Here is a 57671-nt window from a genome sequence, read left to right as displayed (position 1 = left end):
AAAGCCACACTTTTACCCGGTAGCCATTCTAAATTACCATGCTTACCTACGTGAACAACAGCATGGGCATGAAAACATTTTTTCACCCAATAATAAAAAGCCAAATAATTATGAGTGGGAACCAAATCTGGCGCATGGTAGTTTAAGCTTGGGTCAGTTTCATAACCCCGTGGTGGTTGAATGCCAACAAAAATATTGCCGATTTGAATACCAGGTATGGGAAAATCATGATCCATATTTTCTGCCTCAGTACCCCATGTGGCGGTGATTTGTTGCTGTACTTCTGGGGGTAGGGTGGCAAAATATTCTTGATACTCAGCTTTTGTCAAGCTTTGTAGCACTGGGCGATTTTCTTTACTTTCTGGGTCATTGGTAATACTGGTTGTTAGGCGGTGGATTAGTTCATCTGCACTTTGGGGAGGATTGTCTATTTTATACCCTGCTCTATGTAGTGCTTTGATGATTTCTATACAACTAGCTGGGGTGTCTAATCCTACTCCATTGGCTAATCTACTATTATTATTGGGGTAGTTGGCTAATATTAAGGCTACCCGGCGCTGTTGGGGAGTTTGGGAGCGTAAATTTACCCAATTTATCGCTAAATCTGCTACAAATTCAACGCGATCGCTCTGGGGTTCATAAACCACCACATCAGTTTCTAAGTCAGCATTGCGAGTTTGTATAGCCTTAAAGGAAACGGCGCGAGTAATAATCCGCCCGTCTACCTCCGGTAGTGCTACATTCATAGCCATATCTCGCGGGGTAAGCCCTTGTGATTGTAACTGCCACTGGTCTATACTACTGCCACAGAGAATAACTTGTAGAACTGGGACATTTAACCCTTCCCACAATTCAACCTGGGGTGCTTCTGTTTCTAACCTGGCCAGAGAAAAGCTAGTGGTATTGAGTAAAACTCCGATTTGCTGAGAATTAGCCGGTTGGAAAATTTCTCTTATTTGTTTTTGTACTTCCGCATCTCGCAAGGAAGAAACAAACACTGGTAATGGTTGTAAATTACGCTGTAGCAGCGCTGTACATAAAGCATCAATTACTTTAGTATTCCCTGCAAGATAATGAGCGCGGTAAAAAAGTATGCCTACCTTGGGCTGTGGTCCAGTGGGTTCCTTACCATACAAACCAACCCTGGGAACCGGTTGGGGTAGTGGGGGTTGAAAGGAAGTATGAAAACAAGTGTCTGAGATAAACTCAAAAGAGTTAACAATATTTTGTACTCCCCCCTCACGGAAATAATGTATTACTTGTTCAACAGCAATTAAAGGTACATTAGACAGAGAAATTAAATCAGCATCAAAACCATCGTCCCCAGGCATTACAATAAAACTTGTACCCTGACGTTTAACTATTTCTTGCACCACCTCCAAACCATAAGCCCAATAAGAACGCCCTCCCAACAAGCGCAAAATAATTACTTGAGCAAATTCTAAAACCTCTTCTGCGTAGGAATCTATGCTCATTTGTTGCTGTAATTGCAACAAGCTGGCCACCCTGATGGCGGGAAAGTTTTTCGGTAAATGGGGACGGGCTGCTGCTAAGGTTTGAATGTCTGTGTCAGCTGCTGTGATAAATACTATGGGCGCGGGAGTCTGTTCTAAAAAAACTAATTTTTCTGATGTCCATCCGCCTGGTGTGGCACTAATCCGGTGCATAATTTTATCTTACTGCTTTAAACTATTGATTGATGAGTGGGGATCAAACTTGAATCACTGATTTGTTTACAAGTTCATAAAGTACCCTTTTTTCTGCTGTTCTATGTGCCATATCCAACATCCAGGTTGATTTGCTTGTTTTATTGGCAAATCGTGATTTTTCCTATTCAGGTTCAGATCAGCAGACTTAACCCCCCATGAACTCCGATTAATCCGGATGTTTAATTTGATTTGGTTTGCTTTCATCTTGATAACCCCTAACTGAACTGTAGTGCTTTTTTACCAGACCTAAAATGCTTAGTTCTCCTGATTTGAGTTTTTGTGGAAATGTGTCTTTTGTTGTTTTTAATCAGCTTGGCGAGTTATTACAGCAAATGGCTCAAGTTGTGGGAACAGCCGCATTAGTCCTGACGGAGGCTGTGTTAGCAAAAACTCATACACCCCAGGAGTGGGAAACTCAAAAATTTACCCTAGTGATCTCTGAGCAGTTTAGCGCACTTTTGCTGGGTCGCGAAGAGGATTACGGGGGACTTGATACTAGTTTGACTTTTAATTCTGAGGCGATCGCTGTGTTTGTGTCCCAAATGCAGGATTTATTTGCCAGTGATTCTGATAGTCATCAACATCTAGAACGCTATGCCAAAACCATCAAACCCAATGATGCCCACATCCAAACACAATTTACAGTTTTATTATTAGAGCATTTTATCCCCCAGTCAAGGGAAGGAAAGAAAGAACCCCCAGATAACAGTCAGACTCTGGAAAAGGTTTTAAAAAACAGAATCCAGCGCGAGCATTTATTAAATCAAGTAACCACTCAGATCCGCAAGAGCCTAGATTTACCAGTCATCATGGCTACAGCTATTGACTTAGTGCGGGAATTTTTGCAAATAGATAGATTAGTAATATATAAAATTGAAACTCCTAAAACTCAGGAATCTTCCGTAGTAGGTTCTGTTGTCTACGGAGCTTGTTCTCAAGATACCATCCCTGATAGCTCCTTGTATTACCAGGAAGAAAGCTGCTTAGACAGAAACTCTCCTGATTGGCAAAAATATCAGCAAGGCTTTACCTTAGTAGTCGATGATGTAGAAAAAACTTATGCCCTAGAAGAACATTTATTAAGATTTTTACAGCAAAACCAAATAGCAGCCAAAATAGTAACACCCATTATCTTTGAAAAAAAACTGTGGGGGCTACTGATTGCTCATCAATATTATACCCCTAGAACTTGGACCGAAAATGAGAAAACCTTACTCATGGCCATCGCCGAACAACTAGCAATAGCAATTCATCAATCTGAGTTGACAGACTCTCTCCAAGATGCTACCCGCACCCTGACCCAAGAAAAACGCAGCCTAGAACAATTAGTAATTTCTCGGACAATGGCTTTACGAGAAGCCTTAATTGCAGCCGAAGCCGCAAGCCGTCTGAGAAATGAATTTTTAGCGACTATTAGCCATGAGTTGCTCACTCCCTTAACTTATGTAATTGGGATGTCTTCTACCTTGTTACGTTGGCCTTTAGGAGAGTTAAGTCAACGCCAACGGGATTATCTGCAAACCATCCATGATAGTGGAGAACATTTATTAGAACTGATTAACGACATTTTGGATTTGTCCCAAATTGAAGCAGGGAAAACCGTACTCAACATTACAGAATTTTCCCTCACAGAGATTGCACATAACGCCTTACATTCATTGTCAAACAAAGCCGCCAACCAACAAATTAATCTGCAATTAGACTTACAAATTACTCCCCAGGGCGATCGCTTTACCGCCGATGCAGAACGAATAGAACAAATCCTGTGGAACTTATTAACCAACGCCATCAAATTTACCCCAGAAAGTGGCAACGTTACATTACGTGTGTGGGTAGAAAATAACACCGCCATTTTTCAAGTTGAAGACACAGGAATTGGCATTCCCAAAGATAAATTACCACTGCTCTTTGAGAAATTTCAGCAACTCGATACACCACTACGTCGCCGCTACGAAGGAACTGGACTCGGTTTAGCCTTAACTAAACAACTTGTAGAACTTCATCGCGGTCGAATTGAAGTAGAATCAACTGTGGCTACTGGTTCAATTTTCACTGTCTGGATACCAGACCAAACCTGATATTACTTCTGTAGTATCGGCATACCATGGCTAGCGTAGCCAATTTTGCTAAAATTCGCTATCAGTTTTTATATATACAGTGCTATGAGTAATAGTTGAAACTTGTAGTGCGGGTATCTGGTTTCCTGTTCAATATCAGAGTCTTAAAATGGCTAAGATGCACCCAAATAATAGTGATTAATGGTGCTATTAATTATCCAGATTCCCGCCAATCTGCTGGAGTTTCTAAGTAATCAGGTAAACGTGTTGTACCATCGCCCACCGCCATAGTAATTTGTTGTAAGTGGACATTTTTTGCCCCTGTCAAAATTGCCCCTTCTAGTTTCACCTCACAAAAGTTAGTATCCGATAGGTTAGCTCCCATCAGGTTAGTTCCCGAAAGGTTCGCTTGAAAAAAACTAGCCTGATTCAAGTCTGACCCCATCAAATTTGCCCTCTCTAAATCCGCCTCAGCAAAACTGGCTTCGGTGAGGTTAGCAAAAAAGATTTCTGCTTGCTGTAGTTTAGCAGCATTGAGATTAGCGCCGTTCAGGTTAGCACCATTGAGATTAGCACCAGACAAATTAGCTCCAATTAAACCTGCAAATTGCAGATTAGCTTTACCCAGTTTTGCCCATTGCAAATTAGCTAAAAACAATTTAGCTCCAGAGAGGTTAGCAACTCTCAATGTAGTCTGTTGCAAATTGGCTTTATACAAGTTCGCCCCACAGAGGTTAGCAGCACGCAGACTTGCCCCCAACAGGTTCGCTCCTCGTAAATTTGCCCCAGAAAGGTTGGCTTGGTTGAGATTGCTCCAACAGATATTGGCTCGATTCAGACTCGCTTTTTCCAGCTTGGCTGCATAAAGAATACAGCCAGCCAATTGAGCGCCATCAAAATTGGCTTCACCAAGATGAGAGCCTCGCAGGTTTGCTCCTGAAAGATTAGACCCACGCAAATCCGCTCTTTCTAAGTTGGCTTCCAGCAATTCCGCTCGCCGGATATCAATATTACGTAAATTCAGTTTTTGGTTTTGATCTTCTACCAGAGAATTACGCCTACCAATCACAGTCAAGGCTGCTTGAATATCTCGACGAATTTTGGGTAATACTTCCGTGTTGTTCGGTTCCTCCTTTTGTGGACGACGCTCGCCGTTTTTGTATCTACCTAGGTAGATTGGCTGTAAGCGTTCTTTGATTTTTCGCTCTTCCTCGGTTTGAATAGGAGCATTTTCCCGGACAAAAGCAGTGAGGATTTCCATAATTGTCCAGTGTTCTTCCGGGAAATTCTGGGCAATTCTTTCTAAAACATAAATTGCCGCAGTTCTGCTTTCTGTTGTTTCATGGCCAAGCTGATTAATGGCTGCCATCAGGCGTTCCACAACCAACTTGTCTTGATTAACCCGGGAATTTTGAATGCTAATTTCGTTACTTTTTTCAGCCGCGATCGCGTTTTTGTGCATAGCCTCTGCACGCTTGGCTGCATAGTAGGCATTAATCAACACTGCCAGTCCTAGAAAAACTATACCAGTGGTTGTTAACACTTGATTTCTATATTCTATGCGTTGTTCAACGGTCAATTCCTCCCGGTAAGATGATACAAAAACAATTAGCGTCAGTGACAGTACGAATATCACTGTTATAGTTATTAGCCAACGCCAGAGTTTGTCTGTTTTATAAGCAGACATAGCAGTAATATTCCTCTCTACATAGAATTATTACTTAGATATATGAGATAATAGTATATCATTTAGCTGAAAATTTGAATATCCCCTACACCATTTTTTTTAACAATCTACCCAAAGACTGAATTAATAGCATTTTTTTTCAATTCATAGCATTAAATATAACATAAAAGAATCAGATATTGAAAACTCTGTTAGAGTTTTTGTACCTTGTCCAGAAACATTCCATAATATAGGTTATAATCATAACTTCGCTTCCCGGAGATTTGCCCCGTCAAGTGTGGCATCATTGAGACTAGCCCCTTGTAGAGTGGCTAGATATAAGTTAGCACGCTGCAAGTTAGCACCAGTTAAGTTAGCCCCAGCTAAGTTAGCAGCACACAGAATTGCTTCACACAGGTTAGCCCCAGCTAAGTTAGCACCACAAAGGTTAGCCGCACTGAGAATTACCCCAGACAAGTTAGCCCCAGTCAAATTAGCTCCTGAGAGGTTAACTTGATAAAGATTTGTCAATGGGAAATTAGCCCCGGCCAAATTAGCCCCTCTTATATCTGTATAGCTTAAATCTAGTTGTTCCTCGTCTTGACTGCTATCTCTTCTACCAATTACCGTTAGGGCTGCTTGAATATCCGTAGGAATTTCACCAGTCACGTAACCAGTATGATTTTGCACAAAATGAGTGAGAATAACCATGACTTGCCAATGGTATTGGGAATATTTTTGATAAAATTGCTCTAAATCATAAATTATTTTCACTTTATGCTCTAATTTTTCATTATTTAGGTCTTGTATCAGTCTGAGTAAATAATTTTGCACTGTATCAATTGTATTGTTTTTTTCTGTAAAAGATATCCAGTCAATAATTTTTTTTAATGAAATTTGACCATTAATTAACTGCTGTTTTATTGTCTGATTTATATTCATTGCTTATTGTTGTTGCACCTTCGACTAGGCTTGGGGTAAATCATTGGTCATCTTTATTTTTAGTATACTTTTCCAGAGTTTTGTCCGTTGCTATATAAAGATATGATTTAGTTTAGGACTTGCTAAAAAGATAGAATTGACTGTCACTTCATGTCGGGATTTAATTCAAAAAAAATACATTAAGAATAGGTATTAGAGCGAATTTTAACCAACTGACGTACATCCTTAGCGAGCAAGATACAGGCAATACAAGACTTATATTATGGTTCTTGCGTATATTTTATGGTAATCGAGGATTGATAACAACAAAACCCTTACGGGGTAAGGGTCATAAACAATTATGCCCAATATTTTCAATGAAATGCCCACATAATAAGGCTTTCAATGATTTTGAACTGGGCTCTCCATAAGAAGTACCGAAGAACCTATATTATTTACATTTGTATCTCACGTGTTTAAGAAGTGCTATATGATTGTGTGCTGGGTTTAAGGATCAAATACATATCTTAAATAGTATGTCAAGTCATTCAATATACATATAAGTAATTTCAATTGATTGGGGAAAAGAATAAATAAATACTAATCATTCAAGTATTGTACTAAGTAATTTATTAGCTTATAATTGCTAATAGGTTGATATTCAAATCAACAGAAGTAGTTAATACATAAGAGAATATAACTCTCATGAACACAAAAAGTGATGCTCTCCTTAGAATCAAGGAACACCAAGATGCTATCTTGAAAGAATTTGAAGAAATGAGCCCAACGGAACTAGAGGAACTATATGGAACTAAAGGGAGTTCAAACAAACCACCAACTGCCCAACCACCACAACAACCTAAACCTGAAAACAGGGTTTCGCCAGGTTTCAATGCACCACTACCGCCTATGGCGTGGATTACTGACCCAAATGCAAACGTAGACAAAGATGTTTATTACTGGAATGGTAAAATGTGGATACTGGGATAAAGTTAATCCTAGTGACTGAAGGGATGACGACTTTGTTAACCTAAGCCAACATTATAGAAAAAGAATATGTGTTTTTCAGAGATAAAACATAGGTTTATCTCTGATCTTCTATTGTTTATATTTTCGGTAGAAATCATAATATTTAGTGCAAAATTCTTTTCAACTATCAGCGAAAGCTAAAAGCGCTGTAGATTACTGAACTGTGGCATTGATTCATCACCTGTTAACATGATTAAAATAACTATAAACCGCAAACATTGAATCAATGCCAAAAAATATACAGCCTATCAATAAAAATTTAGTATTAGTTGGCGGTGGACATAGCCACGCTATTGTATTAAAAATGTTCGGCATAAATCCCTTACCCGGACTACATTTAACCTTAATTACTCCAGCCCCAAATACACCCTATTCCGGAATGCTACCGGGACATATTGCCGGATTTTATAGACATGATCAATGTCACATAGATTTACAAAAACTGGCTAACTTTGCCCAAGCACAGTTATATATTGATAGGGCAGTGGGACTAGACTTAAAAAACCACCAAGTCATTTGTGCTAACCGCCCTCCTGTCAACTTTGATATTTTATCTATTGATATTGGTAGCACTCCAGCCACTATATCTGTCCCAGGTGCTAGAGAATATGCCATTACCGCTAAACCAGTGTCAAAATTATTAGAACATTGGTATGAAATACTCAACAGTGTAGGCAAAAATCCCCCACAATCTCTGAGTATAGCCGTTGTGGGTGGTGGTGCGGGTGGCGTGGAATTAGCACTGTCTATGCAAACTCATTTACATCAAATTTGGACACAGAACCAGCAACCAATTGAAAATTTAAAAATTCATTTATTCCACCGTCACCAGCACATTTTGCATACTTATCATCAATCAGTACAACGTAGAGTTGAGCAAATTTTAATTAAACGTGGTGTTAACTTGCACCTAGGCGAAACAGTCTGCCAAATCGCACCCCAGCACAACAGAGAAACAGAAAAAATATGGCAAATTCAATGTAAATCTGGGTTATTAATCAACAGCCAGAAAGTTTTTTGGGTAACACAAGCATCTGCGCCATCATGGTTAAAAACTACAGGATTGGGTACTGATGAGCAAGGTTTTATTTTAGTAGAAGATACATTACAATCTCAAACTCACCCACAAGTATTTGCTGCGGGTGACATTGCCACTATGGTAAATCATCCCCGCCCTAAAGCTGGGGTGTTTGCTGTGCGCCAAGGTAAACCATTGTATGAAAACTTACACAGGATTTTATCAGGCAAAAAACCTCACCCCTATAAACCACAGCAGCAATATCTAAGTTTAATTGGTACTGGGGACAAACGGGCGATCGCCACTAGAGGTGTTTTCACATCACCACCTCATCAATTGTGGTGGTGCTGGAAAGATTACATTGACCGCCGATTTATGCGAAGTTTTTGTTTGTGACTTATTACAGCGAACTTTGCCCAAGAATAGTTTACAAACATACACAGAAAAACTTATCTTAAGTTGAGTATATGAAATTATCTCATGAATCAAATAGTTTGGCTCGCCAGACACGCTAACCGCCTTGATTTCGTCAACCCTGACTGGTTTCTCACCGCCCAAAGACGCTATGACCCACCACTTTCTGATGATGGTGTAGTACAAACACATTTGCTAGCAAAACGCTTACAAACAGAAAAAATTGCTCACATTTTCGCCTCTCCATTTTTGCGAACTGTACAAACCGCCAACGCAGTTGCAGAAATTTTAGATTTAACCATTAAACTAGAAACGGGTTTAAGCGAGTGGCTCAATCCCCACTGGATGACAGCACCACCAGAAACAGTCCCTATTCCTGCGTTAGCAGAATTATTTCCCAGAATTGATACTACCTATCAACCGCGGATCCCAGCCCAATATCCAGAAACTGAAGCCAAAGTACAGCAACGTTCCAGGCAGACTGTTATGTGCTTGACCCAAGAATACTATCCCCAAAATATTTTACTGGTAGGACATAGTGCATCTGTACTAGGTGCAGCCATAGGGCTAGTGGGAGACATTGCCAAAACAGAAGTTAAAACTTATTTATGTTCCTTAGTTAAAATTGTGCGCCAAGATCAAGAATGGTTGCTAGAACTAAAGGGAGATACCGCTCATTTAACTGCAAGACAAGAAGTAATTGATTATGCTTAAATCCTAATGGGGATTTGGCATCATTCTAGAGAAAAACTAATTAACTCCCTCATTCACAATTTTACAGAAACTATGACCTTGTTACTAGCAGGAGACATTGGCGGGACTAAGACGATTTTGCGGTTAGTGGAAGTATCCAATTCACTAAATCTACAAACTATTGACGAGGAAACTTACCGTAGTGGCGATTTTGCGGACTTAGTACCGTTAGTGCAACAGTTTCTCCACAAAACTAATATACCAGCACCACAAAAGGCTTGTTTTGCCATCGCCGGTCCGGTGGTAAATAACACTGCTAAACTAACCAATTTAACCTGGTTTCTGGAAACCGAACGCTTAAAACAACAACTAGGCATCAATTCCATGTGCCTAATTAATGACTTTAGCGCAGTAGGTTATGGCATTTTTGGGTTAAGTAAACAAGATTTACTCACCTTGCAACCTGGTAAACACCAACCAGAAGCACCCATTGCCATTATTGGCGCTGGTACAGGCTTAGGACAGGGATTTTTAATTAAACAAGGTAACTACTATCAAGTTTTTCCCTCAGAAGGTGGACACGCTGACTTTGCCCCCCGCAGTGAGTTAGAATTTCAACTTTTAAAATATTTACTAGATAAACATGACATCCAGCGTGTTTCTGTGGAACGGGTAGTTTCTGGACAGGGAATTGTGGCAATTTACCAATTCTTACGCGATCGCAAATTAGCCAACGAATCACCAGAAATCGCCCAAATCGTCAGAACCTGGGAACAAGAAGCAGGACAACAAGAAAAAAGTGTTGACCCAGGAGCGGTAATTGGTACAGCAGGACTACAAAGAAGCGATCGCCTAGCGGTGGAAACCTTACAATTATTTGTAGACATTTACGGTGCTGAAGCCGGCAATCTAGCCCTAAAATTACTACCCTATGGAGGCTTATACATTGCTGGTGGTATTGCCCCCAAAATATTACCCCTGCTGCAAAACGGTAATTTTCTGTTAAACTTTAGCCAAAAAGGAAGAATGCGCCCCATACTCGAAGACATACCCATATATATTATCCGAAATCAACAAGTGGGGCTAATTGGTGCAGCTTTGCGTGCCGCTAGGTTATAACCAATAATATCAGTAATAGTTGCATCTGTAATAGCTAGAATTATGACTTTTAAAGGTTTATTACCACTCATCACCGCCACAGTTATCTGTGGTGGAATTGCCCTGGTAAAAGCAAGTGAACCCCAACCCATAGTTACTGTTACCCCACCAGTACAGCCACAATGGAGGTTATTTACCGCCCCAGATGGGCGCTTTACTGTTTTGATGCCAGGAAAGCCGGAGAGGAACAGAGAAACCCAAAAAACTCACATGGGGGAAATCAACCTAGAAATATTTGTAGCTGAACCTCCCCGGCAAGAAGTAGCGTATTTAGTTGTTTCTAACGACTTTCCTTATAGTTATGGCAAAATTACGCCCCCCGAAGTCATACTAAATAACGCCGCAAACATGGCGTTAAAAACTACAGGAAGTAATTTAATTAGTCAGCGTAACCTGCCTAGTTCCAATGGTCATCCAGGGAAAGAAATTGAGTATGTCAATGCTGGAGGTAAAATCACCAGAAGCAGAATGTATCTTGCCGATGGTCGTTTATATCAAGTAATGGTCATCACCACTAAAAAACAGCAGCGCACCTTGGCTAAAACCATTACTGGGTATTTAAATTCCTTTCAACTGGTTTTTAAAAAGTAAAAATATGGGGTAACTTATCCAAATAAGCTACATCGGAAACCCAGGAATTAAACTATCAATTTCTGGCATTAGCCGCCAAGTTTCTGTTAAAGCAACAACCATTTTTTGATAGTGGTTGATTTCTGCTTCTGACAATACACGACCAGCATTTTTTCTATCTTTTAACCATTTATCTAATACCTGATATCCACCAATTTTAAATTCCCAGATATGTTGAGGAATATCTGTAAAATAACTTTGTTTATTGATGTAAACCCTTTGCAACTCTGAATTATAACTGACTTCATTAACCTGGTTATTGCCCTGATTGGCAAATGTGGTAATTAAATTATTCAGTCTGGTAGATTTCATTAAATGTAAATTGACTAATTCTTCTCCTTGGGTAGTTAAGCAGTTAAATAATTGATTGTTACTAGTTAAAGGAAGACGAGGAAAATCTATTTTTAAAAACTCTGCATATCTACTGCGATAGGTGGGACTGTGAAAAATAGCATAAGCATAGTAAAATATTTGTTCTGGGGTTGGTGTTTTACCCAGTTTATTGCCGATGGTTTCTAAAAACTTGGGCGATAAATTAGGATTTCTTTGTATAAACAGGTTAGTTTGTTGATTTTCTGTATTTGGGTAAGTGTAGAGAGGGAATAAATAGTTAATTTCTCTGGTTTTATTAGAAATAGCACAACATTCTATAATTTGATTGGATACACTCACTAAATACCATTCTCCTGGTTGTGACTGTTGACGACACAAAACCAAGGCTAAATTTTCACAGTTTACCATGTTCTGCATCACTTGATTTCTAGTCAGTTCTACAACATCTTGATGATGATAATAAAATCTTTGATCAAAAGGACGATACAAACAAGTGGTAAAATAAGAGACCCAATCTTTATTATTAGCTAATGATGTTCGCTTTTGACTAATTTTCCAATCACGAGTATCTCGCAGATTGTAGATATTAGATATGTGTTCATCACTGATATTTAAATTTCTAAAATCTTCTATTCTTTTACGCAGTTCCCCTAAATCCAAATCAATAACAAAATGATCTCTATGGGTTTTAACCCCTGTTGAATTGACAGGAAAAATATCTGTAACACTCCAGCCCTGATTATATTCTGTAGCTAAATCAAAATTTTTCGGTGCAAAAAAATAATTAGGCGCTGTTGGTTGTAACTCAATCCAAGCAACATTATTTAAACTAGTAGATTCTAAAAAGTGATATTTATCTTCACGACTTCCCCAGAGATCATAATACCATACCTTAGCCATTTCCTTAATACCATCTCTGGATTTATAAGCGGTAGAAAAATAATCAGGTTCGCTTTTTTCCCTCACTGCGATTAAAATCGCCACTCCTTGCTGAATATCAAAAACATTTTGATCAACACTTCCATCGGGTGCAGTTTCCTTTAATAATGAATTACCATGTAAATCGATGATATATAACCTATCAAAAGATTTTAATAATTCTTCTCTCATCCCCCGATGAATTAAACCGTTGATATAAGAATGATTAGTAATAAAACCAATAATACCATAACCTTTGGGGGTTTTTTTAATTTGCTCTTGAGCCAAGCGAATAAATTTAATATAATCATCATCCAAAGGTTGAATATTTTTTTCTTTTTCTAATCTTACCCGACCTTTATACAATTCCAAAAGTTCGCCAATATAAGTTAACTCAGTAATAGTTTTACCTGCTTTTCCAGATTTATAAACCTTATTCCAATCCAAACCAGTATATTCAACATCAGCTAAATATTTTTCATCTTGATTTAAGATTCTTTTGCGTTTAGTCGCATTTTGGGAACTAACAGAATAAGGAGGATTTCCTAATACTACCATTACCGGAATTTCGGCTTTTACTTTTCCAGCCCGACTTGATTCTTCCGCAATAATTTGTGTAATTCCTGGAATTAACTTTTTCTGGTTTATTCCTGGTTCTAAAGCATTAGTTAAATAAATTTTTAATCTTTCATCTGGGGCAAATTTATAACCCAAATCTCCTAATAATAAACCTAATTTTAAATGAGCAATAGTATAGGGAGTCATTAATAATTCACAACCAAAGAGACGGTTTAATAGTTTGGTATCTCTTAAAAAAGAGTTCCATTTATCAATACCATATTTAGCTACATTATCGTGAATTTGTTTAATAACCCCATATAAAAAAGTGCCAGTACCCGTAGCAGGATCAAGAATTGTCACTTTTCTATTTCCTAAACCATATTGTAAATCAAAAATGTCTTCATTCTCTAAAATATCATTCACAGCACCAACTATAAAATTAACCACAGGTTCAGGAGTATAATAAACACCGCGACTTTTTCTTAATGTGGCTTCATAAGCTGCTAAAAATGTTTCATAAAAGTGAATAACCGGATCTTCTGTGCGGGTTTCTCTACCAAAACTTTCTAAAATATTTGTCATATCAACTGTATTTAGTAAGTCCACTAAATCCTCAATTGATTTATGAATTTGACTAACGGTATCCCTAGCGATCACTACATTAAATAGTCCTTTTAAAAAAGGTATTCTATCACTAATATAAATACTGGCATTTATGCGATTAAATATAAATTTTCCTGGGTTTTGGGCGTGACCAATTTTTGCTGTAAATAAACCATAAGCAATGGTTTGAGCGTACATATCCGCAAAACTTTGATTATCTATATCAAGAATCAAGATTTTTTTAAATGTTTGTTTTAATTGATGTAATTCTTCCGGGAGTGTTTCTGCTCCTAAACATGATATAACAGCAGTTCTAATAGTTTTAGTATAATCTGCCATTTGTTGAGCCAAATCATAATAATTATTAATGTCTTTGGCTTTTTGACGCAGAAATAACTCCAGTAATTCGGTAATAGGTTGTAAATCATCAACTAAGATAATTTCATTTTGTTCTAAATTAGCTAATGTGGCGGTTTTTTCCCGTTCTCCATCTACATACCAACGAAATTCTAGATAATTAGTTAAAATCAAATTATAACCAATGTTGGATTCTAAATAACGTTTGAGTTGTTCCGTTTTTTCGGTTTTTGCTAAATCAACATTAATATCTTTAGCTTCTATATGTCCTAAAACTCGACTACTTTTTCTGATAGTGAAATCAGGAACACCATATTGATTACCTTTTTCTTCAATTGTGGCATTAATTCCCATCATTAAACCTTCAATCAGTCGTTTTAAACTAGGGTAATGACTGCGTTCTCCACCACGTTTAATATTAGTTTGTATGTCTTGGATGTAGTTGGTAAATTCAATCATGGCTAGTAGGGGAGATAGATTATTTTTAATAATTAATTTTTCTCACCAGGGTAACAATGAAAACCTAGGAGCGATCGCATATATTTTCCACAGAAACGGAAATATCTGGAAATGCTAATGGTTGAATTATTCCACCTTTCAAAGTTTGTTTGCTAGCATATTCTTGATCTAAAATATCTCGAAATACCACCAAATGCGAGTTTTTGAGATTGACAACCCAATATTCTAAAATACCTGCTGCAGCGTAGATTTTGCTTTTTATTTCTAAATCTTTCTCTAAGCTAGAGTTAGCATACTCAATCAACCAAAAAATATTTTCCGCATAGGGATGATGCTCTCGATATTCCCTTCCTAAACGTTGGACAATAGCAATATCTGGTTCTGGTTCGGAATTGTTGGGTAAAGTAATGGGTTTAGCTTCACGGATTGTAGCGCGATCGCCCAATAACTTTGCTAGATATTCACCCGCTTCATCACTACAATAAGCATGGGGTTCTCCTTCCGGGGACATTTCTACAATTTCTCCTTGAAGCAGTTCAACTTTACGCCCACTTAAAATACCAGCGTCAATCATGCTGTGATATTCGTCAATCGTCCACTTAGCCATAATCACACTCATGACGATTGATTCCTCCCAATGATGCTTTCATATAATATACACTCGACTACATCAGTTAGCCATCGTCCCACCGCCTGTAAAAAAAAGAGGATGGTGTATACCATCCCCAGTTGAATCTTCGTTATTTTGCCTTGCTGTATTTTACCGCTTAGGGTGTCATCTATTATATTTGTGGCACATACTGAGGTTTTTCTGGAACATCAGTATACTCAGCTACAATTCGACGAAATTCCTCACCGTCAATGGTTTCTTTTTCGATGAGCAAATCTACTAAGCGATCGCAAGCAGTGCGGTGATCACGGATAATTTTTTTAGCGTTATTGTAGCACTGTTCCACGATTTCCCGGACTTGACTATCAATACGGGCAGCAATGGATTCAGAATATTCAGATCGGGTAGTCCAATCACGACCCAAAAATACTTCTCCCTGTTGGCTTTCCAGAGACAGTGGTCCTAAGTCAGACATCCCAAACCGGGTGACCATTTGCCGAGCCATACCTGATAACTGCTGCAAATCTCCACCCGCCCCAGTGGTAACCTCCCCATGGCCAAATACCACCTCTTCAGCAGCACGACCACCCAATGCGCCAGTAATTCTCGCTTTGAGTTGAGAACGGGAAACTAATCCTTGTTCCTCATTAGGAGTGAACCAAGTTAAACCCTGTGCTTGTCCTCTGGGAATCAAAGTTACTTTCTGCACCGGGTCATGTTCCTTTAACAAAGTCCCCACTAAAGCGTGTCCTACTTCATGGTAAGCAATCAAGCGCTTGCTTTTGCTGTCTACCAAAGGAGTACCTTCCATACCAGCCACTACCCGGTCTACAGCATCATCTATTTCGTGGAGAGTGATTGCTTCTTTGCGTCTTCTGGCGGTGAGAATTGCCGCTTCATTGAGCAAGTTGGCTAAATCCGCACCAGTGAAACCGGGGGTACGCCGAGCAATAGTATCTAACGATACACTAGAATCTAGTTTCTTATTGCGGGCGTGAACTTGGAGAATTTCCAAACGCCCTTTGATATCAGGTGCATCAACAGTGACTTGACGGTCAAAACGACCAGGACGTAGTAATGCTGAGTCTAGTACGTCAGGACGGTTGGTAGCAGCAATAATAATAATGCCTGTGTTGCCTTCAAAGCCATCCATTTCTGTGAGCAACTGGTTGAGGGTTTGCTCTCTTTCGTCATTACCACCACCAATACCCGCTCCCCTTTGCCGTCCTACAGCGTCGATTTCATCTATAAAGATGATACAGGGAGCGTTATCTTTGGCTTTTTTGAACAAATCCCGGACGCGGGATGCACCCACACCCACAAACATTTCCACAAATTCTGAACCAGAAATACTGAAGAACGGTACACCAGCTTCCCCAGCAATGGCTTTAGCTAATAGGGTTTTACCTGTTCCAGGCGGACCCACTAACAACACTCCTTTAGGAATGCGTGCGCCCACAGCCGTGAACCTTTCTGGCTGTTTGAGGAAAGTAACTACTTCTTGGAGTTCTTCTTTAGCTTCTTCAATACCTGCTACGTCGTCAAATTTGACTCCAGTTTTAGCTTCCATTTGGAAGCGTGCTTTAGATTTGCCGAAGTTCATGGCTTGACCAGGACCACCGGGCATATTGCTGGAGCGACGGAACAAGAAGAACAATCCAGTAATCAATAAAATTGGAAAAACAAGATTTCCCAACAGTCCCCAGATGGCCCCATCATTACGCATGGGGTGGGCATCAAAACTAATGTTTTTTTCTTTGAGCTTGGTAATTAACTCAGGGGAGCTAATGGGCAGATCCACTCGCCACCGTTGTACACTATTTTCGATATCTTGATCGCTTGCTTCTACAATTGCTGTCCTTCCGCCTTCATACAAGTCAACACTTTTAACGCGGTTAGCATCTATGTATTCCAGAAAGCGTCCATAGGTCATGCGGGTATTAGCTGCATTTCTACCCATGTCAGCAGGAGCGCCTGTAAAGGCCCCTTGCCAAAAGAAAAAGCCAATTACCAAAGCAGGCAATGTCCAGAGTACCGCGACTCTCCAGGAGAATTTCATTTTAATTTGCCTCTAGCTGCCAACACAATTAACCGTCTCCAGTGACTGATGATGTCATCACCCGCAACCAGATCAGGTGTGGGATTTTGTTTAATTTGATCTTTGATCGTAAATCGCTGTGGAGCCATAAGGCTTTAAGGCGATGTCAAAAGGTATCTTAATTAAAGTTAACCTAATTTTAATACAACTTTGCACTAAAAGTGAAGCAACCCAGGATATGAAAACAGAGGTAAAATTCCCACAACAACTATCCCTTGGTCATTGCAGGACTTATTAGCTCTGAAAAAAATTACTGTTTGTTGAGTGGGGAAGAAAGATGAAGTTTTTTTTCTACCCTTGATTTTCCTTGTACACAGGGGATCTATGGCCTGTTTACTTGACTTCTGTAATTTTTAATGTATAAGGAAAATACTTGTCTTTTTGGTATGAACCCACCCAAACTTGGTAAGTCCCCGGTAGCCACTCCCCAACTATACCAGGGTTTTTCCTCTCAAAATCATCATTACACCAAGTTCCCCCAGGTCCTTTGACAATCATTGTGGTATCTTGAGGACTTTCCACGGTGAGCTTCAGGTACTCAAATCCACTTTCTAATTTTAATGTGTGTCCCGGCATTTGATCTACAAATCCAGTACAAGGTCCGGTGGGTGTTTCAGATCGCCCACCAATTGATCTAGCTGGTATCAAACCGCCACTCATACCCCTAACTGTCAAAGGATCAGGGGAAAACTGTCGCTTGATAGTAATGTCTGCAAATATTGGTGATGCTTCTTGAGCATCAGCTACCGCATAATTAACCGATGTGATGCTCATGATAGCTACGATCAACGATAATCTGATCCCTTGGTCTAGCCTGATGTTGGACATTGCGCTTACATAATTTTCTCAGTGCTTGTTAGGACACCTATTTTACAGACCAAGTTCCCAAAACCCTCTTCCCTATTCCCTACCCCTTACCAAAGTGTTAGTTGCCGCTTGCTCAATTCGTGACAGGGCATAAGTGAGCAGTAAACGCTCTTGAATATTATATTTAGCACTGGGACAAGGTGCCATTTCTTCTAACCAACTTTTTGGACAGCCGCCCCCACAAACAGGTAACATGGGACAAGTGGAGCAGGGATATTCCCCTTCACCAACTCGCTGATTAAAATTACTTAACCTTTCCCGTTTACCTGGCATTTGTTGACCTGATAAATGGTCAATAGCATACTCATTGGGTGTGCCGTAGGTGGGTACATAAGAAACTTCTGTACAATTAAAAATATTACCATAAGCATCAACCAATTCAGCATTAGGCATCACTGCCATACAAACTAAAGGTTTACGCTGGGGTAAAAGTCCTGGTTTAAAACCCAATTCAATCATTTCACCAAACCAAGTTATTTCCCAAGCTGCAAATTCTTCCTTGCTTAGGGAACCATGATGAGCGTCATTTCCCCAAGAATGAATAGGCGCTACATAAAAACCAACTTTATCTTGTATCCCATCTGCTGCTAATTGTTGTAATAACCAGAAAACAGATTCATAATTCTGACGGTCAACATTGCAACGGACAACTAATTGTACATCTAAATCTGTGCGATGTGCTAAAGCGGTGACATTAGCAAAAATTTTATCAAAAGTAGGCAGTCCATTTTTTTGCATCCGTCGGGCATTATGATATTCTCCCACACCATCCAAAGTTACTTCAATAAAACTTACGCCCAACTCTTGCACAAGTTCAGTTGCTATATGTTCTGTGAGGGCTAAACCGTTAGTGACAATTTTAGCGTTATAGCTACAATTAAACTCAGCAGCTAGCGATCGCAGTTTTGGTGTTAAACTTCTCATTACTGGTAGTCCCACCAAAGGTTCAGCACCAAACCAACCAATTGAGACACTGTTAAATTTTTGGCTTTGCAGTTTTTTCGCCGCACGTTCTAAGAACTGTTGCTGTTCTTGTGCGCTCATCATTTTGCTAGTATGTTCTTGACCGCAGTAATGACACCCAAGTTGACAAAAAGCTGTAGGTTGGACAACTAAATATAAATTATCGTCATTTGTAGCTACGGCATGATTATCACTTAAAATTGTTTGTAATTCATTTTCTCCTGTGGGGACAATTAATTCAATTTCTGCCAAATCTAATAGAACATCTTGGGGCAATTCATCCAACTGACCAGCCGCTAAAATTGTCCATGTATAGTCATCAATAATGCGGACATTAGCTGTGCGAGTTGCAAAAACCACCCGTTTAACTCGTTCTTCTATTTGATCAAAAAATGGCTGGGTGATGACATGATAACAAGAAAGTTTCATATTAATAATTCTGTTCTCAATGAACTACAAATCCTCAGTTTGATAGTAGGTCATTAGTTATAAACCTACTATCACTAGACAATGTGTTTATTGTCCGGGTTTACGATTTATTTGTGGTAAGTTAGTCCGGTCGATTCCTGGTTTTTTCACACCATCTGCACAAGCACCGTTACAAGCAACATTTAAGGCTGCATCACCAGGTTTTTTGATAGCGCCAGGAGCAAGCTTTTCTACAGGTTTTTTGATAGCGCCAGGAGCAAGCTTTTCTACAGATACAGGTTTTGGGTTAATGCTGCTAGGGTCGATAGTATTTAAATTGGCGTGATGCAAGAATTTATCAATACTACCGGGTTTCGTTTCTGCATAAGCGGAGGAATTTAACGAGGCGAAACTGGTGACAGCAAGAATGCTGAGGAGAAATTTTATTTTACCGCTGTTCTTGGTAGACATAATCTGTTCCTATTGAATGACAAGAATTGTTGCGAGTGTGAAAACCAGTTAATACGTTGGTCTGTATATTGGCGGTTTCACCCCTCACTTAATCAATAGGTTTGGGTTGATATTTTTATGCAGGTCTTTGGGAAATTTTTTTTCCGGTTGGTGCAAGATGTCTCTTTCATGGGTAAAATGAAGCATTCCACAAAAATGTTTTAATGGTCATGCAATGATTTTTGTTTAGCTTGCCTATGGTTATGCAGTCTCGCCAAAGCATTATTGAAATTTTTTCCACTTTCGTACAGTTTGACGCAGACCGTTTCAGTGGTTGGGGGACAGAATCAAAATTGCGCCGTAGTATGCAAAGTTGTCTCCAACAAATACCAAAGGAGACCAGAGAAAATTTCTGGGTGATGTATTGGTATCAAGTGTTGCAGGTTTCTGACAGTAAATTTTTGGCACAGCAACATCTGACAGCTTATTTACAAGAGTGCTGCTACTGGACTTCTCAAAAAACATCCGCCCATTTTGTCAGTAGCCAGTACAAACTTGCAGACTGTTTTCAGATAGCTATCGCTCAAGTTGATAAGGTTCTCCAGGGTTTTAATCCCAGTCACAGCAGTAGTTTAACAAGTTATGCTAGTATTGTCTTTGCCAATACTATCCGAGAAACTTTGCGCCGAAATCGGGAAGTTGATATTTGTACAGACTGGGGCTTGTTGCGAAAAATATCCCAAAAGCGTTTACATGAGTCTTTGCAAAATGCTGGTTTGTCTTCAGAAACTGTTAATGCTTATATTTTGACTTGGCAATGTTTTAAAGCTTTGTATGTCCCTAGCCAGGCTGGTAAGTCCCGCCAACTTTCTCCACCTGATCAGGAAATGTGGCAAGCCATCGCCCAAGCTTATAATACACAAACTCACGCACAAGTCAAGCCCCATATTTTGGCAGGTTGGTTAGTTAATACTGCCAGGGCTGTGAGAAGGTATCTTTATCCTACTCCAGATTCTCTGAATATATCTCAAGGTGATGATTCTAGGGAATTATTAGATTATGTACCAGGAACAGAACAGGAATCGTTAATTGCTGAGATGATAGCTACAGAAGAATCCCAAACTCGCACTTCTCAGCAAGAGGCTATTAAGGCAGTTTTAAGAGATGCCATGGCTACACTAGAACCCCAAAGCCAAACTATTTTAGAATTATACTACAGTCAACACCTCAATCAAAATGCAATTGCTAAACAGTTAGAAATTAAGCAATACACAGTTTCACGGCGATTAACAAAGGCTAAGGAAATATTATTGCGCTGTTTAGCTAGTTGGAGTCAAGATAATCTGCATATTTCTCTGACAACAGACGTACTAACTAATATGGCTATTGTCATTGAGGAGTGGTTGCACAATTACTATGGTGTGTTTACTGACACCATCTGAAAATTTTTCCCATAGAAAGCCCATGACCGCTAATACGCCCATCTTGAGTTTTACTTCCACAGACTTGATTTTAGAAATTCCCACTACGGCACAACATATCACTGATTATACCAGTTATCAAACTCAACTCAATCAACTTTGTCTGGGCGCTGTCTTACCTTGGTTGCAGGAAGATATTACACCCCAAGCCAAAGTTTGGCCGAATTTGGCTACTGTATCCAGTTTTTGGGAATTGGTGAATGGCACTGCTATTACATTAGATGCAGCTAGATTGATTTTAGTTCCCAATGAAAATATAGATAGTAGTGAGTTACGCGTGCCACAGGAATGGGTAGATTTACCCAGTTTGGCGGGAGATTATTACTTAGCAGTGCAAGTGGAAGCTGATGATGGCTATGTTAGGGTTTGGGGTTATTGTACCCATAAACAAATGAAAACTAAAGGCAGTTATCAGCAGAGCGATCGCACTTATGCTTTGGCACAAGAGCATATAATTACTGATATTAATGTATTAAAAGTGGCGCGAGAATTTTGTTTAGAGGAAGTCACCAGAGTAGCCATTGTGGACATACCAAGACTACCACAAGCCCAAGCAGAAAATTTAATCACCAGGCTAGGAAATCCAGAAATTATTACTCCTCGTTTAGCTGTTCCCTTTACTGTGTGGGGGGGACTGATGGAACATGGAGGTTGGCGACAACGTTTATATGAACAGCGTTTAGGACTACCAGAACAAAAATCAGTTATCCGATGGTTACAAACCGGCGTTTCTCAAATTGCAGCCGGGATCGGCTGGGAATTAAATCTGCAATTCAGAGCCGCAGGGGCGCGGAGTGTAGAACAAACACCAGCAAAGGTAAGTTTATCACGACAACTAGCGATCGCCGGTCAATTATATGAACTGGCGATTATACCCCAAGGGGAACCAAACAGGAGACATTGGCGTTTTCAGCTACGTAACGCCACCATAGGGGCGGCTATTCCCGGTGGGTTTAAACTGAGACTACTCACCGAAGATTTGCAACCATTCCCCAATAATGAAGATATAGCCACAAGTGCTGTTCAACAATTGTATATAGAAGTTGCTTTAGAACCAGGAGAAGGTATAGTCTGGGAAATAGAACCCCTCCCCGACAATTACGACCGAGAAATTCTCAAGTTTTAAAAACCACCTGTTTTTTGCGCCCGTGCGCTTTTTCCAATGTTAAAGCAACTGGCGTAATCAAAATCACCTCCTCAAAACTTTTCGGACATCCTCTGAGAACAGTTTTTATTAAGTTAATTTACTTAGTAGGACGCATCGTAATCAGCAAAAAAAACCCCCTCCTAACCAAGAAGAGGGACTTTTATACAGCACGGTATTAATAACTACCGTGCTGAAATACTAGTTATCAGATTGATTAGTATCCATGACTAAATGACTTAGCCAAGTAAGTAACATGACCAATGGAATAAGTGAAGACAAAGGCTTCAGCTAACTTAGTCAGGGAAGAAATATCGCTGACATGGTATCCATATGTACCGCTTTCGCTCCCACTATCACTGATACTGCTGCTACCACCATAGATAGCATCTACATCTCTTAATTCGTTAAGAAAACTTTCTGAGTCTTGGAATAATTCTGCGCCTGCGTTGTTCAGTTCAGAAAGAGTGATATTAGCCATGATATTTGCTCCTCAAGTATTTGTGGCGATGATTTTCCAATCTTGGAATACTAATTAAATCAAGTGATCAGATTAATTAGTATCCATGACTAAATGATTTAGCCAAGTAGGTAATGTGACCAATGGAATAAGTGATGACAAAGGACTCAGCCAACTTAGTCAGTGAAGAGATATCGCTGACATATCCATATGTACCGCTTTCGCTGGCGCTGTCACTAACGCTGCTGCTACCACCATAGATAGCATCTACATCTCTTAGTTCGTTAAGAAAACTTTCTGAATCTTGGAATAATTCTGCACCTGCGTTGTTCAGTTCAGAAAGAGTGATATTAGCCATGTTATTTGCTCCTCAAGTATTCCTTGACTGGGTTGAGAACCGATTAACAATTAAGCTTGGTTTCCTTAACTGTTAATCCTATTTTTATGCGAACAATTAGCTAAAGTCAAGGACAAAAACAGTTTTAAAAAGACTTTTAATCATGATTATTGTCTGCTTTTACTAATATTTAAGTCTCGATAATACCTTATTTTTTATATATATAATACCAAAATTATATTCAATATAAAATGACAAAAGTAAATGTGTTTGAGAGAATGTATAAAAAAAATAATTCCAACACTCTCTAACACCCCCAGGGCGGACTAAAAAACTCAAAACGCAGTTATTTTTCCACAATGTTAGTTATGCTCGCTACAGAAATGAAATCAACTTAATGTGTGAATGTAAACAACAAGCTTGAAACTTTAGTTACACAAGACCAAATAATAGTATGAATAAAAAACAGATTCTCCGTTGGGTTGGGATGGCAGTTACTAGCTGTTTACTACCCATAACCATCTCCCTGATAACTCCCACTCCCTCAGTAGCACAGTCAAATGTCAGCTTACTTGTGTCTGCCGCTGCAAGTATGAAAGATGCACTCACAGAAATTAAACCCATATATGAACAAAGTAAATCAAATGTGAATATCAGATATAATTTTGGTGCTTCTGGAGCATTACAGCAACAAATTGAGCAAGGTGCGCCATCAGATATTTTTGTTTCCGCAGCCAAAAAACAAATGGATGCACTAGAGCAAAAAAATCTGTTACTTCCTGGTAGTCTTACCAATATAGCAAGTAACCGCTTAGTGTTGATTGTACCTAAAAATACTACTAACCTTAATAGCTTTTTTGATTTAACAGATGGCAAAATTAAGAGAATTGCTGTAGGAGAACCCAGAAGTGTACCTGCGGGGCAATACGCCGACCAAGTACTAAAAAAGTTGGGTATTTTTGATCAAGTCAAGTCCAAATTAGTCTTGGCTAACAATGTGCGTCAAGTTTTAGCAGCTGTAGAAAGTGGTAATGCTGATGCTGGTCTAGTTTATGCTACAGATGCCAAAATTTCTAATCAAGTTAAAGTTGTAGTTGCAGCTGATGAAAGATATCATTCAGCAATTATTTATCCCATGGCAGTGCTGAAAAGAAGTAAAAACATCCCTGTTGCTCAGGAATTTGCCAAATTTTTATCTAGTAGTCAAGCTAAAGCTGTATTAAAAAAATACGGTTTTATTGTTAACTAACATCACAATTCTGCCCCCTGACTTTTATTGACACCCCCCCGACTTTAGGCAAGCGTCAAAGAGTTTGATCACTTATATTTGTAGTTGATTTACTAAAAATATGCTGTAATTTAGGGTTAATATGGACTTATCGCCATTGTGGATTTCGCTGAAAACTTCTTTACTTGCCACATTCATTACCTTTTTTTTAGGTATTTACTCTGCTTACTGGATGTTGGGATATAAAGGCAAGGGTAAATCAATCATTGAGGGAATTTTTGTCGCACCCCTGATTTTACCCCCTACCATTGTTGGTTTTTTGTTACTGGTGTTTTTTGGTAAAAATGGTCCCGTGGGTCATCTGATGCAGTATGGGGATTTTACCATTGTTTTTACTTGGTACGGTGCAGCTATTGCTGCCACAGTGGTGGCATTTCCGATTATGTATAAGACATCACTAGGAGCCTTTGAGCAGGTTGATAGTAATTTGTTACGGGTAGCGAGAACTTTGGGCGCTTCTGAATCAACAATTTTTTGGCGCATCAGTTTACCTTTAGCTTTTCCCGGAATTGTAGCAGCTACCAGTTTGGCTTTTGCCAGGGCTTTAGGTGAGTTCGGAGCTACATTAATGTTAGCTGGTAATATTCCCGGAGAAACTCAAACCATACCCATGGCCATTTATTTTGCAGTGGAAGCAGGCGCGATGGATGAGGCTTGGTTTTGGGCGATCGCGATTATGAGTATTTCCTTATCTGGGATAATAGCAGTTAACCTGTGGCAAGAAAACCGGGGGAAAAGGAAAAAACCCAGTTCCCCATTTCCCCAAACACAAATAAATCAGGAAAACCGTATATTTCCTATACCAACCAAAACTCATGTATCAGGATTATTTGTAGATATTGAAAAAAAACTTCCCGGCTTTAGATTGAAAGTGTGTTTTACTGGTGACAGTAACACCCTCGGATGTTTGGGGGGGTCTGGTGCCGGTAAAAGTATGATTTTGCGTTGTGTTGCAGGCATAGAAACACCAACCACAGGACGCATTATTTTAAATGGGCGGGTGTTATTTGATTCTGAAAAAGAAATTAATATACCAGCGCGCCATCGTCGTATTGGGTTTTTAATGCAGAATTATGCTTTATTCCCTCACATGACTGTCAGGGAAAATATTGCTTTTGGTCTACCTCAAGGCTCATCGACTTTAGCCATTAAACAGGAAATTGAAGCTCAACTATTAGCATTACACCTACAAGGCTTAGAAGATCGCTATCCCCATCAACTTTCTGGAGGACAACAACAACGGGTAGCTTTAGCTAGGGCTTTAGCCATTAAACCAGAAGCATTACTTTTAGATGAACCATTTTCCGCCCTGGATACTTATCTACGCCAGCAATTACAAGAGGAATTAAATCAAACCCTCATCAACTATTCCGGGGTGACCCTATTTGTTACCCATAACTTAGAAGAAGCCTATGGGATCTGTCAGCAGTTGTTGGTTATGTCCCAAGGACAACTTATTGCTAATGATGATAAACAAAATATTTTTCAGCGTCCCCAGAATTATACTGTTGCTCAATTAACAGGTTGTAAAAACTTTTCCCCGGTCAAGGTGGTATCTGAAAATCAAATTATAGCTGTAGATTGGGATTGTACTTTAAAAGTCATGCAGCCTTTACCCCAGTCGCCGGCTTATGTGGGTATTCGCGCCCATCATCTCAGGTTTACAGATGACCCCAACCTAGACAATACTTTTCCCTGTTGGTTGGTAAAAACCAGGGAAACACCCCACCGTATGACATTGTATTTAAGATTGCACAATTGTTTAAGTCACGGTGATGATTACCATTTACAGGCGGAAGTGTTTAAGGAAAAATGGGACAATATCAAAGATAAACCCTTCCCTTGGTATGTCCGTTTAGATGTGATGAAATTATTTTTAATGCAGGAGTAATCCCCAGAAAATAAAGTATGCCAAAACTGCTTTACAGTCCGTCCATGTGAAAAATTGGCATTAAAAGGAAAACTCTCATTAATTAGTATTAACTTATACTATTTATATTTTAGAGAGTGGTTATACTCATTTTCAGGTTCTACCTGGGAATTTATGAAGTGGCCTAGCCACTTCATTTTTATTGAAATTTACATATACACTCTAGGTTAATCATTAGATTTGCTATCCTTCCACTTTTCGCGTAATTCTTTTATCTCCACATTTTGCGATCGCGCCAACAGCCAAGTTTTTAACATCAGGGGTTTTTGTCTTTCCAAATGGTTGACAAACTGCATAACTGATTGATCAGCCTTGATGGGGGTTTTCAAATCAAACTGAATTGTTTGAAAAATCTGAATATCATCTTCAATAAAATGTCTACCCACAACTTTAGTCAGCCACAGCAGCACTCGATTAAATAACCAGCCCAAAATACCCTGACGTTTCTTAGTTATCAGCATGACCCGACCTTCAGACTTTCCTCCCTCCAGCAGGCGCAGAGCAAACATAATGTGAACTTGGAAAAAATCAGTACCAACTGTTACTATATTAGTGCTACCGTACCAATAGCAAATATTGTGAGTCAAATTTTTCCCCAAGGGACGAATTAGCCGGAATAAAAAAGAATTAACAGTGTTAGGTGTCGTATTGTTAAAAACAATAGCATTTTGATTAATTTCCTGTTTTTCAAAATGGATTGCTGATGCCACCTGGTGAACTGTGTTAAAGTGTTGAGCGTCGATAGGATTAATCATCACCACATTAGGGTGACAGTTGATCAAAAAATAATCACCAAAGACAACATCACATTCTTTATTTTCTAATTCCAGAATAAAAGGAGGCGGCTGTTTAGGTACTTCCCCAGTCCAGACCCAAATCATGCCATACTTTTCTGCTGTGGGCCAAGTTTTTAACTTAATGCTAACAGGGTGATTTAAGCATGGAATATCAACACAGAATCCCTGCTCATCAAATTGCCAATGATGGAAAAAACAACGCAGTTCATTACCTTGAACCTTACCTTTAGCTAAGTGAGCGCCCATGTGAGGACAGTAGGCATCAAAGATAACCGCCATTTTATTTTTACCACGGTAAATTGCTAATTCCCTCCCCAAAACTTTAACAGCCTTGACCTCTCCCACCCGGAGATTTTTTGATGCTATGACCCAATACCATCCTTCAATAAATCGTTCAGGATTATTAAAAATTCTCGGTTTACTAGTTGAGCTAAGATTCTGTGAATTAACATTCATTTTCAGAATTTCACGTTAAGTGAAGCGGTTAATCTAGAAATAACATGAGCATCTCCAAAAAACCGTTACTTTAATCACTGAGCAAGATATTTCCCACATCCGGCCTAACTCATTACCAGCCTGGGAATAATAAATAAATTAACAATTATCAGTAAGTCGGCTGTTTTTTGCCATATCTTCATCACATCCTTCAGGTAGATGTAAAAAGTATTTTACATTTTCTAGTATAATTAGAAAAAAGTCAAAAAGTTTGACATTTTTGTTGGACACCTCTAGCTATGCTCCGTTAGGAGCCGCTATGCTAACGCAGAAAAGAATCAGCCATGAAAGAGAACATTGCTGCGAACCTGATCCGCTACCGTAAAAGTCTAGGCTTGTCTCAGGAACAACTGGCAGAACAAGCCGGGGTAACTCGCCAGAGCATCAATAACTACGAGAACGCCAAAACTTTACCAGACAGTAAAATCCTCTTGGCTCTGGCCAGTGCTTTGGGCGTTATACTCGATGACTTGCTGCGATCGCAAAGTCAAGGACTACCTAACTTCCGGTTTCGCGCCCATACCTCCTTTTACAAAAACCCCCAGTTTACAGCCCAAGTATTACGAATGCTGCAAACTTATAACGCCCTAGAACAAGCCGTTGGCTTACCAACCTACACCCCAGAAAGTACACCTTGTCACCAAGTAGAAGGGAAAGAAAAACGCATTCAAGCAATAGCAGCTTTATTTCGTCATCGCCTAGGATTGGGAGATGCTCCCATTGCCAACTTATTTCAATCTGTAGAAGAAATCGGTTTAAAAGTTTTACGTCAACCCATTCCCATTCAAGGTTTCTTTGGTCTGAGCGCTTGCAGTGATATTGAAGGTGCATTTGTCTTAGTCAACACCCACAACATCACCATTGAACGTCAATTGTTTACCCTCGCCCATGAAATTGGACACCTCATCTTTCACCGTGTAGAGTACCAAGACAACTTAGTTGAGAAAGGAACTAAAGAAGAAGAAAAAGCACGCGAACAGGTAGCTAATTACTTCGCTAGTCACCTACTGGTTCCCCAAGCTGAATTTGAGCGGATGTACGCACTTACCCAAAATATTATTAAACTTAAACGGCATTTTCGCGTGAGTTACTTAGTCATATTGAATCGTTTAGCATCTATGGGAATCATTGATTTTGCTCAAGAGAAAGCCAAAATTTGTGGAATTTATAAAAAGCAACATAATGGTGAATCTTTGCAAAACTCAATGGAATTACCACCAGCCCTTGCATCTGAGGAATACCCAGAAAATGAACGTTATGAATGTCTTATTTGGCAGTCCTTGAAAATGGGCAAGATTTCCGAAATGAAAGCAGCGGAACTACTCAATTTGACTGTAGAAAAACTGCGAGTGCGTCGTCAAGAGAATGAGGTTTATGCAGTCGCTTAACGGAACAATTCTTGACGCAACAGCACTGATTGATTACAGTCACCCTAAAAATGTACCTTCAATCTTCAGTTAAAAATTCTGGTTCTTCCAGATAACGAATAGCTAACCCATCAACTACCCTAATCACTCCTTTGGTATAAATAGCTGTATTATGTGCCGCTCTCCAAGCTGACCAATTAGGAACAAAGCCAGTGAGAGTAACTCTACCATTCTCCACCACAACGTTAACATCTTCAGCTTCTACCAATGTGTTAAGCTCTAAAGCATTTTCAATGCTTCTGGCAATTTCTTCATCTTCTGGTATTTTGGTGGGGACTACTGCTAATTCATTGATAATATCAATCACACCAGTAATACCATAACCTATATCTTGTACCTGAAATTTTTTCCAATAAGCGTCAACAGTACCTCGCAAAGTTAGCAACCCACCGATAACGCTAACATCAATTTTGTTAGCATCAATATCCGGGTCCCAAGTCAGCGCATTGGCCACATTTGAAGCAATTTCTTCATCTATGGGGATAGTTGCTGTACAAGGATACTGTACCTGTAAATGATTAATTACTTCAGCAATTCCCTCTATTTCTTTGGTATCCTCTTCTGCTATGGTTTTGGATCGATAGCTGCTTACTGTTCCCCGCAACGTAACTTTACCATCATCAACAGTTACACCAATATGTGCTGCATTTACACGGTCATCCCAGTGGAGTTTATCTATCACTTGAGCTTGGAGTTCTTCGTCTGTGGCTAGAGTCATAATTACACCTGTTAGCTTGTTTTTCTGTGACTTATGAAGTATGAAGCAAGCATCACTTATTTTTTATTTTGCTCTTCAATAATATTCTCTGTCCTCTTTCTTCAGACATGAATTTACAGCCTTAGTGTTTGTAGAGAACTTTTGTAGAGACGTTCTGTGGGAACATCTCTACATAATGACTTAGCAAAATTTACAGCATCCCCCAGGGCTTATTGCCACAGATAAATGAGGATAAACAAAACAATCCAAATCACATCTACGAAGTGCCAAAATAAAGAAGTGGCATTTACGCCAAAATGACCGGAATCATAGTTACCAGGAAAAAAAGAACGGACAAAGATCATTAACTGCAACACAATACCGGTGAGAACGTGCAAACCATGAAAACCAGTGAGCAAGTAGAACATCCCACCGAATACCCCAGAGGTGAAACCAAACTCTAGATTACTCCACTCAATAGCTTGTCCTAATAAAAAGTAGCTACCCATTGCCATTGTAGCCCCTAGATAGATGCGAAAACCTGTTAAATTGTGATTTTGCAAAGCCCGTTCTGCTAAGTAAATCACAAAGCTGCTGGAAACAAGAATTACTGTGTTGATGGCCGGATCTTTGATTTCTAATCCAGAAACTCCTGGTGGTAGCCAATTAGGAGTTGTGGTTTTGTAGACAATATAGCCAGCAAAGAAACTGAGAAAGATAACGCTTTCAGAAAGAAGGAAGACGATGAAGCCAAACATTTTGTTACCTTCTTCATCGTGTTCATGCTCAACGCCTGTGTGATGGTCAGGTAACTGCAACTCTTGTGAGTTAATGGAACTATCCATTGGTGAGAATTCTCCTATTTTTAACGCACCAGGTAGGGAAAGGAGCAAAAATTTAGCTAACCTGGGTTTTTTAAAGCTGGGTTATTGGCCGTTAAGGGTTCTGATTTGCCGTAGCCGTAGGGGTCAGAAATGATTATGGGAATTTCCGCAAAGTTTTCCACAGGGGGGGGTGAAGAAACCATCCACTCTAGCCCAATAGCACGCCAAGGATTACATGGTGCTTTTTCTCCCTGCATCCAAGAAATCACCATGTTGAAAATGAACGGTAAAGTTGACATTCCCAATATGAAACCGCCTAAGCTAGCGATAATGTTCCAAAATTCGTACTCTGGGGCGTAGGAAGAAACTCGGCGTAACATTCCCTGCAACCCTAATGGGTGCATGGGCAAAAAGTTGAGGTTAGTGCCAATGAATGTTAGCCAAAAATGTAATTTACCCCAGCCTTCGTAATACATTCTGCCAGTCATTTTAGGAAACCAGTGATAAATGGCAGAATATAAACCCATAGTCACTGTTCCAAACAAAACATAGTGAAAATGACCAACTACAAAGTAGGTGTTGTTTACGTGTACATCCACAGGTACTGAAGAAAGCATAATGCCCGTAATACCTGCAAAGACGAACATGATTAAAGCACCCAGGGAAAAGAGCATGGGTGTATCTAACCGCAACTTACCCCCCCAAATAGTAGCCACCCAAGCAAATACCTTAATGCCAGTAGGTACAGATACAAACATAGTAGTGAGCATGAAAATCAACCGCATCCAACCGGGTGTACCACTAACATACATATGGTGTACCCAGACAATACCACTGACCACAGCAATTAACATTGAGGAAATGGCAACTACCTTGTAGCCAAATAAAGGTTTGCGGGCATAGACAGGGAAGATTTCTGAGAAAATGCCAAAGATGGGCAGAATAATCACATAAACCGCAGGGTGGGAGTAAAACCAGAAGTAATGCTGAAACAGCACCGGATTACCTCCGTGGCTGGGGTTGAAAAAAGCAGTACCAGCTGTTAGGTCTAGTAGCAGCATTACCGCACCAGCTGTCAGGGCTGGTAATCCAAACAATTGGATAATTTGGGCGCTAAATACTGCCCAGACAAACAAAGGCATCCGAAAGAAGTCCATACCAGGGGCACGCATCTTGACAATAGTGGTGACAAAATTTACCGCCCCCATAATTGAAGATACACCGGATATGGCTACTGCCAGCAACCACAGCACTTGACCATTAATTAAGTTACCTGTGGGGTTTTGCAGACTCACTGGTGGGTAAGCCCACCAACCCGCTTGGGCTGGGCCACCAGGAACTAAGAAACTGGCCATTAAGATAATCCCGACTATGGGAACCATCCAAAAAGCAACGGCATTAAGTCGAGGAAATGCCATGTCTCGCGCCCCAATCATCAGAGGGACTAAATAGTTAGCAAAACCCACTAGAGAGGGAAATGTCCACAAAAACAGCATTACTGTTCCGTGCATGGTGAACATCCCGTTATACACGGTGCGGTCAATTAAGTCAGATTCGGGTGTAATCAGTTCTCCCCGAATCACCATGGCAAAGACACCGCCAACTAGAAAAAAGATAAATGAAGTGACAAGGTACTGTATACCTATGACTTTATGGTCGGTGCTAAAGCTGAAATATTGTTTCCAGCTACCTGTCTCCTCACCAGGGTGACTGATACCTGCAATAGGAATATTTGTCATCGGTAAATTTCCTTTTCGTCATTACTCTTTGGTCATTGGTGATGAAGAAAATCACCCTGGATAATTAACTAATGGAGATGCCGCAGGTACTACGGTAGTCCAACCAGTTTTTACAGACTGACTGGAAGCCTGGGCATACTCTGAAGCTGCTTGATTTTTTGCTAGAGTTGGTTTTTGGGTTGCAGCTTGGGATAGCCATTGATGGTAGTCTTCGGGTGATTCAACTACTACATTGGCCTGCATGGTGGCAAAGTATGTACCGCTATATTGGGAATCAGTTAACCGATACTGCCCAGCACGGACGGGGGTAAACTCAAAGTCGATGGTGTGGTTGGGTACAATATCCTGCTTCAGACGGAATGCAGGAATATAAAAGCCATGCAGCACGTCTTCTGATTGTAGTGCTAATCGTACCCGGCGATCGCTTGGTAAATGCAGTTCAGTACTAGTAACATTTTTCTCAGGGTAGTGGAACACCCAAGCCCATTGTTTAGCCACAACATCAATTTTTTCCACAGGTTCAACCTTGGGAGCTTTTGTTGCTGCATAGGCTGATTCCATCCCCACAGGATTATGTAAATGTACAAGTCCCGTAGGTCCTTGGATTCCCATTTCTTGGTATACTTGGTAGCTATAACCAGCAATCCACAGCACCAACATAATGGGGATAGCTGTCCACACCACCTCTAAGGTGACATTACCCTCAATGTGGGGACCATCGCTCAAATCACCCTTTACCGCCCGATGAAACAAGATAGAATACATCAGAGTACTGGTAACGCCCAAGAAAATGAACGCCCCCAGGGTAACCAAAAAGCTAATTAAATCATCAATTAGCTGAGATTCTGCTGCTGCTTGCGGGGGAAGCCACCTATAAGCCTGCTGTCCTATCCAAAGACTGCTCACAGTGACAATGGCAGCAACCACAAACACAGTGAAAATATTGAAAATCTTCCGCATTTCCATAATTGTTAGTCATTAATTGTCAGTCATCAGTCATTAGTCACAATGACCAACATTGGTTACTTGAGCATGGTATTCAGGTCTGCACCCATTCTCAGCAAATTATCCGCAGTGTTATGTATGCCAAACTCAGCAGCCATTTGCGCCCCTAATGTGCCGTGGAAATACATGATCAACATCACCGCTATTCCTGTAGCTAAATAACTCCACTGCACTTCTCTACCAGGGTCCTGACTCCAAATAAAACGCTGCCATCCTCTCCAAATAGTCATGGCAAAAATTAGCCCCAGCAAGAATACACCGCCAACACCATGCCAAAGCATAGTTTCCATTGCCTGCATTCCCCAGGCACTTTTGACATCAGCCGGTGGTGTTGCCAGCAGCATTTCATAAAAACCCGCGCCCACGGTGAAAATAGTCACCACAGTAGAGCCTACCATATTGTACCAGCCCACATCAAAAAAGTTGGCAGGTTCTACAGGAATGGCTAAAAACTTAAACACCAATTTTTCCCAGGGGAACAGCATACCCACAATATCAAAGGTAATGCCAATAATGAACAAACCCAAGGTTAGATGAACTAAGTTAGGATGAATGGGAATTGAGTAGGGTAGTCCATTTGCCCCCAACTGTGTGCTTAATTGATCAATCAGTTCAGAATTCATGGCAAGATACCCTCCTTGACTGCTTCAACAACTGGCACTGTGTGCAGTCCATATACCCAAACCAGTTGATCTCCTAGATATACTTGCACGCCGACAATAACACTTAAAAACAACCCAGCCAGCATATAGTGAACAGGTAATTTATAAGGGTTGCGACTACGAATTACATAACGCCAAGCCGTAATTGCAGCAATAATGCCAGATAAAGACCAACCCATCAGTGTATGTACATTTAACACTGATTTAGCTAAATCGTAAGGTTGTGCTAGACCTGCTTCAAATTGCCCAAAAATAATGGCGACGAAAATGGCAATAGTCGCCACACACATATTCCACCAACTCACCTCAAATAAATGAGTTCTCGCAGTAAAATAGCCCAGTACATCGCAGAAGAATGCAAATAAAACCATCGCAATTACGAAGTGGACAACGATGGGGTGCATTGTATCTGGATACGGCAAATTATGGTCATTTAAAGATGTCAGATACTTAAGCATTGTGTTCTCCTAGACATATCCATTGCACCTCAGTTGTTAATACTAATAGTTTTTACCTCACCGGCTTTTATTGATATCCCCACAGTAAAAACCGGTCAATGTGAAGATTTTGCACTGCTACCTCTCCACTTTTGATCATCAATGATTCGGTTCAATTCATTTGTTCATGTCGATAATCTACAACAGCAATTTTTAAGTTATCTAACCAAGTTGCTATCTTTTGTTGGATTTGTATAACCTATTCTCTAGCTTAAAGATTTTTTTACGAATTGTCAAAAAATTAAATAAATTATAAAAAATGTTTATATAATGCTAATAAACATTTTAGTTATGTAACCCATCTGTCTATTTTTTATATATTGCATTTCTTAAATAGGTGAGATACAAATGTAAATTATCGTCTTGTAACACAAGCATCCTGCTTGTTAATGATGTACCTCACTAAGCGCGAAAACCGCTATATTGCATATATAAAAATAATTAGCTGTACAATGACTAACATTGAGTGATTTTAAATTTGTTAATTTTGCACTTTATCTGGTCATGCTAAAGTTTTTCATGTAACGATTCAACCAGGAAAACTAGACCCCAAATTATATCTGCACTTCAAAAGTTTTCCCTTCCACTGTCACTTTATCCCCTAGGAATAATTTTCGTCCCCGGCGCGTTTCCACTATGCCGTTGACTTTTACACCACCATCAATAATAATTAACTTGGCTTGCCCGCCGGTGGGGGCTACACCCATTAGTTTTAAGAACTGGTCTAGTTTAATCATAATTTTTGCTTCTATCCATTCAATATTTCATGCTTTGCCCAAGATGGCTAGTGACTAGCTATACTCAGAATAATTATATATTAGTGGTAAGGGTGTAAGATGAGAAGATATTGGCAATTAGTAAGAATATTTTGGAGTACAGCGATCGCGGCTGAGATGGAGTATCGCCTTAATTTTCTCATAGCAGCCCTGAGCAGTTTAGGTAATCTCGCCGGCAGCTTGTTTGGATTGTTTTTATTTTATCGCACCGGTTACACCTTTAGCGGTTGGTCATGGTCAGCCGCCTTACTGGTTTTAGGAATTTTTACTTTACTCCAAGGTTTTGCAGCCACCTTTCTAGCTCCTAATTTAAATCGCATAGTCCGCTATGTGCAAGAAGGTACATTAGATTTTATCCTACTCAAACCTATTTCCAGTCAGTTTTGGCTTTCTACCCACACTTTATCACCTTGGGGACTACCAGATTTAGTTTTTGGCGGTGTCATCATAGGCTATGCAGGTAACCGCTTGGGTTTGGGAATCAATAACTACATAATCAGTGCCGTGCCGTTGTTATTCAGCTTAGTAATTCTGTATAGTTTATGGTTTATACTGGGAGCCACTACTATTTGGTTTGTAAAAATATACAATGCCACTGAAGTTCTACGGGGTTTATTGGAAGCTGGCAGATACCCCATGGTAGCTTATCCCAGTGCTTACCGTTTTTTCTTTACTTTTGTAGTACCAGTTGCATTTTTAACAACAATACCAGCGGAAGCTATGCTGGGTCGCGGTCAAGTTAGCTGGTTGATAGGCGCTGGTGTGTTAGCTGTGGTGCTTTTTTTGTTTTCCAGTGGATTTTGGCGGTTTGCTCTGCGCTTTTATACTAGTGCTTCGAGTTAAGCGCATGGCTCTTTCTATGGGTTTTTACTGGATTTTTGGGAAAATGTTGCCTAATTGGGGTGATTATGCTGTAATAAAATTACGCTCATAAAATATACTTTTGGTCATGTACAGTAAATTACTCATAACCATTGGAAGGGAGCGTAATACAGCAATCCCTCAGAAGGTAAATTACATAGGAAAAATCGTCATATGGTGAAAGTTGCATTGCTAATTGGGGTCAGTGAATATGAGCATGGATTAACACCCCTACCTGCAGCAGTCAGAGATGTGGATACCATAGAGGAGGTTTTACAAAACCGAGCAATTGGCAATTTTGATCAAGTCACAAAACTGGTCAATCCTCCAGGACAAACAATGGCAGAAGCCATAGAAAATTTATTTAATAATCGTGAAAAAGATGACCTAATATTGCTATATTTTTCTGGACATGGCATCAAAGACGAAAGAGGGAAACTTTATTTTGCTACTTCTAACACCCGCAAAAATGACCAAGGCGCACTAGTTAAAGCCACATCAGTACCAGCTAGCTTTGTGCATGAAGTCATAAGTAATAGCCGCTCTAAACGCGAAGTAGTGATTTTGGACTGTTGCTTTAGTGGCGCGTTTGCTGAGGGGATGTCAGCAAAAGGGGATGATTTTGTAGATGTCAAAAATCAACTAGGTGGAGAAGGAAGGGCGATACTAACGTCCTCGACCTCAACCCAATATTCCTTTCAAGATACAGGAGGAAATACCTCAACTTATACCGCCTACATAGTGGAAGGGTTGGAGACCGGTGCTGCTGATAAAGATGAAAATGGTTGGATAACTGTTGATGAATTGCATGAATATGCTGCTCGAAAAGTGCAAGAAGTAACTCCAGCCATGAAACCAGAAATATATGCTGTTAAAGAGGGTTATAAAATTAAGCTTGCTGCAGCACCAAATCAAGACCCTGATTTAAAGTATCGTCGAGAAGTTGAGTATTGGGCAGAGGCTGGTAACGGTGAAATCTCCGATATGGGTCGTCAGACATTAAGAGAGGAAAAAAATAATCTACAAATCACAGATGAGAGAGCTAATGAAATTGAGACTCAAGTCTTAGCACCTATCAAAACTTATAAGGAAAAGTTGCACCGATATGAGCTAATGCTAATTGAAAAAATGCAAACTGAATTTCCTCTTAGTGATAAATCAATCGCTAACTTAAAACGCTTTCAACAAGCATTAGGATTGAAAGATGAAGCAGCTGCTCAGATTTATAATCAAAATTCGCAGAAATACATTGTCAAAGAAACTAAGATACTTCTTCCCAAAAGCGATATTTTTAAGTATATATTATTGGTAATTATTGGAGCAGTTATTGGCTATATGATACGCCATATGAACACAAATACTGTTATAAGTGTTACTCCTCCAAAACCAAACCCACTGGATCAGGTAGATGACAGTTTGCCAAACCCGGCAGTTTTAACCATTGATGGTACTGTAACTATAATCACTTTAATTAAAGAGCTTCGGGATAGATACAATATTGTCAATCCCAATGTACGCACAACTTACGGATTACCTGATGGTAAACCTAATGGTTCTAATGCTGGACTGGGAAACTTGTTGTCTGAAAAAGTATTAATGGCAGCTAGTTCACGTGGCCTCAATGTTGTGGAAGTACCCATAGCTCTTGATGCTGTAGCTGTGACTGTGGGTATCAACAATCCATATAAGGGAGGATTAACTAAGGAACAACTGCGCTCTATTTTCTTAGGAAAAATGACTAATTGGTCACAAGTGGGGGGACCGAATTTACCCATAAAAGTTATTAACCGTTCTCCTGACAGTGGCACTCATTCCTTTTTTAAAGAGGTGGTACTTGATGGTCAATCTTTCCCCCCTGATGGTCCTAACTTTAATACGGTTACAAGAGATGAAACTATACCAATCTTACGTGCTTTAGGTAATAACGGCATTGGCTACAGTTCAGTTACCCAAATTGAAAATCAAAGCAGCTTGCGCGTTGTTCCCATTGATGGCATATCGCCTATTGATAGAAATAATATCAAAAATGGTACTTATCCACTTAGTCGACCTGTTTATTTAGTTGTTCCACGTAAAACCAGCCAAGCAGTCAAAAAATTTGTAGAATTTGCTTTATCTCCTAAAGGACAAGCAGCAGTAGAAAGGGAGGGTTTTATTCCTATTGAATAGGAAATTGATTGATTAGTTTGTTGGTATATAGCATTGCTTAAACACATCCATTCACTTTTGGTAATGTGGAAGTGTATTAGCGGTAGCTTACCGGTAGAACAAGGACATCCGGATACTGTTCAAAAATTGGTTGAAGCAACAAATCAATATAAACGGTTCATTGAACTTGATTTAATCTTCGACAGTCCTGATAATTTTCTTTATCGACAAAAAGGACAACTTAAACTTGACAACACTATACTTGAGGAATTTCTTCCTCAAGTAATTTATAGAAGTTTAAAAAAAATAGATAATTCATTTGAACTTAGACCTAAAAGTACTTTTGCAGGGTTAACCTTTTTATCTTCATTGGGTAACACAGGAATGGCTGGAGAGCCTACATTAAGAACAAAAAACCAAGATTTTGTTTTAGGTAAAAAGCTTTACTTAAAAACTTCCTTTGATAGTAATTTTACAAATTATAAGCTGATAGAGTCTCATATTGGATATGTGTGTGCTGAATGTAAAACGAACTTAGATAAAACAATGTTCCAAGAGGCTGTGTCCACGAGTAGGGATCTAAAATTAGCTGTTCCTAGCTCACTTTACTTTTTAGTGTGTGAATTTCTAGACATGACTCCTGTTTCTATTACTGCTACTCAAATTGATGATGTCTTAATTGTTAGAAAATCTAAACGCATAGCTGCAAATATTCGGCAAGAATATAAAACTCCACAATCAAGAATGCAGTATCGCCAAGAGTATGCTGAATTTATTGAAAAATCAAAGTATTATTCTGATGTTTTCCAAAGAATGATTGATAAAATTCAGACTTTGCTAGACAACACATCCCCACAAGTCGATCAAGTGCTCAATCGAGGACATTTCTGAAATTGATTATAGTGAACTTTCCCCAAGTGAGGTACGTCATCAGCAAGCAGGACTTGTGCTGAACGCTCAACACTGAGCGTAGTCGAAGTATAGTCGAGGGATGCTCGCGCTACAAGACGATCATTTATAATCATCTGTTGTAGTTGTAAAAGCATATCTACAAGTAATGTGGCTGTAGGTATTATTTTAATCGCCCCAAATGGCATCTAATTCCGGTAAAATCAGGATTTAGGGAATATCAAGAGGGAGATACAAGGGTGCCTACACTTGGCGTTAACATTGACCACATCGCCACCATCCGCCAAGCGCGACGGACAGTGGAACCAGACCCAGTAGCGGCGGCGGTACTAGCAGAATTGGCCGGTGCAGATGGTATTACCGTGCATCTACGGGAAGATCGGCGGCATATCCAAGACCGAGACGTGCTATTATTACGGCAGACAGTGCGATCGCATCTCAACTTAGAAATGGCCGCCACTGATGAAATGGTACAAATCGCCCTGGATATTAAACCTGATTACGTGACCTTAGTTCCCGAGAAGCGGGAAGAAGTCACCACAGAAGGCGGATTAGATATTGTCGGGCAAATTGCTAGAATAGGTGAGATAGTCGATAAATTGCAAAGCGTTGATATTCCAGTTAGTTTATTTATAGATGCACAACCAGCACAAATAGAAGCATCTGTCAAGGTCAAGGCGCAATTTATTGAATTGCACACGGGGCAATACGCCGGGGCTAAAGACGAAAAAAAACGCAGGCAAGAATTAGCCATGTTAGCCCAGGGATGTGACCAGGCCATTAAAGCTGGTTTGCGGGTCAACGCCGGTCATGGACTAACATACTGGAATGTTTATCCCGTGGCTGCACTTCCGGGAATGGAAGAACTGAACATTGGTCATACCATTATCAGTCGAGCAGCATTAGTAGGGATGGAAAGAGCAGTCCGGGAAATGAAACAAGCCATACAGGGGCTATAGCCATTAGCAAGACTTTCACAGTAGAGGGGTTGTAACTGCAAAATCCAGAAATTGGGAATTACAGCAATTTTCAGCAAAAAGTTCTATGACCTCAACACAGTCTAACAGTTTACCTCTTTGGGTACAGCACAGGGATAAAGTACTAGAACAGAGTACTGATATCCAATGGCGCTATGGCAAGTTTCCCGACTATAGCCGTTCTAACCAGAACCTTGCCAAGGAAAGCACACATAATCATCCCCAAGGTTCCCTAGAGGCTATAGTTCAAAACTTAGTCAGAACCTTTGATGTGGAAGCCAACTTCAAAACCAACCCCCAGCAGTGGATATCAGTTGTCAACGACAAATTCCGCATGACTACCAATGGGGGAATTAGCTACACAATATCAGATGTAGTTGAGTCAGGAACTTACAAACTCCTAATCGGCAATACCCAACATTACCAAGCATCTGAAGAAAACTTTGAAACATCTACAAATCTGTTTCATACAGCATTTCCTGACGGATTTCTCTGGGAAGTCCTAGAGGTGTTCTCAGCGCCTCCCACCATAGCATTTAAGTGGCGACATTGGGGACATTTTAGAGGGGCATACAAAAACTATGCACCCACAGGAGAAACAATAGAAGTTATCGGTATGACCATTGCCCGTGTTACTGATGACTTGAAAATCCTCTCCTTAGAACACTATTATGACAATACCAAGTTCTTTGAAAAGCTGACAGCAAGCGGAAAACAAGAAACTGGTAAGCAAGAGCCAAAGCACCCCAATTTTTGGAGTTTTTGGCAAAACTTGTGGCGTTGGCACAAAAAACCAACAACAGGCCAAGCAAAAACTAGTGCTTGTCCTTTTAGCTAACACAAAAAGAAGCCTCTCACCTACCCCATAGGGGAATTGTGACAGTTGAAGCCAAATCTCATAAATCACACTAAATACTCCAAAAAACGGTTATTGCGTAGATTTTATGGAGTTTGAGGATTGATTGCCACAAAACCCTTACGGGGCAAGGGTTATAAACCATAATGCCCATATTTTCCATGAAATGCCTACACAATAAGGCTTTCAATAATTTTGAAATGGGTTTTCCATAAAAAGTACCGAAGAACCCAAAAAACTTTTGGGTATCATGGGGACTGTAGGAGTATTTCACATAATCAGCAAAAGTAGAAAAATGCAAATATATTATTACGTTTTGGCCAGTCAAAAGTTCTTGATACAAGAAGAACCAATGGCAGAAGTGCTAAAAGAACGCACTCGTTACTACCATGAACAAGAAAAAGAAATTGATTTTTGGTTGGTGAAGCAGCCAGCATTTTTAGAATCACCTGAAATGGCAGAGGTAAAAGCCAAGTGTCCTCAACCCGCAGCTGCTATTATTTCCACCAATGCCCAATTTATCACCTGGCTAAAACTGCGATTAGAGTATGTAATTACAGGAGAATTTCAAGCTCCCTCTGAAACAATTTCCGATCCCTTGGCATCTCTAAGTTCAGTATCTTAAATAAGGAAAATAATTTTAGGGCAGGTTTTTGATATGCCCTAAAATGAAAAAACCAACCAGGTATTTTACAAATTTTGGGAAAAAATCTAGTTTATGCACCCCAGTTTTGTGCTGAAATTTAATAGTTTACTGAGTGCATTAGCACTTGCAGCAGCAGGCTTAATAGGTAGCATCAGTTCTGTTAGCGCCCAACAAAACCTTCCTATTTGTCAGCCGCCCCTTCCGGGGGAATATCTTTTGCTGGTAGTTAGTCCCACAGCAAGCAGTCAGAACCAGCTACGTAATGCCCTACCAAGTCAAATTACAGCTACAACTTGCCAATATCTGAGGGATACAGTGACGCGGATAGGCGGGTTTAAGAGCATGGAAGATGCTAATCGTTGGGCAAGATATATTAATAATATTGTTGGGTTGTCTGCCATTATTGCCACACAACCAAATGTAGCAAATATTACAAAAATACCAACTCAACCGGAGACCATCAGCTTTAACCCCCAAGTATTAGGCAATGGTTATGCTGTATTGGTGGATTATTTTAACAAACCGGAACTAGCCAGCAGTATACAAAAAGTCACAGGGGGTAAAATAGGTTTTGCTTCCTACGGGCAACGCCCTTACTTACTCGCAGCTTTCACTACCAATCAACAAGAAGCATATCGCACTATGCAAAAGCTCAACGAAGGCGGTTTTTTTGCTGTGATAGTAGATGGCAGGAAAGTAATGTTACTGCGATCATCTGTACGTTTATAAACTAGTAAGCAGACCGAGCTAACCAATAAATGGTGATGCCCAAAGCTGACCCAACTATCACCTGCACCGGTGTATGCCCCAATAACTCCTTGAGACGATCTTGACTAAAGTCTGGTTTTTCATGGAATAGTTCATCAATCATCTGATTGAGAATCCGCGCTTGCTTACCCGCAGCTTGGCGGACCCCCGCAGCATCATACATAACTATAATGGCAAAAACCGCAGCCATGGCAAACTCAGGTGATGACCAACCAAGACTTTGCCCTACGCCGGCGGCCAGGGCAGTAACGAAAGCTGAATGGGCGCTGGGCATACCTCCCGTTGTGACTAAAACACGTACATTCAGTTGACGATGTTTGACAAGCTCAACCACAAGCTTTAATGCTTGGGCAATCAAACAAGCTACCAGAGCAACCAGCAGCACGCGGTTATCTAAAATATGGCCTATGTCCTGCATGGTGTTTTGGTTTGGTTAGTAACTTGAGCAGTGATTATTGTTTCAGGAAACATTTCCATGCCATCCAAAATCATCAATCCTGAATTGACCTAGTGATTGCGACTGGTGATAAAGTGAGCCAGCGCCTGGAGTGGCTGTGCCAGTTTTCCGAATGTTTCCAATTCCTCACAGGCAGACTCCACTAATTGTTGAGCTTTGGAACGTGACTGTTCCAGTCCCCAAAGGCTGGGATAAGTAACTTTTTTAGCTATTAAGTCTTTACCAGCAGTCTTACCTAATTGCTCTTGTGTAGCCGTTATATCTAGAATATCATCTATAATTTGGAATGCTAGACCGATGTTTTGAGAATAGCGAGACAGTCTGTGAATATCATCAGAAGAAGCACCGGCGATAATTCCCCCACAGACAACACTAGCTTCTAAAAGGGCAGCAGTTTTGTGATTGTGAATAAAATTCAGGGTTTCTAAAGAAATATCAGACTTACCCTCTGAATCTAAATCAACCACTTGACCGCCCACCAAGCCAGCAGCGCCCAAGGCTTTACCCAGACGGGCGATTACTTGCACAACTCGCTCTCTAGATACATTTTCTGGCGTTTGAGTCGCTATAAACTCAAAGGCATAAGCCAACAAGCTATCACCAGCTAAAACCGCGATGTTTTCCCCATATACCTTATGATTTGTTAACCGACCACGACGATAATCATCATTGTCCATTGCTGGCAAGTCGTCGTGAATTAAGGACATTGTATGCACCATTTCCAAGGCGCAGGCTGTGGGCATAGCCATTTCAATGGTTCCACCCATCATTTCACAGGTAGCAACACAAAGAATGGGGCGCAGACGCTTACCACCCGCTAATAAGGAGTAGCGCATGGATTCATAAATTTTTTCTGGATACATCACAGGAATAGCTTGATCCAGAGCAGTTTCACAAAGCTTTTGCCGCTCTTTGAGATAGGCGGACAGGTTAAAAGTGGTTTTTTCATTCATCTTCTGGCGGTTATCAGCTGCTACCATTCTTAAATTCCCTTAATTTTAGGCTGTTGGCTATTGGTGCCATCCGTCATAATTTTAAGATGCTCTGTTCCTCAAAAAGTCATGGATGAGCAGTGAAAAGTGGAAAATTCGCTCTATGTCTTTACCTTTTGCAAATAACTGGTGACTGTATTTTGCAACAACATAGCAACGGTCATAGGACCAACACCACCAGGAACTGGGGTGATGTATTCCGCCACACTAAGAGTTGATTGCCAATCAACATCCCCCACTAAGCGACTTTGACCAGTGGCATCTGTGACACGATTTATCCCCACATCTACCACAATGGAGCCGGGTTTGATCATTTCCGCAGTAATTAATCCTGGACGACCTACAGCAGCAATAATCATATCAGCATTTTTGGTGATGCTACCAAGGTCTAGCGATCGCGAGTGAGCAATAGTCACGGTTGCATCAGCTTCTAATAGCATCAAGGCTAGGGGTTTACCTACTAAAATACTGCGTCCCACCACCACAACTTGTTTGCCCTGCAAAGAAATTTCATATTCCTGCAATAGCCGCATTACACCAGCAGGCGTACAACTGCGTAAACCCAGTTCTCCTCGCACTAACCGCCCCAAGTTAACCGGGTGCAGTCCATCAGCGTCTTTGTCTGGGTCAATTTTATTCAGCAAGGCTACAGCATCCAAGTGACTAGGTAGAGGTAATTGTACAAGAATGCCGTCTATCCGTTCATCTTGGTTGAGTGCTGCTATTACTTCTTCCATTTCCCCTTGGCTAGTTGCTGTAGGAAAATGCTGTCCAAAAGAAGCAATTCCCACCTTAGTACAGGCTCGTTCTTTGTTGCGGACATAAGCCGCTGATGCTGGGTTATCCCCCACCATTAATACAGCTAAACCAGGCGATCGCCCCATTTTTGCTTGTGTTTCTCTAATAATCTCCGAAAGTTCTTGATGAATTTTCTCAGCTAGGGCTTTACCATCGAGAAGTTTGGCGGTTTTTGTTGTCATTATCATCCCCAGTCCAATTTTTCATTTTTCGTAGCAGAGTTAACATTTATTCATACTGACCACTCAGGGTTGACAGCTTGATGTGGTAGCGTCCTTTTCTCTGCCAAAATACCAATAATATCAATATAATACGTAAGAATTTGAGTAAATCATATCGACTTCATGCAACCAACCACAAAATTTCACCTTGGCACTATGATTCCTTACCATCTGGGAATCGCTTTGTTATCTGTAACGAGTCTTTGTAGTTGCAGTCATTGGACAACACCAAGCCTGAAAACCGGGAGGTTGAGCATTGGTAGTAATGTCACCCTGATTCGAGATATTAAGTTTGAAAAAGACTCCACCACTACAGTTTACATCCAAGGTACAGTAGAAAGGCAAGTACCCTTAGTTAAGCAATGGGCATATCAAATTAATGACTCCACAGGTAAAATTTGGGTGATTACTAATCAACCCAATCTCCAACAAGGGGAACAAGTAGTAATTAAGGGCAGAGTGCGCTATCAAAGTATTCCCATAGCCGACCAAGAGTTTGGAGAAACTTACATAGAAGAACATTAATATTTTTGGAGCAACACTGAGTCTAGAAATTATCACTCCCCATACTGTCCGCCAGTCACCTTACCGCGAAAAACAATATATTGGTAAACGTTGTAAAACAACATCACCGGAATGAGAAAACCGATAAAAATAATCATAATTACCAACGAACTCGGATCAGCGGCAGCTTCGTAAATGGTGATTTGATTGGGAATAATATAAGGGAAAACAATTAATCCTAAACCCAAAAAAGTGAGGACAAATAACAGAATTGTCCATACAAACGGCCATCTTTCTTCTCCACGGTTGAGACTTCTCAGCAGTTGCCAAATTAACAGTACTCCCACCACAGGAATTACTGCAAAAATATAAACTAAAGGCTGTTGAAATAATCGCGCCCTGGCATTTTCATAAATTATTGGCGTGGTAACAGTAATGAAAATTGCCCCGATTAAAGTAGTCCATGCGGCAATTTTGGCAGTTTTAAAATGAGTCTGCTGTAATTCCCCTGTAGTTTTCCATATCAGATAAGTAGAACCAATCAACACATATCCTTGAATCAATGTTAAAGCCACCAACACAGAAGGAATACTCAGCCAGTCCCAGGTAGTACCAATAAAATGTCCGGCTTGATCAACCTTAATACCCTTCAACACCGCCCCTAAAGCGAATCCTTGACCTAGTGCTGCGGTAAAACTACCAGCACCAAAGGCGAAATTCCAGAAAAATTTGCGGTTAGATAAATCCCGAAATTCAAAGGCTACACCCCGAAAAATAAACCCAAATACCATCACCAGCAGGGGAATATATAAAGCGCTAAATATCGTACCATAAGCTAAGGGAAAAGCACCAAATAACCCCCCACCCATGAGTACTAACCATGTCTCATTGGCATCCCAAATGTTACTCAAACTAGTCATTAAAATTCCCCGGCGTTCCTCGTCGGAGGAGGTGAGAGACAATATCCCCACTCCTAAATCAAACCCGTCCAACATCACGTAGAGGAACAAGAAAAGAGCCAAAATTACAAACCATACCTGGGGAAGAAAATACTTGAGGGTTTCCATATAATTTCCCAACCTTTGCTTGATTTATGAAGCTGAGATACCCAATTGGGGTATCTTTTATTTACTTTGCTTACTGTTGTGCTTCTACCGGGCGTTCATCAGCAACAAACTCTCCAGGGGTGGTTTCCACCGCCGGTCTAGTAATTTCTACTCCTGGGATGGGTAGCTGGAGATTTGGCCCTTGACGAATAATCCGACTACCAAAGTATAAAGCGGCAGTAAATAACAGAGTGTAAACTATGACAAAGCCACTGAGTGAAACTAAAACATTACTAGCAGGGATGTGAGAAGCAGCATCTACAGTGAGGATTTGTCCGTACAGCGTCCAGGGTTGTCTACCTACACAGCGCACTATCCAGCCAGAATCTATTGCTATATATCCCAGGGGTGCAGCAAATACCCAAGCCCCCATTAACCAGCCTTGCTGAGTGATATTTTCCGCCGCCAGCTTACCCCGTAGCCATTGTATTGTACTTAACAACATTAAACCAGCTAAGAAAAAACCAATGGCGATCATGGTGCGGAAAGCATAATAAATTAAACCCACCATGTGGGGACGGTCCTCTGGTTTCCACTCTTTTAAACCGCGTACTGGTTGAGAAAGGTTTTTCTTAAATTCCAAAATGTACCCCAGAGCATTGGGGACACTGATTTCCCAGTCGTTTTTTTGGGCTTTTTCATTAGGTATGGCCAGCAAACTCCAATCAGCAGGTTGTCCAGCTGGGGAGGATTCCCATTGGGCCTCCATGGCTGCTAGTTTAGTGGGTTGATAGTGATAAACTTGCTCACCGCTTAAATGTCCAATATATATCTGTAGTGGAGCCACCGCGATCGCAGCTGCTAAAGCAATTTTCAATGACCGGGCAAAAAAAGCTTGGTGGCGTTGCTGCAAAATGTACCAAGCACTAATTCCACCAATGACAAACAGAGAAGTCTCTAGTGTGGCAAAAAACATATGCAGAACACTATTGACCATAAAAGGATTTAAAATTGCCTGGAAGTAATCACTGACAACAAATTTACCATTTACCATCTCCCCGCCTGCAGGGGTTTGCATCCAGGAATTAGCTGTCAAAATCCACAGAGTTGATAAGTTAGCGCCAACAGCCACCAAAATAGTGGAAAGATAGTGAATAGCCGGATTGACGCGCTCCCAGCCAAATAACATAATACCCAGGAATGCTGCTTCTAGCATAAATGCCCAAGAAGCCTCAAAACCGATCACGCTGCCAAAAAAGTTGCCCACAGCTTCAGAAAACGGTCCCCAATTTGTGCCGAATTGAAATTCCATGGGTATACCCGTTGCTACACCAATACCAAAGTTCAGCACATAAAACTTTGACCAAAAACGAGCATGAAGATAATAATCAGGATTACGAGTTTTGAGCCATAATCCCTCAACAATAACTAAATAAATCCCCATCCCGGTAGTTAGGACAGGCCACAGCATATGAAATAAGGCCGTGAGTGCAAATTGCATCCGTGATAAAACAACAGAATCGGATAAAAATTCCATGAATTTTCTCCCTTAGTTAGCCATACTTTTTAGGATAAAGGCTAATTCCCATAACCCAAACGTTTATAATTGATTTTTTGGCAATTTTGGCAAAATGTAGTAAAAACTTTATTTTTCTCTAATAAACAAAATGGTATTAAAGCTACGTCCTTCTAGCACGGCTTTTTTTTGGTTTCTATAGCTTGCCATTTTTGATATACCAACATAAAATAAAAATAGTCGGCTAGATAAAAATTAGTTGTTCTAAAGGAGTAGCAATTGATGATACACATGGAAAATCATGAATTGTTGAGGGAACTAACTGCTGAGGTTGCTGCTTACATTAACGGTGGCCAGGAAAGCGAAGAAGAAAAAGAGAAGTTTAACAAAGAGAACTATCTACAAGCCTTGGGCGCTGCTTATCTCAGTCCCCCTGGTATGGGTGAAATAACAGATGATGAAGCATTGCTAGCCCAATATATAGGCTGGAGTGAGGTAATAGACTAGTATTAAGAACTACCCCGGATAAATTTGGCATAACTAATCAAATATGTGTGGAATAAGTACCAACTGAGAAACTCGGTTGTTGGAGAAACCGGGTTTCTCCCCATCAAACATACTCTTATTTTCTTTAAGACCCTGTGGGCAATGCTTGTGGTTGTAAATAAGTGATCAAATCCCGTATGCCTTTTTGTAAATATCTTGTTACTGTCATAGGGCTGGTGCCGATATTTTTGGCAGCATCTTTGCGAGAAATTTCTTTTAAAAATACCATTTCTACTGCTATCCGCGGCTTTTCTTCTAACATATTGATTGCCCCTTGAAGTTGTTGTCGTTCTTCATCTTGTTGTTGAAGGAGAGTAGAACGAGGACAGGGAAGCGCCTCACCAAGGGTTATTTGGCAATCAGTGTAATTGACTACGGTAGCATCCAAGCTCAAAGGCATACGGTTTTGGGCTGCTAACTTAGTTTCTTGCCATTCTTGCAGTGAGACTTCCAGATGTTCGGCAATTTCTATATCTTTGGGGGTGCGACCCAGAGAAACCGATAATTGTTTACGGACTTTTTGTCCTTCGTTGTAGAGTTCTTGCCAACGACGGGGTATTTTTAATAAAGTGCTGCGATCGCGTAAAAAGTGCAGCATCTCACCTCGAATGTATGGCACTGCAAAGGAACTAAACGCATATCCGTGGCTGGGGTCGAAGCGTTCAATTGCCCTAATTAAACCAAAATAACCGATTTGTTCTAAATCTTCATAAGGTTCATGACATTGATGGCTGAATTTATGAGCTATCTTTCTGACTAAGCCAGTATGTAACTGTACCAGTTGATTACGTAGTTGAATAGAAGGATTTTGGTGGTACAAGTGTAATAACTCCACACCGTTAGTTCCCCTAGAGGAATGACTTTTTGCCATATAAAATTTCCTTTTCTATAACTCTTGTTTTTTCAAACAACGGAGTTGCGTATATTGCCTGCAAATCTCTCATCATTTTCCCTAGTCGAGGCTGAATAAACCATAGTCATTTTACTGAAATTACGAAAAGACTTACTTACGTATTAAGTACTTTTACGCATAAATTTCCGTGGTTACAGGTGAGCATTGATTTTATTTAAAGAACTAGCTATTTCTGCTTAGGTAATTTATGATAGTATTGATATTTATACGTAAGCCAGCCTAGTATTAAACTGACGTAAAAATATTATACGTGGTTTCATGGTAATCAGAATTTTTCTGTGGCAGGAGAAAGAATCAGAGTTGTATACTATATCTATGTAATTGACCTTGTTTAGCAAGCAGTATGGAAGTATTGGAAATCAAACGGGAAATTGAGATGTTGTCCGATCGTCTGGGTAAAGCCCAGGACTATCTTTGACATACCAGCACTGAGTGCGAAAATTCAAGATTTAGAACAAATAGCAGCACAGCCGGAATTTTGGAACGACCAAACCCAAGCACAAAACACTCTGCAAGAACTTAATGAACTCAAAGCCCAAGTGCAGCAACATGAGCAGTGGTGTTTTAGTCTGGAAGATACCAAAGCAGTGGTTGAGCTATTGGAGTTAGAAACCGACGCAGCACTGTTACAAGAGGCAGAGCATACAATTAATCAGCTTAATCGTCAACTAGACCAGTGGGAATTACAACAGTTACTTTCTGGACCATATGATGATCAAGGGGCGGTGTTAACAATTAATGCTGGTGCTGGTGGTACAGATGCCCAAGACTGGGCTTTCATGCTAATGCGGATGTACACCCGTTGGGCAGAACAACACGGATACAAAGTTAATTTAACTGAAGAATCAGAAGGTGATGAAGCTGGCATTAAATCAGCAACCCTGGAAATTACTGGTCGCTACGCCTATGGTTATTTGCGCTCAGAAACAGGCACACATCGCTTAGTACGCATTTCACCTTTTAATGCTAACGGCAAGCGACAAACCAGTTTTGCTGGGGTGGAAATTATGCCCCAGTTAGATCACACAGTACAACTAGACATTCCCGAAAAGGATTTAGAAGTTACTACATCCAGGGCTGGTGGTAAAGGTGGGCAGAATGTGAACAAAGTAGAAACAGCAGTGCGAATTGTTCACTTACCTACTGGTATTGCCGTACGTTGTACGGAGGAACGCTCTCAGTTACAAAACAAAGAAAAAGCCCTAGCCCGTCTGAAAGCTAAACTGTTAGTTATTGCCAGAGAACAACGGGCCCAAGAAATCGCCGAAATTAGAGGCGATATGGTGGAAGCTTCTTGGGGGAATCAAATTCGTAACTATGTGTTTCACCCTTACCAAATGGTTAAGGACTTACGTACAAACGTGGAAACAACTGCCATCAGTGATGTTATGGATGGCGACCTGGATTTGTTTATTCAAGCCTATCTACGACAGGAAAACCAGCTACTACAAGACACTCCTGTTTAAACAAATGTAAATGTTCGTCTTGGAAGGCGAGCAAGCTTTATATGTTGGTAAATCAAAAATGGCAAGCTATAGAAACCAAAAAAAAGCCCTCCTAGAAGCAGGAGCTTCTAACCCCATTCCGTTGGTCAACTGTTACAGTTATATATAACTCTTGTCATCAAATTTTTATGAGCAACTCACCAACGGAACCTAAACCTAGCTATGTAAAACTGGCCATGCGAAACATGGTGCGTAAGGGAGGTACTTCCATGAAACATTTTGCCCTGACAACTATCGGGCTTTTAGCTGTTTTCGTGGGTCTGGCTTACCTAACTCGCTAAGTAATGGGACCAAATGAATTACACAACTGATTTTTCTGTTACCTGTTCCCTCTCTCAAGGAGTGAATTTAATTTTGTCCAAATACCTAACAACACACCAAAATTGCAAGCTTTGAGGAGAGTTTATAGCTGGTGCAACTTGAACTAGATGTCCAGGATTTGTTTGATGAATCCTCTTCAACAGCAGCCATGGACTTTGGAGAGTACGATACTCGAATTACTGGGGAAACTTGGCAAGATTGGTTTGAGCGGTGGTTGGAAAGTCTACAGTCCTATCTGCCTCCAGCGGTAAGTTATGAAATAGCGCTGCGTTTGACAGATGACGCAGAAATTCAGGCTTTAAATGCTCAATATCGTCATCAAGACAAACCCACAGATGTTTTGTCTTTTGCAGCATTGGAGGTAGATTTTCCTCAAAGTCCGGAAATGCAAGCTGATCATCTGTATCTAGGTGATATTGTGATTTCCGTAAATACGGCTCAACGTCAAGCTCAACGGCAGGAGCATAGTTTGTCAACGGAGTTAGCTTGGTTGGCTACTCACGGGCTACTGCATCTGTTGGGTTGGGATCATCCAGATGAAGAACAGTTAAGGGCAATGCTACAACAGCAAGTACAATTACTGAAATTAATCAGTATTGACATGGACATAGAAACTTAAACTTGTTTATGTCAGTCAATGTTTAAAATACTTCTGTAGAAAATTGCCTCAAAATTGATTACGTGAATAAAAATGTTAACATTAGTGAAATTTTTTCGCAATTAATTTATTATTCTGTTTTTAGGCTTATGTCCCAACAAGTCTCTCCTCCACCCACACCAAACTCTCTAGCACCCTTGATCACTAGGGAACGGGAACTGTCCTGGAAAGTTGCCTCTAATTTATTTATTAGCTTTAAATATGCCTGGGCTGGAATCACCTACAGTTTTTATACTCAACGTAACTTTCGCATTCATTTAAGTTTCTGCGCCTTAGCCATTGGCTTAAGTATTTTCTTGCATCTGCAAGGAGTAGAAATTGCTGTTATTGCCATAACCTGTGGTTTAGTGTTGGCATTGGAGTTACTCAATACTGCTATTGAGTCCCTTGTAGACTTAACAGTCAAGCAGAGTTACCATGAGTTGGCAAAAATTGCTAAAGATTGCGCAGCCGGTGCTGTGCTGGTTTCTGCCTTTGTGGCTGTGGTGGTTGGGGCTACCCTCTTGCTGCCGCCTCTGGTAATTTTAATTATGTCCAATTTCTAGGTGGGCTGATGATCCAAGTCTGATAATATTTGATATGTGGTGTTCATATCAGCTTTGATTAGCAATAGGTAGGAGTAACAAAAACCAGGAGTCATGGGCTTTGATCATAGTCATTGATAATTATGATAGTTTTACATACAATTTGGTGCAGTATTTAGGAGAACTAGCAGCGGAGTTTCCTGTGGCATCAGATATTCAGGTTTTTCGTAACGACAAAATAACAGTAGAAGAAATTCGCGACTTAAATCCTGATCTGGTAGTCATTTCTCCCGGTCCTGGTCGTCCAGAAAATGCCGGCGTTTCCCAAGATGTGATTAAACAACTAGGCAAAAACCTACCAATTTTAGGTGTCTGTTTGGGGCATCAAAGTATTGGTCAAGTTTTTGGGGGTAAAATCGTTTCCGCTAGGGATTTGATGCACGGTAAAACTTCTCAGGTTTCCCACACTGGGGTAGGTGTTTTCCGGGGATTAGAAAATCCTATGGTGGCCACTAGATATCATAGTTTAGTCATTGATCGTGACACCTGCCCAGAAGTATTAGAAATCACTGCCTGGATTGAAGATGGTACTATTATGGGAGTGCGGCACAGGAACTATCCTCACATTGAGGGTGTCCAGTTTCACCCAGAAAGTGTGCTGACATCTTCAGGGAAGCAGTTATTACGAAACTTTCTAGAACAATACAGTTAAGAGAGTGATTAATGAAACGACGAGAATTGATCGGCTATGTTGGGGCGGGGTTAGTCACAGCAGTAGTTACTAATTTGGGTTCCCCTATAAAGGCTGAGGCGCAATCTAGCAATTTATCAGTTCAGTGGTTGGGTCATACTTGCTTTCTATTCACTAGTGGGGGGGTGAGGATTCTAGTTAATCCATTTCAGACCCTTGGCTGTACGGCTGGTTATCGTCCGCCAAAAGTGGCAGCAGATTTAGTCATGATTAGCAGTCAATTACTAGATGAAGGTGCAGTAGATGGACTCACAGGAAATCCTAAGCTAGTGTATGCACCAGGGGCTTACGAGTTTAAAGGTATTAAGTTACAAGGAATTGCCATAGATCACGATCGCAAAGGTGGTAAGCAGTTTGGCATGAATACGGCTTGGAGTTGGCAGCAAGGGGGAATTAACATTTTACATTTAGGAGGAGCAGCCGGACAGATTAACAGTGAGCAAAGAATTCTCATGGGTCGTCCCGATGTGGTGTTAATCCCAGTGGGGGGCAGTGATAAGGCCTATAATGCCCAAGAGGCTCAACAGTTAGCTAGGCTGTTAAATCCTAAATTGGTGATTCCCACCCATTACCGTACACAAGCTGCTGATGGTGCTATATGTGATATTTCGCCAGTGGATGAATTTTTAAATTTGATGTCCGGTGTAACAGTACGTCGTAGTAACAGTGATAGTATCACTATTACCTCTAAAAGTCTCCCGGACAATCAAGAAATTCAGCTTTTCAGTTACAAATTTTCATAAAAAAAACTTTGAACTTCAGTTCAAAGTCATTATTTTATCAACCAAGAAAATAGCCGCCAAGTGAGTTTTAGGCGGTCAACCACTCTGGGGTCAGCCTGTTTTCTTCGGCTACAAAAGACTCGGTTGCTGTTGTGCCATTCATAGACCAAATTCTATCTGTACTTGTTTGTGCATCACGCCAGTAGATGTCAGTTTTACCATCACCATTAAAGTCACCTAATGATGGCATTAAAAACAAATCATTGCTGGGTAGGAAAGCTTCAGTAGTTACTGTTGTGCCATTCATTAACCAAGCAGTGTTTTCACCAGTTACTTGATTACGCCAAAAGATATCAGTTTGACCGTCCCCATTGAAGTCACCAATAGAAGATGTCCACGATGAGTCTAGTGTTGCTAGACTACCTTCGGTGACGAAAATACCATTCATTGTCCAAATTTTGTTTTCACCTGTTTCGGCTTTGCGCCAGAGAATATCAGTTTTAAAGTCACCGTTGAAATCACCTAGGGTAAAGTCCCAAGACGGGTCTTGGGATTGTAGGCCAAATTCAGTTTTGCTGGTCCCGTCCATGAACCAGACTTTATTTTCCCCTGTTTCGGTGTTCCGCCAGAATACATCACTCTTGCCATTGCCATCAAAATCTACAATGGTGTGAGTCCATGATGTGTCTGTAGTTTCTACAACGGTAGCATCAATAACTGTGGTGCCATCCATTGTCCAAATAGCATTTTGACCTGTTGGAGCATTGTGCCAGAAAATATCGGTTTTGCGATCGCCATTGAAATCGCCAATACTAGCTTTCCAACTTGGGTCTACTGTTTCCAGTGCAATTGTATTGGCAACTCTCGTACCATCCATAAGTACAATACGATTCTCCCCAGTCAACTGATTCCGTAACAAGAAATCAGTTTTACCATCAGCATTAAAGTCGGCAATTTCGTAAGACATAGATGATAGGTCATATCGACCCAGGGAAGCTTCTTTAATAATGCTGGTTCCATCCATGAGGCGAACAATAATTTCACCTGTTTCAGAATTCACCCAAAGTTTATCTGTTTTACCGTCACCGTTGAAATCAGGAACTATGGCTGCGCTGGTTAGATAAGGATTCGGGTTGGGGTTTGCCCCGCCAATTAAATTGGGAATTGCTGGTATATTGTTTACTGGTGAGGAACTAGAACTGGTGGCTAAGGTAGGATTTAGTTCGGTGGAATAATCGGATAATAAAAACGCTGATTTTGCCAAAGATTGATCAAATGAACTCTTGATTCTCTGCTCAAACCCAGAGTAATTTTGCTGTGGAAACATAGGGGATTTTTTTATTATGAATGGATGCTATCCATTTTTTAACTTGTTTGTTGGGGGTGTTTCTGTAATTTAAAAACATTTTCTTGATTAATTATTTTTGTAAACGTCATCAAACTTGAATATTAGAATAAGAGATAACTTTCCTTGGTTCACATTGTTAAAAAGTGTATAATAATACTAAAATTACAATCCTGAAAAATCACAAATTGATTAACTATGCAGGCAGAATATCAGCAGCGTCGCCAACAGTTAATGGCAAAAATTGGTAATGGAACTGCTATTTTTCGCAGTGCGCCAATGGCAGTGATGCACAATGATGTAGAATACACTTATCGGCAAGATAGTGATTTTTTCTATCTAACTGGGTTTAATGAACCCCAAGCAGTAGCGGTGTTAGCGCCACACCATCCAGAACATCGGTTTGTGTTGTTTGTGCAACCGAAGGATCGAGAAAAGGAAGTTTGGACTGGTTATGTTTGTGGGGTGGACGCAGCCAAGGAAATCTATGGTGCAGATGAAGCCTACCCCATAGCCGAATTAGATGAAAAATTACCCCAGTATTTAGAAAAAGCCGATCGCATTTACTATCATTTAGGACGAGATGGCAATTTTAATGACACCATTCTCAAACATTACCAAAGTTTACTGCGGACTTACCCCAAGCGTGGTACGGGACCGGTGGCTATTGAAGACACGGGAACCATCCTCAGCAGTATGAGATTAGTTAAAAGTGAAGGGGAATTGCAGTTAATGCGCCAAGCCGCCGCCATAGCTGTGGAAGCACATCAACGGGCTAGAGAATTTACAGCACCGGGGCGTTATGAGTACCAAGTGCAGGCGGAAATAGAACATATCTTTAGGTTACGGGGAGGAATGGGCCCTGCTTATCCTTCTATTGTGGCTTCTGGAGTGAATGCCTGTGTATTGCATTACATCGAAAATAGTCGGCAAATGCAAGATGAGGAATTGTTGCTCATTGATGCCGGCTGTGCCTATGGTTATTATAACTCTGATATTACCAGAACTTTTCCAGTGGGCGGTAAGTTTACACCAGAGCAAAAGGTATTATATGAGATTGTTTTAGAAGCACAAAAACAAGCGATCGCCCAAGTTAAACCTGGTAATTCTTTTAAAGCAGTTCACCATACAGCCGTGCGTGTCATTACTGAAGGGTTAGTAGAACTTGGCATTTTGACTGGGGAAATTGACAAGTTAATTGAAGAAGAAAAATATAAACCCTATTATATGCACCGTACCAGCCATTGGTTAGGTTTAGATGTTCATGATGTGGGTGTTTACCAATATGGTGAAGACAAACCGCAAATTTTGCAAGCAGGTCAAGTGCTGACAGTGGAACCAGGGATTTATATTGTCCCGGATACCAAATTAGCAGAAGACCAACCAGAAACTCATCCCCGGTGGGTGGGTATTGGTATTCGCATTGAAGATGATGTTTTGGTGACACCCACAGGTCATGAAGTGTTAACTGCTGGGGTAGCCAAGGAAGTCGCCGAAGTGGAAAGTTGACATACTCACCGACCTTCAAGGTCGGTGATTCTTGACAGTTCACAGTAACTCGCTGTCGAAACAGTCTTACAGTCACTCCCTGTCCATTTTAAGTCGTGCCGATGCCCCATGCCGACCATTTTTATATTCTTAGCAGCATTCTCATCTCTGTCTGCAAGAGTATTGCAATTTCAACACAACACTGAGCGAACACACAAATCAATCTTGCTCCAACGATACCCACAGCCAGAGCCAATCTGGCTAGTAGGTTCCCATCTGTCAATTACTCGGAAATCCCTTTGAAGTTTCTCAGATTTAGCCTCACAAACTTTTTAGCTTGGGTTAACATCCTCTGAGACTTTGTTGTACCCAGGCGGCTTTTCAGATGGCTGGCAGAAATGTAGCGCATCATTCCAGACAACCCTTACACAACCATACAACCTAGCTAAACTCTGTTGCTGTTGGTCTGTCGGCTAAAATCTCTACTGATATCTAGCTTTCATGCTTTGTGCTAACATTAGTATGTTAAGATAGATTATACATTGTTAATGTTTTAAAAGGTATGTCTAGCCGTAGATACGGTCAAGGTGGATTTCCTAAACCCTATGGGGAGCAAGCTTTATGGAGTCCTAGTTACTTTCTGTATTCTGTTGGTGGTGCGCCACTTGAGGTGCTGAAGAAATATATCCAGAATCTAGAAAAGCCGTCCTAGAACGAC

The 57671-nt window shown here is 40.4% G+C and carries 54 protein-coding genes and 1 pseudogene (1 of these 55 running past the window's edge); 28 read left to right on the top strand and 27 right to left on the bottom strand.

What is annotated here, in order from left to right:
• A protein-coding gene (cobN, locus tag NWP17_RS13400; protein ID WP_280655393.1) for a cobaltochelatase subunit CobN crosses the window boundary here: on the bottom strand, positions 1-1667 show its beginning. The gene continues 2071 nt to the left of window position 1, outside the view; 1667 of the gene's 3738 nt are visible here — the first part of the coding sequence; its start codon is at positions 1665-1667; its stop codon lies beyond the left edge, outside the window.
• A gap of 293 nt (positions 1668-1960) precedes the next feature.
• On the opposite strand from cobN, the gene NWP17_RS13395 reads away from it, so the two are divergent.
• Complete coding sequence (locus NWP17_RS13395) at positions 1961-3787, top strand: GAF domain-containing sensor histidine kinase (protein ID WP_280655392.1); 1827 nt, start codon at positions 1961-1963, stop codon at positions 3785-3787.
• A 193-nt stretch (positions 3788-3980) separates the two neighbouring features.
• Here the strand turns inward: NWP17_RS13395 and NWP17_RS13390 are convergent, their stop codons facing one another.
• Positions 3981-5453: a pentapeptide repeat-containing protein gene (locus NWP17_RS13390; protein WP_280655391.1), complete on the bottom strand. Its 1473-nt coding sequence runs from the start codon at positions 5451-5453 to the stop codon at positions 3981-3983.
• Positions 5454-5693: 240 nt separating this feature from the next.
• Positions 5694-6374, bottom strand: coding sequence for a pentapeptide repeat-containing protein (locus NWP17_RS13385; protein ID WP_280655390.1), 681 nt, complete (start codon positions 6372-6374; stop codon positions 5694-5696).
• Positions 6375-7058: 684 nt separating this feature from the next.
• Here NWP17_RS13385 and NWP17_RS13380 point away from each other — a divergent pair.
• The 5 genes from NWP17_RS13380 (at position 7059) to NWP17_RS13360 (ending at position 11256) form a co-directional block, all read left to right on the top strand.
• The gene (locus NWP17_RS13380) at positions 7059-7343 is read left to right on the top strand and encodes a hypothetical protein (protein ID WP_280655389.1); all 285 of its coding nucleotides are present in this window, start codon (positions 7059-7061) and stop codon (positions 7341-7343) included.
• 265 nt (positions 7344-7608) lie between these two features.
• Complete coding sequence (locus NWP17_RS13375) at positions 7609-8796, top strand: FAD-dependent oxidoreductase (protein ID WP_280655388.1); 1188 nt, start codon at positions 7609-7611, stop codon at positions 8794-8796.
• 84 nt (positions 8797-8880) lie between these two features.
• Complete coding sequence (locus NWP17_RS13370; protein ID WP_280655387.1) at positions 8881-9528, top strand: histidine phosphatase family protein; 648 nt, start codon at positions 8881-8883, stop codon at positions 9526-9528.
• 72 nt (positions 9529-9600) lie between these two features.
• Positions 9601-10626, top strand: coding sequence for a glucokinase (locus tag NWP17_RS13365; protein ID WP_280655386.1), 1026 nt, complete (start codon positions 9601-9603; stop codon positions 10624-10626).
• Between the two features lie 42 nt (positions 10627-10668).
• Entirely contained in the window at positions 10669-11256 is a 588-nt protein-coding gene (locus NWP17_RS13360) for a hypothetical protein (protein WP_280655385.1), read from the top strand.
• 27 nt (positions 11257-11283) lie between these two features.
• Here the strand turns inward: NWP17_RS13360 and NWP17_RS13355 are convergent, their stop codons facing one another.
• From NWP17_RS13355 to NWP17_RS13330, 6 genes are all read right to left on the bottom strand, one after another.
• A complete protein-coding gene (locus tag NWP17_RS13355) occupies positions 11284-14526 on the bottom strand; it encodes a type ISP restriction/modification enzyme (RefSeq protein ID WP_280655384.1) in 3243 nt (1080 codons plus the stop codon).
• Positions 14527-14590: 64 nt separating this feature from the next.
• Positions 14591-15145 carry a Uma2 family endonuclease gene (locus NWP17_RS13350; RefSeq protein WP_280655383.1) on the bottom strand — a complete coding sequence of 185 codons (555 nt, stop codon included), beginning with the start codon at positions 15143-15145 and terminating at the stop codon, positions 14591-14593.
• A gap of 163 nt (positions 15146-15308) precedes the next feature.
• Positions 15309-17195 carry an ATP-dependent zinc metalloprotease FtsH2 gene (gene ftsH2, locus NWP17_RS13345; RefSeq protein WP_280655382.1) on the bottom strand — a complete coding sequence of 629 codons (1887 nt, stop codon included), beginning with the start codon at positions 17193-17195 and terminating at the stop codon, positions 15309-15311.
• Between the two features lie 372 nt (positions 17196-17567).
• Positions 17568-18062: a hypothetical protein gene (locus tag NWP17_RS13340; RefSeq protein ID WP_280655381.1), complete on the bottom strand. Its 495-nt coding sequence runs from the start codon at positions 18060-18062 to the stop codon at positions 17568-17570.
• 72 nt (positions 18063-18134) lie between these two features.
• A complete protein-coding gene (locus tag NWP17_RS13335) occupies positions 18135-19493 on the bottom strand; it encodes a radical SAM/SPASM domain-containing protein (protein WP_280655380.1) in 1359 nt (452 codons plus the stop codon).
• An 87-nt stretch (positions 19494-19580) separates the two neighbouring features.
• The gene (locus NWP17_RS13330) at positions 19581-19943 is read right to left on the bottom strand and encodes a hypothetical protein (protein WP_280655379.1); all 363 of its coding nucleotides are present in this window, start codon (positions 19941-19943) and stop codon (positions 19581-19583) included.
• A gap of 242 nt (positions 19944-20185) precedes the next feature.
• Between NWP17_RS13330 and NWP17_RS13325 the strand changes: the two genes are divergently transcribed.
• On the top strand, positions 20186-21364 hold the full coding sequence (locus NWP17_RS13325; protein ID WP_280655453.1) for a sigma-70 family RNA polymerase sigma factor: 1179 nt from the start codon (positions 20186-20188) through the stop codon (positions 21362-21364).
• 22 nt (positions 21365-21386) lie between these two features.
• Positions 21387-22529 (top strand): DUF1822 family protein, encoded by a 1143-nt coding sequence (locus NWP17_RS13320; RefSeq protein ID WP_280655378.1) that lies wholly within the window; start codon positions 21387-21389, stop codon positions 22527-22529.
• Between the two features lie 235 nt (positions 22530-22764).
• Here NWP17_RS13320 and NWP17_RS13315 read toward each other — a convergent pair whose 3' ends face one another.
• Positions 22765-23028 carry a hypothetical protein gene (locus tag NWP17_RS13315; protein ID WP_280655377.1) on the bottom strand — a complete coding sequence of 88 codons (264 nt, stop codon included), beginning with the start codon at positions 23026-23028 and terminating at the stop codon, positions 22765-22767.
• Between the two features lie 76 nt (positions 23029-23104).
• Positions 23105-23365: a hypothetical protein gene (locus NWP17_RS13310; RefSeq protein WP_280655376.1), complete on the bottom strand. Its 261-nt coding sequence runs from the start codon at positions 23363-23365 to the stop codon at positions 23105-23107.
• A gap of 433 nt (positions 23366-23798) precedes the next feature.
• Here NWP17_RS13310 and modA point away from each other — a divergent pair, with 433 nt between their 5' ends.
• On the top strand, positions 23799-24593 hold the full coding sequence (modA, locus tag NWP17_RS13305) for a molybdate ABC transporter substrate-binding protein (RefSeq protein WP_280655375.1): 795 nt from the start codon (positions 23799-23801) through the stop codon (positions 24591-24593).
• Positions 24594-24714: 121 nt separating this feature from the next.
• Positions 24715-26523, top strand: coding sequence for a molybdate ABC transporter permease subunit (gene modB / locus NWP17_RS13300; protein WP_280655374.1), 1809 nt, complete (start codon positions 24715-24717; stop codon positions 26521-26523).
• A gap of 206 nt (positions 26524-26729) precedes the next feature.
• Here the strand turns inward: modB and NWP17_RS13295 are convergent, their stop codons facing one another.
• Entirely contained in the window at positions 26730-27815 is a 1086-nt protein-coding gene (locus NWP17_RS13295; RefSeq protein WP_280655373.1) for an aromatic ring-hydroxylating dioxygenase subunit alpha, read from the bottom strand.
• A 323-nt stretch (positions 27816-28138) separates the two neighbouring features.
• Between NWP17_RS13295 and NWP17_RS13290 the strand changes: the two genes are divergently transcribed.
• The gene (locus tag NWP17_RS13290; protein ID WP_280655372.1) at positions 28139-29242 is read left to right on the top strand and encodes an ImmA/IrrE family metallo-endopeptidase; all 1104 of its coding nucleotides are present in this window, start codon (positions 28139-28141) and stop codon (positions 29240-29242) included.
• A 58-nt stretch (positions 29243-29300) separates the two neighbouring features.
• On the opposite strand, the gene NWP17_RS13285 is transcribed toward NWP17_RS13290, so the two are convergent.
• The 7 genes from NWP17_RS13285 to NWP17_RS13255 form a co-directional block, all read right to left on the bottom strand.
• Positions 29301-29999, bottom strand: a complete 699-nt coding sequence (locus tag NWP17_RS13285; RefSeq protein ID WP_280655371.1) for a BON domain-containing protein — start codon at positions 29997-29999, stop codon at positions 29301-29303.
• A gap of 209 nt (positions 30000-30208) precedes the next feature.
• Positions 30209-30823, bottom strand: coding sequence for a cytochrome c oxidase subunit 3 (locus tag NWP17_RS13280; protein WP_280655370.1), 615 nt, complete (start codon positions 30821-30823; stop codon positions 30209-30211).
• A 56-nt stretch (positions 30824-30879) separates the two neighbouring features.
• Entirely contained in the window at positions 30880-32541 is a 1662-nt protein-coding gene (ctaD, locus tag NWP17_RS13275) for a cytochrome c oxidase subunit I (RefSeq protein WP_280655369.1), read from the bottom strand.
• Between the two features lie 51 nt (positions 32542-32592).
• Complete coding sequence (locus tag NWP17_RS13270) at positions 32593-33507, bottom strand: cytochrome c oxidase subunit II (RefSeq protein ID WP_280655368.1); 915 nt, start codon at positions 33505-33507, stop codon at positions 32593-32595.
• Positions 33508-33563: 56 nt separating this feature from the next.
• A complete protein-coding gene (locus NWP17_RS13265; RefSeq protein ID WP_280655367.1) occupies positions 33564-34169 on the bottom strand; it encodes a DUF2231 domain-containing protein in 606 nt (201 codons plus the stop codon).
• Positions 34166-34666 (bottom strand): DUF2231 domain-containing protein, encoded by a 501-nt coding sequence (locus NWP17_RS13260; RefSeq protein ID WP_280655366.1) that lies wholly within the window; start codon positions 34664-34666, stop codon positions 34166-34168. Before NWP17_RS13260 ends, NWP17_RS13265 begins: the two co-directional genes overlap by 4 nt.
• A 593-nt stretch (positions 34667-35259) precedes the next feature.
• Entirely contained in the window at positions 35260-35442 is a 183-nt protein-coding gene (locus NWP17_RS13255; protein ID WP_280655365.1) for an RNA-binding S4 domain-containing protein, read from the bottom strand.
• Positions 35443-35541: 99 nt separating this feature from the next.
• On the opposite strand from NWP17_RS13255, the gene NWP17_RS13250 reads away from it, so the two are divergent.
• From NWP17_RS13250 to NWP17_RS13220, 7 genes are all read left to right on the top strand, one after another.
• Positions 35542-36324: an ABC transporter permease gene (locus NWP17_RS13250; protein ID WP_280655364.1), complete on the top strand. Its 783-nt coding sequence runs from the start codon at positions 35542-35544 to the stop codon at positions 36322-36324.
• Between the two features lie 192 nt (positions 36325-36516).
• On the top strand, positions 36517-38511 hold the full coding sequence (locus NWP17_RS13245; RefSeq protein WP_280655363.1) for a caspase, EACC1-associated type: 1995 nt from the start codon (positions 36517-36519) through the stop codon (positions 38509-38511).
• Between the two features lie 63 nt (positions 38512-38574).
• A complete protein-coding gene (locus NWP17_RS13240) occupies positions 38575-39381 on the top strand; it encodes a Bpu10I family restriction endonuclease (RefSeq protein WP_280655362.1) in 807 nt (268 codons plus the stop codon).
• Positions 39382-39638: 257 nt separating this feature from the next.
• Positions 39639-40358: a pyridoxine 5'-phosphate synthase gene (locus NWP17_RS13235; RefSeq protein ID WP_280655361.1), complete on the top strand. Its 720-nt coding sequence runs from the start codon at positions 39639-39641 to the stop codon at positions 40356-40358.
• Positions 40359-40443: 85 nt separating this feature from the next.
• Entirely contained in the window at positions 40444-41214 is a 771-nt protein-coding gene (locus NWP17_RS13230; protein WP_280655360.1) for an ester cyclase, read from the top strand.
• 313 nt (positions 41215-41527) lie between these two features.
• Entirely contained in the window at positions 41528-41857 is a 330-nt protein-coding gene (locus NWP17_RS13225) for an MgPME-cyclase complex family protein (protein ID WP_280655359.1), read from the top strand.
• A 93-nt stretch (positions 41858-41950) separates the two neighbouring features.
• Positions 41951-42607, top strand: a complete 657-nt coding sequence (locus NWP17_RS13220; RefSeq protein ID WP_280655358.1) for a hypothetical protein — start codon at positions 41951-41953, stop codon at positions 42605-42607.
• 1 nt (position 42608) lies between these two features.
• On the opposite strand, the gene NWP17_RS13215 is transcribed toward NWP17_RS13220, so the two are convergent.
• The 3 genes from NWP17_RS13215 to folD all read right to left on the bottom strand — a co-directional run bounded on the left by NWP17_RS13215 (position 42609) and on the right by folD (position 45075).
• The gene (locus NWP17_RS13215) at positions 42609-43064 is read right to left on the bottom strand and encodes a divergent PAP2 family protein (protein ID WP_280655357.1); all 456 of its coding nucleotides are present in this window, start codon (positions 43062-43064) and stop codon (positions 42609-42611) included.
• A gap of 89 nt (positions 43065-43153) precedes the next feature.
• Entirely contained in the window at positions 43154-44083 is a 930-nt protein-coding gene (gene crtE, locus NWP17_RS13210) for a geranylgeranyl diphosphate synthase CrtE (protein ID WP_280655356.1), read from the bottom strand.
• Between the two features lie 113 nt (positions 44084-44196).
• Positions 44197-45075: a bifunctional methylenetetrahydrofolate dehydrogenase/methenyltetrahydrofolate cyclohydrolase FolD gene (gene folD, locus NWP17_RS13205; RefSeq protein ID WP_280655355.1), complete on the bottom strand. Its 879-nt coding sequence runs from the start codon at positions 45073-45075 to the stop codon at positions 44197-44199.
• Positions 45076-45237: 162 nt separating this feature from the next.
• Between folD and NWP17_RS13200 the strand changes: the two genes are divergently transcribed.
• The gene (locus NWP17_RS13200) at positions 45238-45639 is read left to right on the top strand and encodes a hypothetical protein (protein ID WP_280655354.1); all 402 of its coding nucleotides are present in this window, start codon (positions 45238-45240) and stop codon (positions 45637-45639) included.
• Between the two features lie 32 nt (positions 45640-45671).
• Here the strand turns inward: NWP17_RS13200 and cydB are convergent, their stop codons facing one another.
• Together cydB and NWP17_RS13190 are read right to left on the bottom strand one after the other, a co-directional pair.
• The gene (gene cydB, locus NWP17_RS13195; protein ID WP_280655353.1) at positions 45672-46685 is read right to left on the bottom strand and encodes a cytochrome d ubiquinol oxidase subunit II; all 1014 of its coding nucleotides are present in this window, start codon (positions 46683-46685) and stop codon (positions 45672-45674) included.
• A gap of 70 nt (positions 46686-46755) precedes the next feature.
• Complete coding sequence (locus NWP17_RS13190; RefSeq protein ID WP_280655352.1) at positions 46756-48201, bottom strand: cytochrome ubiquinol oxidase subunit I; 1446 nt, start codon at positions 48199-48201, stop codon at positions 46756-46758.
• Positions 48202-48462: 261 nt separating this feature from the next.
• Between NWP17_RS13190 and NWP17_RS13185 the strand changes: the two genes are divergently transcribed.
• Positions 48463-48687 (top strand): hypothetical protein, encoded by a 225-nt coding sequence (locus tag NWP17_RS13185; protein WP_280655452.1) that lies wholly within the window; start codon positions 48463-48465, stop codon positions 48685-48687.
• A 124-nt stretch (positions 48688-48811) separates the two neighbouring features.
• Here NWP17_RS13185 and NWP17_RS13180 read toward each other — a convergent pair whose 3' ends face one another.
• Positions 48812-49597, bottom strand: a complete 786-nt coding sequence (locus NWP17_RS13180) for an RNA polymerase sigma factor SigF (RefSeq protein WP_280655351.1) — start codon at positions 49595-49597, stop codon at positions 48812-48814.
• Between the two features lie 385 nt (positions 49598-49982).
• On the opposite strand from NWP17_RS13180, the gene prfB reads away from it, so the two are divergent.
• The 6 genes from prfB to NWP17_RS13150 all read left to right on the top strand — a co-directional run bounded on the left by prfB (position 49983) and on the right by NWP17_RS13150 (position 54141).
• A protein-coding gene (gene prfB, locus NWP17_RS13175) for a peptide chain release factor 2 (RefSeq protein WP_280655350.1) occupies positions 49983-51105 on the top strand; the annotation gives its coding sequence in 2 pieces (ribosomal slippage) (positions 49983-50054 and positions 50056-51105; 1122 coding nt in all).
• Between the two features lie 167 nt (positions 51106-51272).
• Positions 51273-51425 (top strand): DUF3285 domain-containing protein, encoded by a 153-nt coding sequence (locus NWP17_RS13170; protein ID WP_280655349.1) that lies wholly within the window; start codon positions 51273-51275, stop codon positions 51423-51425.
• Between the two features lie 131 nt (positions 51426-51556).
• On the top strand, positions 51557-52084 hold the full coding sequence (gene ybeY, locus NWP17_RS13165; protein ID WP_280655348.1) for an rRNA maturation RNase YbeY: 528 nt from the start codon (positions 51557-51559) through the stop codon (positions 52082-52084).
• A gap of 128 nt (positions 52085-52212) precedes the next feature.
• Positions 52213-52668 carry a diacylglycerol kinase family protein gene (locus tag NWP17_RS13160; protein WP_280655347.1) on the top strand — a complete coding sequence of 152 codons (456 nt, stop codon included), beginning with the start codon at positions 52213-52215 and terminating at the stop codon, positions 52666-52668.
• Between the two features lie 100 nt (positions 52669-52768).
• Positions 52769-53359 carry an anthranilate synthase component II gene (locus NWP17_RS13155; RefSeq protein ID WP_280655346.1) on the top strand — a complete coding sequence of 197 codons (591 nt, stop codon included), beginning with the start codon at positions 52769-52771 and terminating at the stop codon, positions 53357-53359.
• 11 nt (positions 53360-53370) lie between these two features.
• On the top strand, positions 53371-54141 hold the full coding sequence (locus tag NWP17_RS13150; RefSeq protein ID WP_280655345.1) for an MBL fold metallo-hydrolase: 771 nt from the start codon (positions 53371-53373) through the stop codon (positions 54139-54141).
• Between the two features lie 67 nt (positions 54142-54208).
• On the opposite strand, the gene NWP17_RS13145 is transcribed toward NWP17_RS13150, so the two are convergent.
• On the bottom strand, positions 54209-55447 hold the full coding sequence (locus tag NWP17_RS13145; RefSeq protein ID WP_280655344.1) for an FG-GAP repeat domain-containing protein: 1239 nt from the start codon (positions 55445-55447) through the stop codon (positions 54209-54211).
• A 216-nt stretch (positions 55448-55663) separates the two neighbouring features.
• Between NWP17_RS13145 and NWP17_RS13140 the strand changes: the two genes are divergently transcribed.
• Complete coding sequence (locus NWP17_RS13140) at positions 55664-56974, top strand: aminopeptidase P N-terminal domain-containing protein (RefSeq protein ID WP_280655343.1); 1311 nt, start codon at positions 55664-55666, stop codon at positions 56972-56974.
• A 311-nt stretch (positions 56975-57285) separates the two neighbouring features.
• Here NWP17_RS13140 and NWP17_RS17620 read toward each other — a convergent pair whose 3' ends face one another.
• Complete coding sequence (locus NWP17_RS17620) at positions 57286-57393, bottom strand: helix-turn-helix domain-containing protein (RefSeq protein ID WP_425332664.1); 108 nt, start codon at positions 57391-57393, stop codon at positions 57286-57288.
• A gap of 101 nt (positions 57394-57494) precedes the next feature.
• Between NWP17_RS17620 and NWP17_RS13135 the strand changes: the two are divergent.
• Positions 57495-57665 (top strand): annotated as a pseudogene (locus tag NWP17_RS13135) (transposase); the annotation flags it as partial.
• Positions 57666-57671 lie beyond the last annotated feature (6 nt).

Origin of the sequence: Chrysosporum bergii ANA360D (genome assembly GCF_029891735.1) — a bacterium.
Lineage (GTDB): Bacteria > Cyanobacteriota > Cyanobacteriia > Cyanobacteriales > Nostocaceae > Umezakia > Umezakia bergii.
This window is presented reverse-complemented; position numbering and strand designations above follow the sequence as displayed.

Bases quoted from the DNA above. Each gene is read 5' to 3' on its own strand.
- NWP17_RS13395 (WP_280655392.1), top strand. From the start codon at position 1,961: ATGCTTAGTTCTCCTGATTTGAGTTTTTGTGGAAATGTGTCTTTTGTT.
- NWP17_RS13390 (WP_280655391.1), bottom strand. From the start codon at position 5,453: ATGTCTGCTTATAAAACAGACAAACTCTGGCGTTGGCTAATAACTATA.
- NWP17_RS13385 (WP_280655390.1), bottom strand. From the start codon at position 6,374: ATGAATATAAATCAGACAATAAAACAGCAGTTAATTAATGGTCAAATT.
- NWP17_RS13380 (WP_280655389.1), top strand. From the start codon at position 7,059: ATGAACACAAAAAGTGATGCTCTCCTTAGAATCAAGGAACACCAAGAT.
- NWP17_RS13375 (WP_280655388.1), top strand. From the start codon at position 7,609: ATGCCAAAAAATATACAGCCTATCAATAAAAATTTAGTATTAGTTGGC.
- NWP17_RS13370 (WP_280655387.1), top strand. From the start codon at position 8,881: ATGAATCAAATAGTTTGGCTCGCCAGACACGCTAACCGCCTTGATTTC.
- NWP17_RS13365 (WP_280655386.1), top strand. From the start codon at position 9,601: ATGACCTTGTTACTAGCAGGAGACATTGGCGGGACTAAGACGATTTTG.
- NWP17_RS13360 (WP_280655385.1), top strand. From the start codon at position 10,669: ATGACTTTTAAAGGTTTATTACCACTCATCACCGCCACAGTTATCTGT.
- NWP17_RS13355 (WP_280655384.1), bottom strand. From the start codon at position 14,526: ATGATTGAATTTACCAACTACATCCAAGACATACAAACTAATATTAAA.
- NWP17_RS13350 (WP_280655383.1), bottom strand. From the start codon at position 15,145: ATGAGTGTGATTATGGCTAAGTGGACGATTGACGAATATCACAGCATG.
- ftsH2 (WP_280655382.1), bottom strand. From the start codon at position 17,195: ATGAAATTCTCCTGGAGAGTCGCGGTACTCTGGACATTGCCTGCTTTG.
- NWP17_RS13340 (WP_280655381.1), bottom strand. From the start codon at position 18,062: ATGTCCAACATCAGGCTAGACCAAGGGATCAGATTATCGTTGATCGTA.
- NWP17_RS13335 (WP_280655380.1), bottom strand. From the start codon at position 19,493: ATGAAACTTTCTTGTTATCATGTCATCACCCAGCCATTTTTTGATCAA.
- NWP17_RS13330 (WP_280655379.1), bottom strand. From the start codon at position 19,943: ATGTCTACCAAGAACAGCGGTAAAATAAAATTTCTCCTCAGCATTCTT.
- NWP17_RS13325 (WP_280655453.1), top strand. From the start codon at position 20,186: ATGCAGTCTCGCCAAAGCATTATTGAAATTTTTTCCACTTTCGTACAG.
- NWP17_RS13320 (WP_280655378.1), top strand. From the start codon at position 21,387: ATGACCGCTAATACGCCCATCTTGAGTTTTACTTCCACAGACTTGATT.
- NWP17_RS13315 (WP_280655377.1), bottom strand. From the start codon at position 23,028: ATGGCTAATATCACTCTTTCTGAACTGAACAACGCAGGCGCAGAATTA.
- NWP17_RS13310 (WP_280655376.1), bottom strand. From the start codon at position 23,365: ATGGCTAATATCACTCTTTCTGAACTGAACAACGCAGGTGCAGAATTA.
- modA (WP_280655375.1), top strand. From the start codon at position 23,799: ATGAATAAAAAACAGATTCTCCGTTGGGTTGGGATGGCAGTTACTAGC.
- modB (WP_280655374.1), top strand. From the start codon at position 24,715: ATGGACTTATCGCCATTGTGGATTTCGCTGAAAACTTCTTTACTTGCC.
- NWP17_RS13295 (WP_280655373.1), bottom strand. From the start codon at position 27,815: ATGAATGTTAATTCACAGAATCTTAGCTCAACTAGTAAACCGAGAATT.
- NWP17_RS13290 (WP_280655372.1), top strand. From the start codon at position 28,139: ATGAAAGAGAACATTGCTGCGAACCTGATCCGCTACCGTAAAAGTCTA.
- NWP17_RS13285 (WP_280655371.1), bottom strand. From the start codon at position 29,999: ATGACTCTAGCCACAGACGAAGAACTCCAAGCTCAAGTGATAGATAAA.
- NWP17_RS13280 (WP_280655370.1), bottom strand. From the start codon at position 30,823: ATGGATAGTTCCATTAACTCACAAGAGTTGCAGTTACCTGACCATCAC.
- ctaD (WP_280655369.1), bottom strand. From the start codon at position 32,541: ATGACAAATATTCCTATTGCAGGTATCAGTCACCCTGGTGAGGAGACA.
- NWP17_RS13270 (WP_280655368.1), bottom strand. From the start codon at position 33,507: ATGGAAATGCGGAAGATTTTCAATATTTTCACTGTGTTTGTGGTTGCT.
- NWP17_RS13265 (WP_280655367.1), bottom strand. From the start codon at position 34,169: ATGAATTCTGAACTGATTGATCAATTAAGCACACAGTTGGGGGCAAAT.
- NWP17_RS13260 (WP_280655366.1), bottom strand. From the start codon at position 34,666: ATGCTTAAGTATCTGACATCTTTAAATGACCATAATTTGCCGTATCCA.
- NWP17_RS13255 (WP_280655365.1), bottom strand. From the start codon at position 35,442: ATGATTAAACTAGACCAGTTCTTAAAACTAATGGGTGTAGCCCCCACC.
- NWP17_RS13250 (WP_280655364.1), top strand. From the start codon at position 35,542: ATGAGAAGATATTGGCAATTAGTAAGAATATTTTGGAGTACAGCGATC.
- NWP17_RS13245 (WP_280655363.1), top strand. From the start codon at position 36,517: ATGGTGAAAGTTGCATTGCTAATTGGGGTCAGTGAATATGAGCATGGA.
- NWP17_RS13240 (WP_280655362.1), top strand. From the start codon at position 38,575: ATGTGGAAGTGTATTAGCGGTAGCTTACCGGTAGAACAAGGACATCCG.
- NWP17_RS13230 (WP_280655360.1), top strand. From the start codon at position 40,444: ATGACCTCAACACAGTCTAACAGTTTACCTCTTTGGGTACAGCACAGG.
- NWP17_RS13225 (WP_280655359.1), top strand. From the start codon at position 41,528: ATGCAAATATATTATTACGTTTTGGCCAGTCAAAAGTTCTTGATACAA.
- NWP17_RS13220 (WP_280655358.1), top strand. From the start codon at position 41,951: ATGCACCCCAGTTTTGTGCTGAAATTTAATAGTTTACTGAGTGCATTA.
- NWP17_RS13215 (WP_280655357.1), bottom strand. From the start codon at position 43,064: ATGCAGGACATAGGCCATATTTTAGATAACCGCGTGCTGCTGGTTGCT.
- crtE (WP_280655356.1), bottom strand. From the start codon at position 44,083: ATGGTAGCAGCTGATAACCGCCAGAAGATGAATGAAAAAACCACTTTT.
- folD (WP_280655355.1), bottom strand. From the start codon at position 45,075: ATGACAACAAAAACCGCCAAACTTCTCGATGGTAAAGCCCTAGCTGAG.
- NWP17_RS13200 (WP_280655354.1), top strand. From the start codon at position 45,238: ATGCAACCAACCACAAAATTTCACCTTGGCACTATGATTCCTTACCAT.
- cydB (WP_280655353.1), bottom strand. From the start codon at position 46,685: ATGGAAACCCTCAAGTATTTTCTTCCCCAGGTATGGTTTGTAATTTTG.
- NWP17_RS13190 (WP_280655352.1), bottom strand. From the start codon at position 48,201: ATGGAATTTTTATCCGATTCTGTTGTTTTATCACGGATGCAATTTGCA.
- NWP17_RS13185 (WP_280655452.1), top strand. From the start codon at position 48,463: ATGATACACATGGAAAATCATGAATTGTTGAGGGAACTAACTGCTGAG.
- NWP17_RS13180 (WP_280655351.1), bottom strand. From the start codon at position 49,597: ATGGCAAAAAGTCATTCCTCTAGGGGAACTAACGGTGTGGAGTTATTA.
- NWP17_RS13170 (WP_280655349.1), top strand. From the start codon at position 51,273: ATGAGCAACTCACCAACGGAACCTAAACCTAGCTATGTAAAACTGGCC.
- NWP17_RS13160 (WP_280655347.1), top strand. From the start codon at position 52,213: ATGTCCCAACAAGTCTCTCCTCCACCCACACCAAACTCTCTAGCACCC.
- NWP17_RS13150 (WP_280655345.1), top strand. From the start codon at position 53,371: ATGAAACGACGAGAATTGATCGGCTATGTTGGGGCGGGGTTAGTCACA.
- NWP17_RS13145 (WP_280655344.1), bottom strand. From the start codon at position 55,447: ATGTTTCCACAGCAAAATTACTCTGGGTTTGAGCAGAGAATCAAGAGT.
- NWP17_RS13140 (WP_280655343.1), top strand. From the start codon at position 55,664: ATGCAGGCAGAATATCAGCAGCGTCGCCAACAGTTAATGGCAAAAATT.